This is a genomic window from Erysipelatoclostridium sp. MSK.23.31, from assembly GCF_019125875.1.
GTDB classification, from domain to species: Bacteria; Bacillota_I; Bacilli_A; order Erysipelotrichales; family Coprobacillaceae; genus Thomasclavelia; species Thomasclavelia ramosa.
The window spans coordinates 1-53,714 of record NZ_JAHOCB010000026.1 but is presented as its reverse complement, the minus strand read 5'-3'; the positions used below and the strand labels follow the sequence as shown (position 1 = coordinate 53,714).

The 53,714-nt window shown below is 32.0% G+C and carries 53 protein-coding genes and 1 riboswitch; of the genes, 7 read left to right on the top strand and 46 right to left on the bottom strand.

The window, feature by feature from the left end:
* Positions 1-77 precede the first annotated feature (77 nt).
* Both guaA and KSU54_RS12075 read right to left on the bottom strand, forming a co-directional pair.
* Positions 78-1,625, bottom strand: a complete 1,548-nt coding sequence (guaA, locus tag KSU54_RS12080; RefSeq protein ID WP_008791662.1) for a glutamine-hydrolyzing GMP synthase — start codon at positions 1,623-1,625, stop codon at positions 78-80.
* An 11-nt stretch (positions 1,626-1,636) separates the two neighbouring features.
* Complete coding sequence (locus KSU54_RS12075) at positions 1,637-2,908, bottom strand: adenylosuccinate synthase (protein WP_217751463.1); 1,272 nt, start codon at positions 2,906-2,908, stop codon at positions 1,637-1,639.
* Between the two features lie 170 nt (positions 2,909-3,078).
* Between KSU54_RS12075 and KSU54_RS12070 the strand changes: the two genes are divergently transcribed.
* Complete coding sequence (locus KSU54_RS12070; RefSeq protein ID WP_008791660.1) at positions 3,079-3,966, top strand: LysR family transcriptional regulator; 888 nt, start codon at positions 3,079-3,081, stop codon at positions 3,964-3,966.
* A 34-nt stretch (positions 3,967-4,000) separates the two neighbouring features.
* On the opposite strand, the gene KSU54_RS12065 is transcribed toward KSU54_RS12070, so the two are convergent.
* The 22 genes from KSU54_RS12065 to KSU54_RS11970 all read right to left on the bottom strand — a co-directional run bounded on the left by KSU54_RS12065 (position 4,001) and on the right by KSU54_RS11970 (position 24,025).
* Complete coding sequence (locus tag KSU54_RS12065) at positions 4,001-4,252, bottom strand: hypothetical protein (protein WP_003537653.1); 252 nt, start codon at positions 4,250-4,252, stop codon at positions 4,001-4,003.
* 9 nt (positions 4,253-4,261) lie between these two features.
* Positions 4,262-5,332: a competence/damage-inducible protein A gene (locus KSU54_RS12060; protein ID WP_117792583.1), complete on the bottom strand. Its 1,071-nt coding sequence runs from the start codon at positions 5,330-5,332 to the stop codon at positions 4,262-4,264.
* Between the two features lie 236 nt (positions 5,333-5,568).
* A complete protein-coding gene (locus KSU54_RS19470) occupies positions 5,569-5,724 on the bottom strand; it encodes a DUF6323 family protein (protein WP_003537648.1) in 156 nt (51 codons plus the stop codon).
* A gap of 487 nt (positions 5,725-6,211) precedes the next feature.
* A complete protein-coding gene (locus tag KSU54_RS12055; RefSeq protein WP_008791658.1) occupies positions 6,212-7,051 on the bottom strand; it encodes a DUF368 domain-containing protein in 840 nt (279 codons plus the stop codon).
* Positions 7,052-7,115: 64 nt separating this feature from the next.
* Positions 7,116-7,490, bottom strand: a complete 375-nt coding sequence (locus KSU54_RS12050) for a DUF3795 domain-containing protein (protein ID WP_117792585.1) — start codon at positions 7,488-7,490, stop codon at positions 7,116-7,118.
* Between the two features lie 9 nt (positions 7,491-7,499).
* On the bottom strand, positions 7,500-8,822 hold the full coding sequence (locus KSU54_RS12045; protein WP_368735797.1) for a replication-associated recombination protein A: 1,323 nt from the start codon (positions 8,820-8,822) through the stop codon (positions 7,500-7,502).
* 77 nt (positions 8,823-8,899) lie between these two features.
* Positions 8,900-10,753, bottom strand: coding sequence for an ABC transporter ATP-binding protein (locus tag KSU54_RS12040; RefSeq protein WP_003537635.1), 1,854 nt, complete (start codon positions 10,751-10,753; stop codon positions 8,900-8,902).
* On the bottom strand, positions 10,746-12,974 hold the full coding sequence (locus KSU54_RS12035) for an ABC transporter ATP-binding protein (RefSeq protein ID WP_117792587.1): 2,229 nt from the start codon (positions 12,972-12,974) through the stop codon (positions 10,746-10,748). Before KSU54_RS12035 ends, KSU54_RS12040 begins: the two co-directional genes overlap by 8 nt.
* Positions 12,974-13,426, bottom strand: a complete 453-nt coding sequence (locus KSU54_RS12030) for a MarR family winged helix-turn-helix transcriptional regulator (protein WP_003537632.1) — start codon at positions 13,424-13,426, stop codon at positions 12,974-12,976. Before KSU54_RS12030 ends, KSU54_RS12035 begins: the two co-directional genes overlap by 1 nt.
* A 724-nt stretch (positions 13,427-14,150) precedes the next feature.
* On the bottom strand, positions 14,151-14,570 hold the full coding sequence (locus KSU54_RS12025; protein ID WP_117792589.1) for a C-GCAxxG-C-C family protein: 420 nt from the start codon (positions 14,568-14,570) through the stop codon (positions 14,151-14,153).
* Between the two features lie 91 nt (positions 14,571-14,661).
* The gene (locus KSU54_RS12020; RefSeq protein ID WP_117792591.1) at positions 14,662-15,468 is read right to left on the bottom strand and encodes an endonuclease/exonuclease/phosphatase family protein; all 807 of its coding nucleotides are present in this window, start codon (positions 15,466-15,468) and stop codon (positions 14,662-14,664) included.
* Positions 15,469-15,608: 140 nt separating this feature from the next.
* Positions 15,609-16,835: a glutamate-5-semialdehyde dehydrogenase gene (locus tag KSU54_RS12015; protein WP_117792593.1), complete on the bottom strand. Its 1,227-nt coding sequence runs from the start codon at positions 16,833-16,835 to the stop codon at positions 15,609-15,611.
* Positions 16,835-17,968: a glutamate 5-kinase gene (gene proB / locus KSU54_RS12010; RefSeq protein ID WP_009009827.1), complete on the bottom strand. Its 1,134-nt coding sequence runs from the start codon at positions 17,966-17,968 to the stop codon at positions 16,835-16,837. Before proB ends, KSU54_RS12015 begins: the two co-directional genes overlap by 1 nt.
* 389 nt (positions 17,969-18,357) lie before the next feature.
* A complete protein-coding gene (locus KSU54_RS19170) occupies positions 18,358-18,489 on the bottom strand; it encodes a hypothetical protein (RefSeq protein ID WP_003537621.1) in 132 nt (43 codons plus the stop codon).
* Positions 18,490-18,667: 178 nt separating this feature from the next.
* Entirely contained in the window at positions 18,668-18,796 is a 129-nt protein-coding gene (locus KSU54_RS12005; RefSeq protein WP_009009826.1) for a helix-turn-helix domain-containing protein, read from the bottom strand.
* A 229-nt stretch (positions 18,797-19,025) separates the two neighbouring features.
* Entirely contained in the window at positions 19,026-19,583 is a 558-nt protein-coding gene (locus KSU54_RS12000) for an NAD(P)H-dependent oxidoreductase (protein WP_003537619.1), read from the bottom strand.
* 20 nt (positions 19,584-19,603) lie between these two features.
* Positions 19,604-20,074 carry a flavodoxin gene (locus KSU54_RS11995; RefSeq protein ID WP_117792595.1) on the bottom strand — a complete coding sequence of 157 codons (471 nt, stop codon included), beginning with the start codon at positions 20,072-20,074 and terminating at the stop codon, positions 19,604-19,606.
* A gap of 7 nt (positions 20,075-20,081) precedes the next feature.
* Complete coding sequence (locus tag KSU54_RS11990; RefSeq protein WP_226814606.1) at positions 20,082-20,303, bottom strand: hypothetical protein; 222 nt, start codon at positions 20,301-20,303, stop codon at positions 20,082-20,084.
* A 9-nt stretch (positions 20,304-20,312) separates the two neighbouring features.
* Positions 20,313-21,167: an aldo/keto reductase gene (locus KSU54_RS11985; RefSeq protein ID WP_117798672.1), complete on the bottom strand. Its 855-nt coding sequence runs from the start codon at positions 21,165-21,167 to the stop codon at positions 20,313-20,315.
* 20 nt (positions 21,168-21,187) lie between these two features.
* The gene (locus KSU54_RS11980; protein ID WP_226814607.1) at positions 21,188-21,418 is read right to left on the bottom strand and encodes a hypothetical protein; all 231 of its coding nucleotides are present in this window, start codon (positions 21,416-21,418) and stop codon (positions 21,188-21,190) included.
* Between the two features lie 136 nt (positions 21,419-21,554).
* Complete coding sequence (locus tag KSU54_RS11975; RefSeq protein WP_008791645.1) at positions 21,555-22,433, bottom strand: LysR family transcriptional regulator; 879 nt, start codon at positions 22,431-22,433, stop codon at positions 21,555-21,557.
* 317 nt (positions 22,434-22,750) lie between these two features.
* Complete coding sequence (locus KSU54_RS11970; protein WP_003537612.1) at positions 22,751-24,025, bottom strand: L-cysteine desulfidase family protein; 1,275 nt, start codon at positions 24,023-24,025, stop codon at positions 22,751-22,753.
* A gap of 153 nt (positions 24,026-24,178) precedes the next feature.
* On the opposite strand from KSU54_RS11970, the gene asnA reads away from it, so the two are divergent.
* On the top strand, positions 24,179-25,186 hold the full coding sequence (asnA, locus tag KSU54_RS11965) for an aspartate--ammonia ligase (RefSeq protein ID WP_009300246.1): 1,008 nt from the start codon (positions 24,179-24,181) through the stop codon (positions 25,184-25,186).
* Between the two features lie 28 nt (positions 25,187-25,214).
* Here the strand turns inward: asnA and KSU54_RS11960 are convergent, their stop codons facing one another.
* From KSU54_RS11960 to KSU54_RS11895, 14 genes are all read right to left on the bottom strand, one after another.
* Entirely contained in the window at positions 25,215-25,454 is a 240-nt protein-coding gene (locus tag KSU54_RS11960; protein ID WP_008791643.1) for a hypothetical protein, read from the bottom strand.
* A gap of 335 nt (positions 25,455-25,789) precedes the next feature.
* A complete protein-coding gene (locus KSU54_RS11955) occupies positions 25,790-26,650 on the bottom strand; it encodes a tyrosine-type recombinase/integrase (RefSeq protein WP_003537607.1) in 861 nt (286 codons plus the stop codon).
* Positions 26,651-26,795: 145 nt separating this feature from the next.
* Positions 26,796-27,608 carry a Cof-type HAD-IIB family hydrolase gene (locus KSU54_RS11950; RefSeq protein WP_003537606.1) on the bottom strand — a complete coding sequence of 271 codons (813 nt, stop codon included), beginning with the start codon at positions 27,606-27,608 and terminating at the stop codon, positions 26,796-26,798.
* Between the two features lie 127 nt (positions 27,609-27,735).
* Complete coding sequence (gene purB / locus KSU54_RS11945; protein WP_008791642.1) at positions 27,736-29,121, bottom strand: adenylosuccinate lyase; 1,386 nt, start codon at positions 29,119-29,121, stop codon at positions 27,736-27,738.
* A gap of 1 nt (position 29,122) precedes the next feature.
* Positions 29,123-32,884 carry a phosphoribosylformylglycinamidine synthase gene (locus KSU54_RS11940; protein WP_117792600.1) on the bottom strand — a complete coding sequence of 1,254 codons (3,762 nt, stop codon included), beginning with the start codon at positions 32,882-32,884 and terminating at the stop codon, positions 29,123-29,125.
* Between the two features lie 10 nt (positions 32,885-32,894).
* Positions 32,895-34,145 (bottom strand): phosphoribosylamine--glycine ligase, encoded by a 1,251-nt coding sequence (gene purD, locus KSU54_RS11935; protein WP_003537603.1) that lies wholly within the window; start codon positions 34,143-34,145, stop codon positions 32,895-32,897.
* An 18-nt stretch (positions 34,146-34,163) separates the two neighbouring features.
* Positions 34,164-35,687 (bottom strand): bifunctional phosphoribosylaminoimidazolecarboxamide formyltransferase/IMP cyclohydrolase, encoded by a 1,524-nt coding sequence (purH, locus tag KSU54_RS11930; RefSeq protein WP_003537602.1) that lies wholly within the window; start codon positions 35,685-35,687, stop codon positions 34,164-34,166.
* Between the two features lies 1 nt (position 35,688).
* A complete protein-coding gene (purN, locus tag KSU54_RS11925; protein ID WP_003537601.1) occupies positions 35,689-36,282 on the bottom strand; it encodes a phosphoribosylglycinamide formyltransferase in 594 nt (197 codons plus the stop codon).
* A complete protein-coding gene (gene purM, locus KSU54_RS11920; protein WP_003537600.1) occupies positions 36,276-37,301 on the bottom strand; it encodes a phosphoribosylformylglycinamidine cyclo-ligase in 1,026 nt (341 codons plus the stop codon). The genes purN and purM overlap by 7 nt, the downstream gene beginning before the upstream one ends.
* A 16-nt stretch (positions 37,302-37,317) precedes the next feature.
* Positions 37,318-38,019 carry a phosphoribosylaminoimidazolesuccinocarboxamide synthase gene (gene purC, locus KSU54_RS11915; protein ID WP_003537599.1) on the bottom strand — a complete coding sequence of 234 codons (702 nt, stop codon included), beginning with the start codon at positions 38,017-38,019 and terminating at the stop codon, positions 37,318-37,320.
* A gap of 21 nt (positions 38,020-38,040) precedes the next feature.
* Positions 38,041-38,529, bottom strand: coding sequence for a 5-(carboxyamino)imidazole ribonucleotide mutase (gene purE, locus KSU54_RS11910; RefSeq protein WP_003537598.1), 489 nt, complete (start codon positions 38,527-38,529; stop codon positions 38,041-38,043).
* Positions 38,530-38,577: 48 nt separating this feature from the next.
* The gene (locus tag KSU54_RS11905) at positions 38,578-40,248 is read right to left on the bottom strand and encodes a formate--tetrahydrofolate ligase (RefSeq protein ID WP_117792602.1); all 1,671 of its coding nucleotides are present in this window, start codon (positions 40,246-40,248) and stop codon (positions 38,578-38,580) included.
* A 190-nt stretch (positions 40,249-40,438) separates the two neighbouring features.
* Positions 40,439-40,518, bottom strand: a riboswitch (ZMP/ZTP riboswitch).
* A gap of 62 nt (positions 40,519-40,580) precedes the next feature.
* Positions 40,581-40,883, bottom strand: coding sequence for a hypothetical protein (locus tag KSU54_RS11900; protein WP_117792604.1), 303 nt, complete (start codon positions 40,881-40,883; stop codon positions 40,581-40,583).
* 96 nt (positions 40,884-40,979) lie between these two features.
* On the bottom strand, positions 40,980-42,020 hold the full coding sequence (locus KSU54_RS11895) for a CapA family protein (RefSeq protein WP_003537595.1): 1,041 nt from the start codon (positions 42,018-42,020) through the stop codon (positions 40,980-40,982).
* 96 nt (positions 42,021-42,116) lie between these two features.
* Between KSU54_RS11895 and KSU54_RS11890 the strand changes: the two genes are divergently transcribed.
* Together KSU54_RS11890 and KSU54_RS11885 are read left to right on the top strand one after the other, a co-directional pair.
* The gene (locus KSU54_RS11890; protein WP_003537594.1) at positions 42,117-42,566 is read left to right on the top strand and encodes a GNAT family N-acetyltransferase; all 450 of its coding nucleotides are present in this window, start codon (positions 42,117-42,119) and stop codon (positions 42,564-42,566) included.
* A 164-nt stretch (positions 42,567-42,730) separates the two neighbouring features.
* Positions 42,731-43,552, top strand: coding sequence for a formamidopyrimidine-DNA glycosylase (locus KSU54_RS11885; RefSeq protein ID WP_009300239.1), 822 nt, complete (start codon positions 42,731-42,733; stop codon positions 43,550-43,552).
* Positions 43,553-43,785: 233 nt separating this feature from the next.
* Here the strand turns inward: KSU54_RS11885 and KSU54_RS11880 are convergent, their stop codons facing one another.
* From KSU54_RS11880 to KSU54_RS11845, 8 genes are all read right to left on the bottom strand, one after another.
* Positions 43,786-44,784 (bottom strand): C45 family autoproteolytic acyltransferase/hydolase, encoded by a 999-nt coding sequence (locus KSU54_RS11880; RefSeq protein ID WP_003537589.1) that lies wholly within the window; start codon positions 44,782-44,784, stop codon positions 43,786-43,788.
* Positions 44,785-45,151: 367 nt separating this feature from the next.
* Positions 45,152-45,373, bottom strand: a complete 222-nt coding sequence (locus tag KSU54_RS11875) for a hypothetical protein (RefSeq protein WP_224209004.1) — start codon at positions 45,371-45,373, stop codon at positions 45,152-45,154.
* Between the two features lie 208 nt (positions 45,374-45,581).
* Positions 45,582-45,905, bottom strand: coding sequence for a MerR family transcriptional regulator (locus tag KSU54_RS11870; RefSeq protein WP_008791634.1), 324 nt, complete (start codon positions 45,903-45,905; stop codon positions 45,582-45,584).
* An 81-nt stretch (positions 45,906-45,986) separates the two neighbouring features.
* Complete coding sequence (locus tag KSU54_RS11865) at positions 45,987-46,349, bottom strand: metal-dependent transcriptional regulator (protein ID WP_003537583.1); 363 nt, start codon at positions 46,347-46,349, stop codon at positions 45,987-45,989.
* A 519-nt stretch (positions 46,350-46,868) separates the two neighbouring features.
* Complete coding sequence (gene nrdI, locus KSU54_RS11860) at positions 46,869-47,222, bottom strand: class Ib ribonucleoside-diphosphate reductase assembly flavoprotein NrdI (RefSeq protein ID WP_003537582.1); 354 nt, start codon at positions 47,220-47,222, stop codon at positions 46,869-46,871.
* A 95-nt stretch (positions 47,223-47,317) separates the two neighbouring features.
* Positions 47,318-48,607 carry a phosphopyruvate hydratase gene (gene eno / locus KSU54_RS11855; protein ID WP_117792606.1) on the bottom strand — a complete coding sequence of 430 codons (1,290 nt, stop codon included), beginning with the start codon at positions 48,605-48,607 and terminating at the stop codon, positions 47,318-47,320.
* Between the two features lie 162 nt (positions 48,608-48,769).
* Positions 48,770-49,762, bottom strand: a complete 993-nt coding sequence (locus KSU54_RS11850) for a D-isomer specific 2-hydroxyacid dehydrogenase family protein (RefSeq protein WP_003537580.1) — start codon at positions 49,760-49,762, stop codon at positions 48,770-48,772.
* Between the two features lie 208 nt (positions 49,763-49,970).
* Positions 49,971-50,228, bottom strand: coding sequence for a hypothetical protein (locus tag KSU54_RS11845; protein WP_226817395.1), 258 nt, complete (start codon positions 50,226-50,228; stop codon positions 49,971-49,973).
* A gap of 369 nt (positions 50,229-50,597) precedes the next feature.
* Here KSU54_RS11845 and KSU54_RS11840 point away from each other — a divergent pair, with 369 nt between their 5' ends.
* The 3 genes from KSU54_RS11840 to KSU54_RS11830 all read left to right on the top strand — a co-directional run bounded on the left by KSU54_RS11840 (position 50,598) and on the right by KSU54_RS11830 (position 53,619).
* Positions 50,598-51,290, top strand: coding sequence for an iron-sulfur cluster assembly scaffold protein (locus tag KSU54_RS11840; RefSeq protein WP_003537578.1), 693 nt, complete (start codon positions 50,598-50,600; stop codon positions 51,288-51,290).
* Between the two features lie 15 nt (positions 51,291-51,305).
* Entirely contained in the window at positions 51,306-52,304 is a 999-nt protein-coding gene (locus KSU54_RS11835) for a GGGtGRT protein (RefSeq protein WP_003537576.1), read from the top strand.
* 646 nt (positions 52,305-52,950) lie between these two features.
* Complete coding sequence (locus KSU54_RS11830; RefSeq protein ID WP_003537575.1) at positions 52,951-53,619, top strand: HAD family hydrolase; 669 nt, start codon at positions 52,951-52,953, stop codon at positions 53,617-53,619.
* The last annotated feature ends 95 nt before the right edge of the window (positions 53,620-53,714 follow it).

Sequence of the window (53,714 nt, the reverse complement as noted above, 5' to 3'; positions counted from 1 at the left end):
AGAAAAGAGATAGCTTTCGCTATCTCTTAAGCCCCTCCACTATTGACACGGAGCCGATACCTACAAACCTATCAATGTTATTCAAATTCAATCGTTCCTGGTGGTTTTGAAGTAATATCATACATTACTCTATTTACCCCACGAACTTCATTAATAATTCTAGACATAACCTTATTTAATACTTCATAAGGAATTTGAGCAGCTTCTGCTGTCATGAAATCAATTGTGTTAACAGCTCTAAGCGCGATAGCATGATCATAAGTTCTTTCATCACCCATAACCCCCACTGAACGCATATTTGTAAGAGCAGCGAAGTATTGACCGATTGAACGATCTAATCCTGCTTTTGCAATCTCTTCTCTGTAAATTGCATCAGCATCTTGAACGATTCTAACTTTTTCTGCTGTTACTTCACCAATGATCCGAATACCAAGTCCAGGCCCTGGGAACGGTTGTCTAAATACTAAGTATTCAGGGATTCCTAATTCAAGACCTACTTTACGAACTTCATCTTTGAAAAGATCACGTAATGGTTCAATGATTTCTTTGAAATCCACTGCATCAGGTAAGCCCCCAACATTATGATGAGATTTGATTACTGCTGATTCACCACCTAATCCACTTTCAACAACATCAGGATAAATAGTTCCCTGAACTAAGAAATCAACAGTCCCAATCTTTTTAGCTTCTTCTTCAAAAACACGAATAAATTCTTCACCGATAATTTTACGTTTAGCCTCAGGTTCCTCAACACCCTTTAACTTTTCATAATATCTTTCTTGAGCATTAACTCGAATAAAGTTTAAGTCATATTGACCATCAGGTCCAAATACCGCTTCTACTTCATCACCTTCATTTTTACGAAGTAATCCATGATCAACAAAAACACAAGTTAATTGGTTTCCTATTGCTTTAGATAATAATACCGCTGCCACTGATGAATCAACTCCACCAGACAAAGCGCATAACACTTTACCATTACCAACTTTTTCTCTAATCGCTTTAATTTGTTCTTCAACAAATGAATCCATACGCCAATCACCACTACAATTACATACATCTAAAACAAAGTTAGATAACATTTTTGTTCCATATTCAGTATGTAAAACTTCGGGATGAAATTGAATTGCATACAATTTTTTACTTTCATCTTCACATGAAGCAACTGGACAGTCTTTAGTGTATGATGTAATTTCAAAGCCTGGAGCAATTTTTGAGATATAATCAAAATGACTCATCCAGCAAATCGACTCTACCGCCACATCTTTCATTAATTTAGATTCTTGTTTACTAACAATTAAATGAGATTTACCATATTCTCTAACATCAGCTTTTTCTACTTTACCACCTAACACATGCTGCATTAACTGAGCCCCGTAGCATAAACCTAATACCGGTATCCCTAATTCAAATAATTCTTTTTGATAAGTAGGTGAATCTTCTAAATAACAACTATTAGGGCCACCCGTTAATATAATCCCTTTCGGATTCATCTCTTTAATCTTTTCAATATCTACTTTATAAGAATAAATCTCACAGTAAACATTACACTCACGTACTCGACGTGCTACTAATTGGTTATACTGACCACCAAAATCAATTACAATTACTAATTCATTTTTCACTAGCTATCCTCCTATTTAAAAATTTCTCTTAACACAATTGTTTGCTCTCTATCAGGACCAACAGAGAAAATTACAATTGGACAATTAATCAATTCTTCAATTCTTCTTAAATACTTTTGACAATTTTCAGGTAATTCCTCAAAAGAAGTAACCTTAGTAATATCTTCATCCCATCCTGGCATTTCTTCATAAACAGGTTTAACCCTATTCAACTGTTTAATCGTTGAAGGTAATGCTTTGATGATTTTACCATCTAATTCATAAGCTGTACAGATTTTTAATGTCTTTAACCCTGATAATACATCTAATAACATTAAACTAATTCCCGTCAATGAAGACATTCTTCTTGATTGATTAACAACAACAGCATCAAACCATCCAATTCTTCTTGCTCTTTTTGTTACTGTACCATATTCATGGCCACGTTCACGGATTTGATCAGCCAATTCACCTTCAATTTCTGTTGGGAAAGCCCCACTACCTACTCTTGTTGTATAAGCCTTAACAATTCCCACTGCTTCATTAATATATAATGGGCCAATTCCAGAGCCTTCAGCTACTCCATTAGCACCGGGATGTGAACTAGTAACAAATGGGTATGTACCATAGTCAATATCTAACATTGTCCCTTGAGCCCCTTCAAATAATACATTTTTACCAGTTTGAAAACATTCATCTAAAACAACACCAGTATCACAAACCATTGGTGCAATGATTTTAGCATATTCTTTATATTCTTCAAAGATTTCCTCGGCACTACATGTAAGTTCAGGATATTGCGCTTTTTTAGAAGCCAAAGCTTCTTCTAATCTTTCTTTAAATAATTCCTCATCAATGAATTCACCCATACGGATTCCCATCCGTTCATATTTGTCGACATATGTAGGTCCAATTCCTTTTTTAGTCGTTCCGATATTATTAGCTCCACGCCTAGTTTCTTGAATTTCATCGATTTCTAAATGATAAGGTAAGATAACATGAGCCCGATCACTAATCATGATCTTATCAGTGCTAATATTAGCATCATTTAAATATTTCATTTCTTCAAGTAAAGCTTTAGGATTAATTACCATTCCGTTACCTAAAATAACATCATTACCACTAAAAATTCCTGAAGGAATCAAACGTAAAGCAAACTTTTGACCATTAAATTCAATTGTATGCCCGGCATTATTACCACCTTGATATCTAGCAACGATATCTGCTTTTTGAGCCAGGTAATCAGTAATTTTACCTTTACCCTCATCGCCCCATTGACTTCCTACTACAACAACTCCAGCCATTAAATTCACACCTTTCTTATTTACTATTACATTATATACAATAAACTAACAAAATGCATCAATAAATATACATTAATATAATAGTTTGACTAGTTTACAGAATAATTATATTATAGTCTTAGCTATTAGTAAAATTAATATATTATAATTATGATATAAGGAGAACTTATATGTATATCAAACTAGAACAATACAAAATATTCAATGAAGCTGCTACGACCCTATCTTTTTCAATCGCAGCTAGAAATCTTTTTATTTCTCAATCTGCAGTTTCCCAAACAATCAGCAGTATTGAAAAAGAACTACAGACTCAATTATTTATTCGCAATTCTAAAGGTGTTAGTTTAACTAAAGAGGGTAAATTATTACATCAGCAAATTGACAAAGCTTTAGCATTGATTACCGGAGTAGAAAACCAGTTATCAAATTATCATGAATTAAAAGATGGTCAATTAATTATTGGAGCCGGTGATACTTTTAGTGAGTATTTTTTAACTAATTATATCGTTAAATTCAAACAACTATATCCTGGGGTTAAAATCAAAGTAATCAACCGAACCAGTCTAGAAACCCGTGAATTGTTGAAATCTGATCAAATAGATCTCGGTTTTTTAAATCTTCCCATCAAAGATGATTCTTTAGTAATTAAAGAATGCTTCCAAGTTCATGATATTTTTGTTTCTAAAAAGCCTGATAATCATATTTACACCTTCAATCAATTAGCTGATAAGCCCCTAATTCTTTTAGAAAAGTCATCAAATACCCGTAATCGTATCGATAATTACTTTGCTAATAAGGGACTATTATTAAAGCCAACAATTGAACTTGGAGCTCATAATTTATTGTTGGACTTTGCCAGAGCAGGACTAGGAATTTCTTGTGTCATTAAAGAATTCTCCCAAGAATTACTTGATCAAGGGATTCTTCATGAAATAAAAACATCACAACCATTGCCTAAACGCAGTATCGGTTATGCTTATCCAAAACGACGAACTCAATCTGTTGCTACAAACAAATTTATTGAACTAATTGCTAATGATCCAACTTTACATATCTAAAAACGTCACTGATTAATTTAGTGACGTTTTTTATTTATCCTTTTAACCCTCTTGACTGACGTTCCATATCCTCAACAACGATATCATAGATTTCACCAAGTGATGCACAATATTCCAACACTTGCCACGGTTCGTTAGTATGGAAATGAATCTTGATCAACTCATCATCACCAACCGCTAACAAACAATCTCCTTTAAAATGTTCAGTAATGTAATCATTGATAACATCTTCATCGAGATTTTTACCTTCAATCAATAGTTGAGTATCATATCTAAATTCTAGCATCTTATTCTCCTAATTATAACCTGGTTGAGTTAAAAATTTATAAACTCGCTCAATAATTTTTGATTCTAACTTATTATATGATAAAGTTGGATCTTTTAATAAAGGTATTTCGAAAACATCTTTTCGTCCTTGATAATCAATCGTTATTTTAATAATTGATCCTAAAGGATGTTCACGGCAATCGATTAATAAATTCATTGTATCTTCAGTATGGTTGTGACCAAGATTAAAATCATCTCTAAGCGTAAAATTATCACATTCATAAATTGTCCAATAAGATGGCATTATGTTTGCTAAGGCCTCTTTTAAATTCTTCTCTTTGATAATATAATCTTTTAAAATCTTTTCAATTTCTGTCTTAATTGGAGCAATTTTTTTATCAGCAGTTTCTTTATCGCTTGCTTTACAACCTAATCGAACCCGCACTGTTTCTTCTGAAGCATAAAGAGCAATACTAACTTCTTCTTGGTGATCAATTAAATCTGCTAAGACCTCATCAACCCGACTTTCTCCTATTCCCATGGTTAGAAAATCATATGTGTAAATAATATCCTGCTTAAATTGACTTAAATAATCTTTTAAAACATGATCAACAACATAAGTCATTTCTTTAGGCGGACCAGGCAAATTAACAATTATCTTTTCATCTTTCGACATTACACAGCCATTTGCTGTCCCTACTTCATTTTCTAAAATATAACAATCTTTAGGAAAAAAAGCTTGTTTAAAATTATTTTCCGGAATATCACCCCATCCCGTTACAAATCGACATTTTTCTTCTACCTTTTTAGCTTCTTCTTCATTATATAATAATTCTAAACCCAAATATTCTGCCGATAATTCTTTTGTTAAATCATCTTGGGTAGGTCCTAATCCCCCAGTCGTAATTACACAATTAGCACCACGTTTAAAAGCTACATCTAGACATTCTTTAAAACGATCATGATTATCACCAACTGTCGTTTGATAGTAAACATTAAACCCCAAGTCTTTACACATTTTTTGAATATAAGTTGCATTAGTATTAACAATTTCTCCTAATAACAATTCTGTCCCAACATTAATTATTTCAACATTCATGAAATTATCCTCCTTAATGATTAACTATATTATAGTTAATTTTAATCATTTTGCTAGTCTTTTAATCATTAAAATTATTTCTTGCATATTTTCCTTCTAGCACCTAAGACCAAAGGTCTAGTTGAATACCAAAATAAACTAACAAAAATGACTAAACAAGCAATAAAAGTTAATTATTAGCTGAATTATTCCTAAATCGAATTCAATATACATATCACTCACTCGTCAACTTCACTTCAATAGTAATAAAAAATTTCTATCAGCTGACTTAGCATCTCTAAATAATCGTATTTGGCAATAAACTGACTATCACAAAATGCTAAAATAAAATCTTTGATAATAGTGCTTTTGAATTCTAATAACCCCTTATCAATAATAGTTGCTATCCTCACTTTCGGACTATCCAAATATTACTTATAGCGATTTACACTCTATAAACGTTTCAGTCCTTCATCATTTCTGACTGCTATGACTTCATCTGATTTCTTGTGATAAATCTTTTTCTATCGATGGTATCATTACTGTTTTTAAAGTTTACTGGACTTCATCGTCCACAAGGCCTCCCGAGGTAAGGCATACATCTTTTTTATCTTCACAGGTTTTTGATTTACTGTCTTGGTTTTACGTTTACCTTTTGGACTTGGTTTGTTCTGCAACCTTGTCCACCATTCAGCCTCATCAAATTTCTTTTCGTAACCTCGAAGATTTTGCCACACCACTTCCTCCGCCCATAGCATCACTACTAACGGCTTGTGGTTCACTACTCTTGGCGGTAAATACCCGTGGTTGGACTTTCACCAGCTAGATGTATGCCATGCTCGACACACAGAAAAAGAAGTCATTGGTTTTACAATCAATAACTTCTTTTTTATATTTTAACTATTGAATCTTAGATAATCCAAGAACAATGATTCCTCCAAAAATAACTGCAATAATTGATGTCACAACTAAACTTAAATTATAACTTACATCAAAAGGAATCAATACTAATGACGAAGCAACGATCAATCCTAAAATCAAACTCAAGAATCCAGCTTTATGAGTTTTAGTGAAATATGAACATAATTTTGCACTAACAACTATTCCTACGGCAATACCAATTGCCATAAATCCTAGCGGCATAATAACATCCAGACTAAAACTAGTAACATTTGCTAGATAAGACTTAAATAGATAATATTCTCCTAAAATTAATAAAACCATACTACCGCTAACACCGGGCATAATCATAGTTGCTCCTGATACGGCACCAATAATTATCATTTTAACAAACAAACCAGCACTTAGAGCGGGAAAATCAGGATTAACAACTACTTTCCCTTCTCCAGGATTTAAAAATTCTAACCCAAAGATAATTGCTAAACCACAAATAAAAGGGATAATTACAAGTTTTTCACCTTTCATTTCCCCTTTTAAAAATAAAGGAATACTAAAAGCAATCAAACCAATAAACCAATAAATCGTCTGCGTTGGATAATATTCAAATAACACTTCCAATATTTTCGCAAATCCAATTATTCCAACTCCAGCGCCAACCAAAACCTGAAAAATAAAGATAATATCTTCTTTGCGATTAGGATTTTCTTTTTTAAAGATTCCACTAATAGCATCCATCATGCGATTAAAGATACCTAGAATTACCATCATGGTTCCACCACTAACGCCTGGAATAACGTTAGCAATACCAACAGCGATTCCGCCAATTATGTTTTTTATCATTGAAACTTCTCCTTTAAATACCTCATCATTATAATAAAATATCACCATTATCACAAGCAGTATTTTATTTCCCTTTTAAAATCAAGTGATAAATTGCTTCTTCACTCTCTAAATCATAATCTCCTAAATGGCTGTTAGGATAATGGTAAATTACTCCATTAGACTCATTTTTCCTTAAACAAACAATTAATTTTTCTTCCCCATATTGTCCAATAAATTTACAAAATGTTCTAATCCGTAACTTGTGTAAAATACTATCCTGACAAGGAAAATCAGGACATTGGCAACAACTATCATATCCTGACTTTGTGCAGCACTGATAATTTTTACAAAAATCCTTTTCTGGACACCCACCTTTTTTACAACCAATACAACTTTCATTTTCACTACACAGCCCACAAACAAGACCACAATATCCTAATCCTAATTCATCCTTCATATTTAATCCCTAATCCTTATGATGCTTTCGTAAATATTCAATTTGTTCCATCCGTTTAATCACCTTTGCCTCTGTTCCTTGATTAGTAGGAAAATAATAACGATGATCCTTAATATTATCTGGTAAACACTGCATATTTGTAATTTTATCATCATAATCATGCGCATACTGATAACCTTTACCATAATTTAATTCTTTCATTAATTTAGTTGGCGCATTGCGAATTTGTAAAGGAACGGGATCAGCAATTGTATTCAAAGCGTCATATTTTGCTCGTTCATATGCTTTATATAACGCATTAGATTTAGGTGCCAAGGCCATATAAGTTACACAATGAGCTAAATTAACATTACATTCTGGCATGCCATTATAATGGCATGCTTGATATGTTGCTACTGCAATTTCCAAAGCACGACTATCAGCCATTCCAATATCCTCTGAAGCAAATCGAATCAGCCTCCTTGCTACATATAGAGGATCTTCACCAGCTTCAATCATTCGTGACATCCAATAAATTGAAGCATCAATATCACTATTACGCATTGATTTATGCAAAGCACTAATAATATTATAATGTTCTTCACCTTTTTTATCATATAATAAAGATTTTTGATTGATACATTGTTCAATCGTTTCTTTATCCACTACGATTCGATCATGAGTAATTGCTCCATTTAAGACTGCCATCTCTAAAGTATTTAAAGCAACTCGAGCGTCACCGTTAGAAAAACCAGCAATCATGTATAATAAATCATCATCAATCATAACATTTTGATCTTTAAACCCTTTCGGACTTATCAGCGCATAATGCAATAAACCAAATAAATCATCGGTTGTTAGTGCTTTTAAAACAAAAACTTTACATCTTGATAATAAGGCAGAATTAATCTCAAATGAAGGATTTTCAGTAGTAGCCCCAATTAATATAATACTCCCCTGTTCAACATATGGTAAAAAAGCATCTTGTTGAGCTTTATTAAAGCGATGAATTTCATCTACAAAGACGATTGTTTTTTCGCCTAGATCCTGAACTTCCTGTGCTTGTTTCATAACTGCCCGTATATCTTTAATGCCGCTAGTCACCGCACTAAAATTAATAAACTTAGCTTTTGTTTGATTTGCAATAATGCGTGCTAAAGTTGTTTTCCCAACTCCCGGTGGTCCCCAAAAAACCATTGAGGGAACAACATCACTATTGATTAGCTGGTACAAAATCTTTCCCGGTCCAATTAAGTGCCTCTGTCCTACATATTCAGTCAAAGTTATTGGTCTTAGGCGATTTGCCAGTGGTTCATTTGACATGTTTTTAAACATTGCTTGCTGCTTCATCATCATCACTTCCATTTCCTTATAATTATAACTAATTCCCGCTTTAAAAGCAAAAAAAGAAACAGTTGTTTAAACTGTTTCTATTCATCTGATCCCTCGAATTGAGAACGATACAATGAGGCATAGAAGCCATCTTTAGCCAATAATGAATCATGATTTCCAAGTTCTACAATGTCACCATCTTTCATTACAATAATTGTGTCAGCATCACGAATTGTTGATAAACGATGGGCAATGACAAAACTTGTTCTTCCCTCCATTAGCTTTTCCATTCCTTTTTGAATTAATACTTCTGTTCTTGTATCTACTGAAGAAGTTGCTTCATCAAGAATCAAAATTTTTGGATCTTTTAAGAAAGCACGTGCAATTGTTAAAAGTTGTTTTTGCCCTTGAGAAATGTTAGATGATTCCTCATTGATCATTGTTTCATATCCATTCTCTAATGTTTGTACAAAATGATCAACATAAGCGACTTTACAAGCCTCCTTGACTTCTTCATCACTTGCATCTAATTTTCCATACATTAGGTTTTCCTTAATTGTTCCATTAAACAACCAAGTATCTTGTAAAACCATTCCAAATAATGATCGTAAATCCTGACGTCCAAAATCACGAATATCTTTACCATCAATAAGAATCGAACCACTATTTAATTCATAGAATCGCATTAATAATTTTACGATCGTTGTTTTTCCAGCACCAGTCGGTCCTACAATTGCAACAGTTTGCCCCGCATGAACATGTAAACTAAAATCATTAATAATCGTTTGATCTTTTAAATACCCAAAATTAACATCAGCAAAGGTAACAGAACCTTCAACTTTAGCCACCTCATCAGCAGTAACTTTTGGTGTTTCTGGTTCTAATTCTTCTTCACCTAAAAATTCAAAAACACGTTCAGCCGCTGCTGCTGTACTTTGTAACATATTCATTGTCTGTGCTAATTGTGTTATTGGTTGATTAAATTGTCTTACATATTGAATAAAGGCCTGAATATCACCAATTGTGATACTACCACCACCAGCAAGAACACCACCTAATAAACATACCGCAACGTATCCAACATTTCCAACAAATCCTGTGATTGGCTGCATCAAACCCGAAAAGAATTGTGACTTCCAAGCACTTTCATATAAATTATCATTATACTCATTAAATTGTTCTACTGAAGCAGCTTCACCATTAAATGCTTTAACCACATTATGACCACCATACATTTCTTCAATATGACCATTGACATCACCTAAAGCAGCTTGTTGACGCGCAAAATATTTTTGTGAACGTTTCATTACTAAACCAATCAAAACCATTGATACTGGTAATACGCAAACTGCGATCAAAGTCATAACTGGTGAAATAGTCAACATCATGATAAAGATTCCAATTACCGTTACTGTCGACGTAATTACCTGTGACATACTTTGATTTAGTGATTGTGCGATTGTATCGATATCATTTGTTACTCGGCTTAAAATATCACCACTAGTATGTTTATCAAAATAACTTAATGGCATCCGATCCATCTTTTGAGAAATTGATGTTCTTAAATCATAAGCAACTCGTTGTGAAATAGTTGAAGTAATAAAACCTTGTATATAACTAAATAAAGCACTAATCAAATACAATCCAACTAAAATCAAAATAATTTGACCAATATAATCAAAATCAATTCCACCAGTACCAGCTACTTTAGCCATGATACCTTCACTTAATTTATCTGTTGCTTTAGCTAAAATCTTTGGTCCTACGATTGCAAAAACCGTTGATGCTGAAGCAAAAATCACAACTATAACTAAACGAAAATAATACGGTCTTAAATATTTAAATAATTTACCTAAAGTACCTTTAAAATCTTTAGCTTTTTCACCGCCACGCATTCCGTGCATACCACCAGGTCCGAATTTAGGACCATTTCTTTTTGGTTGATTACTCATGTCCTAATTCCTCCTTTGATAATTGTGAATATGCGATTTCTTGATAGACATCGCAATTTTTCATTAACTCTTCATGGGTTCCTTTTCCAACAATCTTACCTTCATCTAAAACAATGATTTGTTCAGCTCCCATAATTGAAGCAATACGTTGTCCGACAATCAATACTGTATTTTTAGTCTTCTTAACCATCTTATCTAATTCTTGACGTAATTTAGCATCTGTCTTGAAATCTAGAGCTGAAAAACTATCATCAAAAATAAAGATTTCTGGATTTTTAGCAATAGCTCGAGCAATTGCTAAACGTTGTTTTTGACCGCCAGATACATTTGTTCCACCTTGTGAAATTTCACTATCTAATCTTTCTTCTTTATTATCAATAAATTCTTTTGCCTGAGCTACCCGAATTACTTCTTCAAGTTCATCGTCTGTAGCCTCAGGTGCACCATAAGTTAAATTTGATCTAATGGTTCCTGAGAATAATAATCCTTTTTGAGGTACTAAACCAATTTTATCTCTTAAATCATGTTGATTAACATCACGAATATCAACACCATCAATCTTAATATTACCTTCAGTTACTTCATAAAAGCGAGGAATTAAATTGATTAACGTACTTTTACCGGATCCCGTTGAACCGATAAATGCTGTAGTTTCACCAGGCTTTGCAGTAAAACTAATATTTTCTAATACTGCTTCATTAGCACCAGGATATTTAAATGTAACATTATTGAATTCAACTAAACCTTTTTTACTTTCAATAAAAGCTTTAGGTTCCTTAGGATCAACAATTTTAGGTTCCATTGAAATAACTTCATAAATACGATCTGCTGCTACACTAGCCCGTGGCAACATAATTGAAATCATTGCAATCATCAAAAATGACATAATAATTTGCATTGCATACTGCATAAAAGCCATCATTTGTCCGATTGCAATATTACCTAAATCAATTTGTTTTGCTCCATAATATACAATCAATAATGTTACTACATTAAAAATGAACATCATAATCGGCATTAATGAAGCCATTGTTCGATTGACAAACAAATTGACATTTGTTAGATCACCATTAGCCTTTTCAAATCTTTCTTCACTATGCTTTTCATTACCAAATGCCCTAATTACTAGCATACCTGAAAGATTTTCCCGCATTGTTAAATTTAAACGGTCAATTAATGATTGTACGATCTTAAACTTTGGCATCACAATTGCAAAAGTAACACCAATCAAACAAAAAATCACCAATAAAACTAAACCAATAATCCAAGTCATTGATGGTGTATTATTAAAAGCTTTGATCAAGGCCCCAATTCCCATCATTGGAGCAAAACATACTATTCGAATGAACATAATTACGACCATTTGTACTTGGGTAATATCATTCGTTGTTCTTGTAATCAGTGATGCAGTTGAAAACTTATTGAATTCTTCATTTGAAAAACTTTCAACTTTCTCAAAAACATCACGACGTAATAATCTCGAAACACCAGCCCCAACCTTACTAGCCAAGAACCCACAAGCAACAGCACATACAGTACCAGCTAAAGCAATTGCTAACATTTTTAACCCAGACCATAAAATATAGTCATTTTGAATCTTATCAGTATCACAACCTAGTCTAGAATATTCTGCTTTTACACCGTTACCGGCAGCAATTTTTAAAGTTGATTCACCCATCGTTTCCATCTGACTATCAATTTTACTAAACATTTTAGCTTTAGTTGTATTATCCATCATTGCTAAAGCATCGTAAGGTGTCATATTTGGCGGTAATTGCCCAAACTGTTCTTGATATTCTTTACTATTTTTATCCATTCCATCAATTGATGTTACCATCAACATTGGTTTAACTAAAATACTCTCTAAACAGTCTAATTTTTTTTCACTTAGATCTTTTAATTTATAGATATTTTGACCTTTTGCTTTAGGAAACTTATCTAAAGTATCTTTATCAAGATTACTGGGCTCAACTAATTTATATGCATCCATAAATTGTTGCTGATCCTCTTCATCCATCAGTACTAATAAATGATTATATGTTTCTTCACTCAAAACATCACTTACTGCACTATCAAAGCCACCAGCCTGAATTCCTACCGAAACGATATCCGACATATAATCAGGTAATGCTAATTCTGATTGTGATTGTAAGAATAATAATCCTACACAAAGTAGAATTGGTGCCCAAAACTTTTTAAAATAATGTTTTAATTTTAGCATTATTCTTCTCCTTTACATTTTTCAATATTCTTTTTCATGATATTAATAACATCATTAATAACAGTTATCTGTTCCTTAGAAACCCCTTCAAACATAATCATTGTTTTTTCTTTCATAATTTTGATTGCCGCCTCAATAAATACCTCTCCAGTTTTTGTAATATTTAAAATATAATTACGTTTATCATTTTTATCTTGTGTTCTAGTTAAATAACCTAGTTTTTCAAGGCGCTGCAATCTCACTGATAAAGTTGCTTTAGTAATATTTAACTTCTTTGCTAAAGCATTTTGATTAATGTTTTGATGATTCTGCAACATAAATAATAACCTTGTTTGATCCGGTGATATATCAAACTTTTCTGTTTTTTCCATCATCATATAATGCATTGTTTTATTTAACCCTTGAAAATTATTAATTACTTCTTCAACATCATCAAAACTTATCTCTTCCATGATGTACCTCCTTTCATTAGTTAGATGACTAACTATTCCGTTAGTACACTAACCATTATAGTTAGTCTACTAACCATTGTCAACTATTTTATAATCAAGTAGCGAAAAATTTTAAATAATTTTCCTCTCTTACACCACTGTCCATACGGTTCCATATACGGCAGTTTAATTAAATTTCAATTTATATCTCAATAAATAATAATCCAAACAACTAACTAGTCTTTATGTGCTAGCCTTTCTTTTGCTACAGCACGCACAACACATGTTTTAGTTATCACGAATTAATAGCGTATGATATTTGTCTTGCTCTACCATGATTGACCCAAGTTTTCTAACACCATGACTAGGCTTTGGTATTTCAACCCTTTTAACAGGTTGTGGTTTGTAAAACCTTGTTTCGATTTGTCTTTTGATGTCTTTCTAGTTTTAATTAACATAATCTTTTATTTCATCATTGGCTACATACATTATCCACACGACTTGTACTTTTATAGACAAGTATCATATTTTTCTTAGATAAGACTTCCTCTAATAATTTAGACATAATTTGCATGCTCTTCTCCTTTTCACTTTCTAATGCCTAGATCCTAGTGTATAATATGTCCTTTGGCTCAAATACATTTCCGATGCACTATGCGATTCGTCGACAACTACGTTCACGAAGGACTTTCACCCTAAATGTATGACAAGTCGTCATACTTAAAAAGATGTCAAATTTGACATCTTAATCAACTAAATATTTTTCTAGTAATCTTACTACTTCAGCAATTAAATCATCACAAGTAGCACGATTAACTTTTTTATTTGTTTCCCATAATCCTAGTAGTTCTCCACAAACCACTGATCCATGAGAATCTTCAAATTCTTTACACAAAGCTGCTACTTTTTCATTAACAAATTTTTTTTGTTTAACATCTGCTTCACCTTTACCATATTTAAGTCCTAAAGCCATAGCCCCACCAGTTAAAGTTCCGCAAATTTCTCTTGTCATCCCGACACCGCCACCAAAACCATAAGCAATAGTCATTGCCCTATCCATATCTAAATCAAATAAATCCACATATGCCCCAAGTACTGCCTGAGCGCAGTTATAACCTGAATGATGTAAAGCATATGCTTTTTTCACTCTTTCATCAATATTCATAATTTAGCCTCACTTTTATATAATTTAATTATAGTTTAGTGATAATTATAATCGATGTCAAGACATTAACAATTATGTATTCGTCTTGAATCTAACCCTTTAGAAAAAACTCACCATACAATAAATCATGATCAGAAAATGATGATTTTTTCAAACCACAATTCTTTAATTCAAAAAAATCTGCATAAAAAATATTATCAGGTGCTGCAAATTCGCAGAAAGTCTTGTATTTTTTATTCTCGTTGATACACTTTACCCCTTCCATTTTAAATTTATTGTTCATTTTAAATGAATTAAAATCACCAGCTAAGATGCTGTAACTGTTAAAATCAACATGCTTTTTTACATAATCCATTTGTTTAATACGATATTGATTATCCGCATAAGTTAAATGGGTATTATAAATATTAATTATCTGCTCATTAAAATAGAGCTTTGTTCTTGTAAGGATACGCGGTTCCCTTATTATGCTATTTGGTAATAGTTGAGCCATAACTTCTATTATAGAATATTTACTTAAGATTCCCAAACCATAGTAACCACTTAAAATCCACATGGTAGGATAAAAATAATAATAACAATATACACTAGAATTTGCCATGATTTTTAGCATGTCAAAATTGCCTGAACGTAAAGAATTCTTATCTACCTCTTGCAAACAAATAATATCAAGTTTTAAATCAATAATATCCTTATTAAAACTTTTTAAATCATTTTTCCCATAATTTAAGGATTTTATATTATATGTTCCTATCCCCAAGGTATTAGTCTTTAAATTTTGAATCTTTTTTTGATCAACAAATTTATAACAATACTCATTAGTTAAGATGCTATAATAATAACGACCTGATATTATCATCAATAATATCTTAATTATTAATTTAAACTGTTTATTCATTTATTTACCTCAATTATTTACTAATTTATTATTGGATAAATTAGTAATTTTAATACAATCAAAATATTTATCTAACTTTCAAAATTCTAATCTGATTCAACTAAAAATAAAAAAGATATAGACAGTTAATTTGCCTATATCTATCTTATTTGCCCATTCCCAAATATTTTATATTTTGTTGATGTCATTTCCTGCAGTCCAATTGGACCACGTGCATGTAATTTTTGAGTACTAATTCCAACTTCAGCGCCAAATCCAAATTCTCCACCATCAGTAAAACGAGTTGAAGCATTATGATAAACACAGGCAGAATCTAAAGAATCCATAAAATATCTAGCTGTATCTTCATTATTAGTAATAATACTTTCAGAATGTTTGGTTGAATAATCATAGATATGCTCAATCGCTTCATTGATATCATTCACAACTTTAATATTACAAATATAATCATCATATTCAGTAGCATAATTCTTGGTTGTTGCCTTATTGCCTTCTAGATATTTTAAAACTATTTCATCACCAAATATCTTAATTTTATCAAACCTTGGTTTTAATAACGTTAAAAATTCATTTGCAACACCTTGATGAACTAAAATAGTTTCAATCGCATTACAAACTGAAGGACGAGAAATTTTAGCATTAACTGCAACTTCAACAGCCATTTCTAAATCAGCTTCTTGATCAATGTATAGATGACAAATTCCTGCACCAGTTTCAATTACTGGGACAGTTGCATTATTTACAACATGTTGAATCAACCCTGCTCCCCCCCGAGGAACGACAACATCTATATAATTATTGGCTGTGATAACTTCAGTAACAACACTACGATCTGTTTTCTCAATCAAATTAACAACATTTTCAGGTAAAATATTTGTGATTGCCTCTTTGATTACCCTTACTAGAGCAATATTAGAATTAATCGCTTCTTTTCCGCCTTTTAGAATACAAACATTATTTGTCTTTATACAAATAGCAGCTATATCAACTGTAACATTAGGGCGAGATTCATAAATAGTAGCTACTGTTCCAATGGGAATACGAACTTGTTTAATGATTAAGCCATTTGGACGTTTTATCTCACGAACAACTTCACCAATGCAATCATGTAATCCAGCTACTTTTAAAACATCATTAGCAATACTTTCAATACGTGACCTAGTTAATAAAAGTCGATCAACCATTGCCTCACTGATTCCGTTTTCCTTGGCGCAAGCAACATCCTTCTTATTTTCGGCCACGATATAATCAATATTAGAAATCAAATTTTTACTAATAGCTTCTAAAGCTTTTATTTTGGTATCTTTATCAATATTTTGCATCTTTCGACAAGCTAGTTTAGCCTGTTTTAATTGTTCTTCTATCATTAATTTTTCACTCCTTCTACTAATACCAGGTTATTTGCGTGAACTACTTCATCATAATCTTTATAATGTAAAACATCCTCGATTTCACTAGTGTTCAATCCTTTAATCAATCTTATCTCATCACTTGAGTAATTTACCATTCCACGTGCTAACAGACTATCATTACCATCAACAATATCAATAATCTGCGAAATTAAAAAATTTCCTCTTACCTCAATAATTCCCTTAGGCAACAAACTTGAGTGGCATGTAACTAATGCTTTTTTAGCACCTTCATCAACAACGATTGTTCCTTTTGACATACTTCGATACATAATCCAATGTTGTCTAGAATTAAGGAGTCTTCCAGGTTTACCATCAAAATAAGTACCCACATCTTTTCCTTCAATCAGATCAATCAAAACGTTTGGTTGGTTACCATTAACAATAGCCATATCACAGCCAAAGTCATTACAAACTTTAGCTGCTCTAATCTTAGTAATCATTCCTCCAGTTCCAACCTTGCTTGAAGCATCTTTTGCCATGCTTTCAATTTCTTTAGTAATCCCATCGACATTACGAATCAATCTTGCATTCTTATTCGTATGTGGATTATCATCATATAATCCATCAATATCACTGACTAGTACAACCATATCTGCATTAACAGCCGGTACTACCAGTGATGCTAATGTATCATTATCACCAACTTTAATTTCTTCGACCGCTAAAGTATCATTTTCATTAATAATTGGAACTACGTCATATTCAATCAATGCCTGCATTGCATTGTTAAAATTCATCAACCGCTTACGATCATCAAAATCATCATGATTTAATAAAATTTGTGCACATTTTAAATTAAATAAGCTAAATAAATCTTCATATATTTGCATTAATGAAGCCTGTCCAATAGCTGCCAGAGCTTGCTTTTGAGGAATAGTTTGCGGGCGACATTCAAGATTCATTACATGAACTCCAGCATTAATAGCACCACTGCTGACTAATGTAATACTTATCCCTTTACGCTTAATATATGCTATTTGTTGAATTAAATTTAAAATTTTCTCTTTATTAATATTCCCTTCATCATCACATAATGATGATGAACCTATTTTAATAATTAGATTTTTAATATTGCTTAAATCTCGCATTCTAACTTCCCCCTGTAATTATTTTCTTAATTATACAAGGTTTATCTCATCTTCTCAACAAAAAAGTGTTTAAGCATAAATTACTCAAACACTTTATCTATCGATTTTAACTTCATAAATATATTTAAATTCACCATTGACCTTTAGCATAAATTTATTACAAGTATACTCGATTTCAAAAACGTGAATGCACTTGTTTGCTAATATAGCTGTTTCACCAGTTAGAGCAATTTTTAAAGTTCCATTTTTATTCTATATAACAATTTTTTCATAATCAATATTTTGACCAACTAAAATTAGATATTTTTTTATTATTTATTCAATCATTATCAATATGTGCATTTTCTCAAAAATAAAAATCAGTATATACTAAAACTTTTTTAGTATTGTTATTGTGATTCTTTAGCCACTTTTAATAGATTATCACTCTTAACCTCTAAATCATAATCAAAATTATAATTATCCAAATTAGCAGCAAAGATTTCTAACCCCATTTCAATCAAAAAATCATAATAATACATATCATCGTTGTATATTGAAGATAATTTGTGCTTTGATTAAATAATATATATGTTTTATTTTCACAAATTTATACATGTACTTTTAAAATTACCAGATCTCGATAATTAAAATGTAGAATTGCCAGCCATTGACAACTATCATAAGTAATATTTTTCTTTTCTTGTGTCGAAACCAAATTCAACCATCTAATAACTCCTCATAACTCAATTCTAAAGCTTTTGCAAGTATTGGATATCGTGATAGCTCCCATTTGCTGATTATCTTGTCTGATACACATAATTTTTCTCCAAATTCTTTTTGTGTCAAACCTTTCTCTTTTCATAACTCCATCATGAAGGATCCGCATTTTTCATTATCTATATTGCTCATATCTTTCACTCCTTGAGCCTATACTACTATTAAAATTCTGATTATTCAATCAACCATCGGTAGAGTTTATATTTATGACAAAATTACTTATATATAAAACTAATCAGGATATTTAGCTTTTATTTTCTGATTAATTTCCAATTTTCAAAAATATGATCTTTTTTTGTTACAGTGTTTCTAACAATTCCAATAATTTATCAGCATGCATAACTGCTTTTTCTTTCATTTCAGCCATTTTTTCAATATCATTTCTATTTTGATAAGATACTCCGCCTGTATAGACATATCCAAAGTAATCCAATCCACACAAATTACACATTGCCTTTATCGGCGGGAGGAAATCTTCAATAGGATATTTCTGTGCCCCTTCATAACTATACATAAATTCTGGAGCACCAGTCGTAAAAGAAGCAATCAATTTCTTTCCTTTCAATTTATCACCGGTTGAACCGTGGGAAAAGCCATGCTGAAATGTTTCTTCAAGCCAGCGACTTAGTAATGAAGGCATAGCATACCAGAAAATAGGAAATTGCAAAACAATTATATCTGCATTTAAAAGTTTTTCTTGCTCTGCTTCAACATCAATTTGAAAATCTGAATAAAGTTTGTCTAAATAGACAAATTCAGCCTGTGGTAATTTATTTTCAAGCCTTTCTAATATTGCCTTATTTGCAACAGAATTATTTAAGTCTGTGTGTCCAGATACTACTAATATATTTTGCATAAGTCATTACTCCTTTTATTTCATTTTTTAACCCAGTCAGATAATTCATCTGCACTAACATTTTCGTCAAATCTTTGCCCTTTCATCAAACGAGCACCCTTGCATGAATTTTCTAAATAATCGTTTGTTTTTCCCATTCCGCTCATTCCAGATGTCGCAAATGGAATAATTGTTTTATCCCTTAAATCGTATTGTTCAAGAAAAGTATTGATGATTGTAGGAGCAATATACCACCAGATAGGAAATCCTAAATAGATTATGTCATATTCTCCCATATCACTTATTTTTTCTTTAACGGCTGGTCTGAACGATTTATCGTTCATTTCTACTGATGAACGGCTTTTAGGATTTGTCCAATTCAAATCAGCACTTGTGTAAGGTTGTTCTGGTACGATTTCAAACAAATTCCCCTGCACAACTTCATTTAATCTTTCTGCTACTTTTTTGGTTACACCACTTGCACTAAAATACGCTACTAAAGATTTACTCATTTTTACACTACTCCTTTTCATATTCTATTTGTGTTAATATAAAATTATCTGTTCTGAAAAAGTCTGGTGCTGTTGCACTTACCTTTTGATGAGCAACACTTTGAATAACTTTGTCAAAATCTTGTTTACTTTCTACATCAATCGTCATAGTAACAACATCACTTAGACCAATCCACCCTTTACTTTTTTCTACGATAATTTCTTTGATTTCCGGAAGTTCATTTTTCATCTCTCCTTTTTATTTCTGCCCGACATGAAACATTTTGAAAAATTTATCAATATCCTCTGCATTTTCGTGGTTCATAAATACATTTTCACCCAAGTCCAATTCTTCAATTTTTTTCATTTCTTCATCTGATAGTGAAAAATCAAATATATTAAAGTTTTCTTCCATTCTATTTTTATGAGTCGACTTAGGAATAGCGATTATTCCATTCTGAATTAGAAAACGTAATGCTACTTGCCCGATTGTTTTATTATGCTGTTTTGCAATTTGCATTAAAACTTCATTCTCAAAAATACCTTGACTGCCTCTGGCAAATGGTGCCCATGCTTCCAATTTTGTTCCATATCTCTCTAAAAACTTTTTATCATTTTTATGCTGTTGGAAAACATGAGTTTCTAATTGATTTACCATAGGCTTAATTTCACTGAAAGTTGCTAAATCCATAAATCTGTCGAGGTAAAAATTAGACACTCCTATTGCCCTTACTTTTCCTAATTTATATGCTTCCTCTAAGGCTTTCCATGTTCCGTAATAGTCATTGAACGCCTGATGAATAAGAACTAAATCAATGTATTCTATCTGTAATTTTTTCAAAGACTCATGAAGCGAAGCCTTTGCCTTTTCATATCCAGCATTTTCAATCCAAATCTTTGTTGTAATAAATAATTCTTCTCTAGGTACACCACATTTTATGATTGCATTACCAACACCTTCTTCATTGTAATATGCTTGTGCTGTATCAATCAGTCTATATCCAGTTTTAATTGCTTCCAAAACGCAACGCTCTGTTTCCTCATTGCTCATTGTGAATGTTCCATATCCAAGTGCAGGCATTTTTACGCCATTGCTTAAAGTGATAAACTCCATTTTTTTCAACTCCTTTTCATTTACGCATTCTGTAATTCATGCCGTAAAAAATCTATTTCCTGTAATTGATTTTCTTTTACATGAATTTCTTCAAGAATTTTTCTACGTTTTTCGCTTACTATCTGTATTCGTTTTTCTTTTGTTGAAGTGCCTAAATGTGAAAGTCTAATATATAATTCAATTTTTGCATTTGTGAACCCCAAATCATTAAGGATTGTATTGTATTTTTCACCCCTCATGTAAAGGTTCAATTTTCCACCCCTTTCAAAGAAAATAGGTGCACCAAGATAGCGGGTTATCTTGTTACACCTATATTTTAAAGTTCATTCATTGATATGTCTAATGCTTATGTTGGATTAACAGAAATACAAATATTGAATTTCTATTTTAATTATGTTTATAGCGGTCTTTTATAAAACTGATAAAGGTATTTGTTGCCTTAGAATATGATTGACGGTCTTTCCATGCAAGTACAGAAGTTAATTCAAGTTTAGGTTCAAAAGGAATAAACTTCATGTCATCATAATAATTATCTAACTTCACACAGATAACTGCTCCTTTTTTCTCTTTGGCAACAATTACAGCATTATACAATAGATTATAATTTGCACATGATTCCATTTCTTTCGCAAAATCCCCTGACCAACTTGCCAACTCATGATGAACTGGCGTATCAAGGTGTATTGTTATAACCTTTGTGCCTACTAATTCACCAGGGTAGATTACCTGTTTCTTAGAAAGGGGATTATCTTTATGAATGAGAACGCCCCATTGTTCTTTTGTCCTCATACGGATAAAATCATACTTTACGACATTCACTGGTTCTAATAACAAGCCCAAGTCTAAAGTACCTTGTTCCATACGTTCCTTAATATTTTCGTTGTTTCCGCTATATAACTCAAATTGTACGAAAGGGTATATGTTTTGAAAATCAGTGATAAGTTTTGCGATTTCTTGTGCACTTCTCATTTCTCCACAGCCAATTGCAATGTTTCCTGATAATACATCAGTATCTTGTTTTAATTCCGCCTGTGCCTTATCTGCCAAATTCACGATTTCCTGTGCTCTACGGCGAAATAATAAGCCGTCATTTGTTAAGTATATACTATGATTACTCCTTTGAAACAATTTGACACCCAATTCTTCCTCTAGCTGCATAAGCTGCCTTGAAAGCGTAGGCTGTGTGATATGAAGAAGTTGTGAAGCTCTTGTTATATTTTCTTCTCTTGCAACCATTAAAAAATAATTTAAAACTCTAATATCCATTTCCCCACCTGCTTTTTGTTTCATTATAGAATAATAGAAATACATTTACAACATTTCTCTTATACCTATATTCATTTGCAAGCAGGTAAATACAGGTTATTCCTTAATATCCTTTTGTTTAGGAAACTCCACATTCCCATTTTGAAATTATTTTATCACTAATCCTCAATTAATCAGTCAGTTGTTTTGAGATGATTTTTCTCTGTCATCATAAATATACTATTTCTCCAATATTTTCATTTTATACCACATGATTATAATTTTAACTCATTCTATAAAATAATAAACACTTCATAGCATACTAATAAAATAAAAAGTTAGCAGTTTGTCATGATCTTAATTATTTCTTTATCTGTTTCTTTCATTCCTTCTTTACCAAGACGAGCAACATTACGAATCGTATTCTCTACACCTTTAACAACGATTCCATCACCGTCTTTGAATTCTTGACCATCTAAATACATCTTATATCCAAGAATACCAGCATCCACACTAGCTGCAATTTTTGCCGCACAAGAAGATTTTGCACCATCACAAATAATTCCTGAAGTTATTGCTAGTGAATTTACAATTGTGTGAGCAATGCATTCATAATCAGCACCATATAAATAAGCAATTCCACATCCAGCTGCACATCCGGCACTAACAGCCCCACAATAAGCAGATAAACGACCAATTCCATTTTTTTGATGAATCGCAATCAAATTTCCTAGTACTAAAGCACGGTATAACTTCTCATCATTAACATTTAGCTCTTTTGCATATTCAATGATTGGTAAAGAAACGGTCATTCCTTGATTGCCGCTTCCAGAGTTAATAACAACTGGCAATTCACACCCTGACATTCGTGCATCACTTCCTGCAGCGGCAAATGCCTTTGCACGAGTAATAATATCCTGTCCTGAATTTAATAAAACACTACCAATATTGGCGCCATAATTATTAGTTAATCCTTCTTTTGCAATGGCACTATTATAAGCAATTTGTCTTGAAATAATCTCTTTGACATCATTTAGATCAACAATATTGGCAAATTCCAAAATATCCTTAACGTTTAGGCTACAACGATCAATTACCATTTCATTATTACAAATTTTATTTTCTTTAGAGAATAAAACTCTATGATTTTTTTCAATTGATATAATATTAGTGTGTTGATCAACAATTCTGACCATGGCATAATTATCATCATCAAATAAAGTAATTTTAATATCTAAGATATGCTCCGTTTCTAATGGTCTTACTATAATACAATTATGCTCTAAATAATCTTTTATTTCCTTGATTTGATCTTTTTTTACATCAGCAATTACTTCCAATACCTTGTTCGCATTGCCAGCAATTATCCCTGCTGCTACTGCTGCTTCAATCCCTTTTAATCCGTTTGTATTAGGTACAATTACACTCTTAACATTTTTTATAATATTACCACTTATTTCAACTAGACAGCGTGTTGGAGTAGTTCCTAAAATATCACGGGCCTTACTAGCACAATAAGAAAGAGCAATTGGCTCTGTACACCCCATCGCCGGTACTAATTCCTCTTTTAAGATTTGTACATATGTCTGATATTTTATTTCATCAAGTGCCATTTTTATGCCTCCTTCTATTGTAATTATAATCTTATCGTCTTTTTTTACTTTTTACAATAAACGTTTATAAAAATTACTCGATTTTATAGTTGTATACATGTATTTATACATGTTACAATGTAGAAAATAATTAAAAGGAGATTAATAATTACAATGAACTTAATTATACCTGAAAACTACGATCCAGTTTTGGATCTTCGTCAAACCCAGGAAGCAATTAAATATATTCGTGATACTTTCCAAAAAGAGATTGGACGCGCTCTACATTTATCAAGAATATCTGCTCCGCTATTCGTTCAAAAAAGTAGTGGTTTAAATGATAACTTAAATGGTTTCGAATCACCTGTCTCATTTACTATTAATGAAATACCTGGAGAACAAATTGAAGTAGTTCATTCACTAGCTAAATGGAAAAGAATGGCACTTAAAAAATACGGTTTTAAAATGCATGAAGGTTTATATACAAATATGAACGCCATTAGAAAAGATGAAGAAGTTGATAATTTACATTCTTATTACGTAGATCAATGGGATTGGGAAAAAGTGATCGCTAAAGAAGAACGTACTGAAGAAACTTTAAAACGTCATGTTAAAAAGATTTTTAAAGTAATCAAACATATGGAACATGAGGTATGGTATAAATATCCACATGCTGTAAACCGCCTTCCTGATAAAATTCATTTCTTTACATCTCAAGAATTAGAAGATCGTTACCCCGATTTAACTCCTAACGAAAGAGAAACAGCGATTTGTAAAGAATTAGGATGTGTTTTTGTAATGGGCGTAGGCTGTAAATTAAAAAGTGGAATTAAACATGATGGTCGGGCTCCTGACTATGATGATTGGAATTTAAATGGGGATATTTTATTCTGGTTTGAACCATTACAATGTGCATTAGAAATTTCTTCAATGGGAATTAGAGTCGATGAAGATACACTTGTAAAACAATTAGAAGCTGAAAATTGTTTAGATCGTCTTAAACTCCCTTATCATAGTCAAATCGTTAACAAAGAATTACCATACACAATTGGTGGTGGAATCGGGCAATCAAGACTATGTATGTTATTATTGAAAAAAGTTCATGTTGGAGAGGTTCAGGCAAGTATTTGGCCACAAGAAATGATTGATGAATGTACTAAACACAATATTAATTTACTATAAAAAACATTGGAAGATACTCCAATGTTTTTTAATTATGACGATAATAGTCACATAGGTATTCTTTTGCAGCAGCTTTACCAATTGATTTATCTACATCATTTCCAGTTAAATATATAATTGCATCATGCCATTCTTTCATACTATAATCATCAACATTTAAAGACAGAATTGCAGAATACAATACATCTTTACCAACATACCTTAAATCAGAAATAATCATACAATTTGTAATATTTCTTAATTGACCTAATAACTCTTCTTTTTCCACTTCTGTACCCCTCAATATCTTATTAAATATATATTATTTACCACATAACACGTATTATGTGGTATTTGATTAACAAGAACTATTCTTCTGAATATCATTTTACATCATTAAGTTAATTTTAACAAGGAATTTGAAATATTATTAACAGCATTTTTATGGGAATCTCGGAAAATTATTTTCTTTTTTTCTAAAATATATATTTTTTAATATTTTTCAAAATTTATTCACACTTAAAAGAACCTCAAATTTTTAATTTTTTAAGGTTGTTTTTGCAGTGTTTATTTTTTATAGTAGTTTACCACATAATACGTGTTATGTGGTATTTGATTTTTATTTTAATTATTTTTTCGGTTAGAAAATACTAGATCCATCTGATCAAAATATCTTTTAAATTCACGACCACTTGACATTGTATAAATACGAGTAGTGTCCATACTTGAATGTCCTAATAAATCTGCTAAACGTGCAATATCTTTTTTTAAATTATAGTAAGTAACCGCAAAAAGATGACGTAAATTATGAGGATAAACTTTACTGCGCTCAACCTTAGCATCATCACACAAATCTTTCATCGCTTTCCAAATATTACTGCGATCTAACGGTCTTCCGCTTCTGGTTACAAATATTGCCCCATTTTCAATTTTATTTTTATGACAATATTTTAATAAGATTCTTTTTAGATCATCACTAAAAAAAATTTCTCTTACTTTTCCTTTATTATATATTTGCGCATACCCATCCTTAAGTGCTTGGACTGTAATGTATCGATGTTCGCTAACACGTATTCCAGTTGAGCAAATTGCTTGCAGTAAAACATATAGACGCTCGTTTTTTTGCTTTCGAGCAGCATTAACTAATCGTTTATATTCATCTTTTGATAGTTCTTTGCTTTCTTCTAAAAAAACTCTTTTTTGAATTTTTAGTTCTTTGATTTTACATTCTAGCCAACCATTATATTCAAAAAACTGATTTAATGCTGCAAGCATACTATTTATGCTAGTAGGCTTATATGATTTCATTAATTCTTCTTTATATAATTTAACTAATTCCTTAGTAACTTCCTTTTTATCCGCATATTGATAAAATTTTTCAATATCCCGTATATATTTAGTTATTGTTGCTAAACTTTTTTCTTCATCAATTAGATGATTTTTGTAATTAACGATTAATTTTTGATTTATTTCTCTTTTATTCATCTATAATAATCTCCTTAATCTCAATAATCTAATATAAAATAATAACATATACATCTCATATTATTAAATAAATCATATATATTATTGGATTTTTTACGAAAAATAAACAAACAAAAAGAAGAAGTAATTTATCTTTACATCTTCTTTATTCAAACATCTTTTTTTTACTTATATACCAGTCAACTACCTCTAATACACCATGTTCCTCATTAGAGGAAATTGTGTAATCCGCAATTTTCTTAATTGCTTCTTTTGCATTTGCCATGGCAAAACCATATGTAGCCTGCTCAAGCATCTCTAAATCATTACCACTATCCCCAAATGCCATTGTTTCGGCATCACTAATTTTCCAACGTTCCATTAACAGGTTAATTCCATGTGCTTTATTAATCCCAGGGATAATCAAATCAATTCCAAAATGTCCACAATCAACTGGTGTCATAATATGTCCAATCTTCTCTTTCAATTCTGTTAAAATCGTTTCAAAATTATCTTTTGAACAATGCAGATATATCTTAAAAATAGTATCATCAAAATCATCAAAGTTATCTACTTTAGCAAGACGATGATAGTAAAAGTTCATTGTATTATAAAAATCTTCATCTATGTATTTACTAATATAAGCACTTTTTCGACCACAGACAATTTTTTCTACTTCAGGATATTGATTAACTACCTTTAAAACTGTCTGAATATCCTCTTTTGCAAGTTTTGCAACAAAAACATCTTTTCCTTGATCAACGATATAAGCTCCGTTTTCAGCAATGAAAGCTAACTCGTTATGAATATCTGGAAAAAAAGATCTTAGTTGATAATATTGATTCCCACTAGCAACTACAAAATGAATTCCCTTTTCCTTCATAAATTCGTATTGCCTCGTAAATCGTTCTTGATCATATTCATTATTATTTGTTAAAAAAGTTCCATCCATATCTACTGCTATTAATTTTACATTCATATTTACATCCTTTCCATCTTTCGTTATAACGTGACGTATCTTTATATAACTTAGTATATATTGTTTATAAAAAGATTGTAGATTATTTCATAAAATGAAAAAATGACTGGAAACCAGTCATTTTCTACTATTTATTTAATTCGATTTTAGCAAGTTCTTTAGCTAAACCAATATAAGAAGCCGGTGTCATATCAACTAAAGTTTGACGATCTTGATCTGATAAGATATCCAGACTTTCAGCAAATTTTAGAATATCCTCTTTAGAAATACTTTTACCTCTTGTTAAAGCTTTTAAAGTATCATAAGCATCAGGTACTCCATACTTTCTTAACATTGTTTGAATTGGTTCTGCTAATACTTCCCATTTTTCATTTAAGTCACTAGCTAGTTTGTCTTTATTAACTACACACTTAGCCAACCCATTCATCGTTTCATTGATGGCTTGTAAAGAATAACCAAATGCTAAACCTAAATTTCTTTGGCTTGAAGAGTCTGATAAGTCTCTTTGCATTCTTGACTTAGGAAGTTTATTAGATAAAGCAATACAGATATTATTAGACATATCAATATTAGCTTCACTGTTTTCAAAGCGAATAGGATTTACTTTATGTGGCATAGTACTGCTTCCAACTTCACCTTTAACTGGAATTTGTTTAAAGTATTCCATTGAAATATACAGCCACATATCAACATCAAAATCGACTAATACATTATTGAAATGACGAATACCATCCAAAATATGACAAGTATAATCATGACTTTCAATTTGAGTAGTCAATGGGTTAAATGTTAAACCTAAGTACTCTTCAACAAATTTTTTTGCTAAAACTTGCCAATCTTCATTAGGGAAAGCCGTTAAAATAGCACTATAGTTACCTGTTGCACCATTGAACTTAGCTTTGATTTTAACTGCTTCAACATTTTCAATACTAGACAAAAAACGATAAGCATAAACTTTAAATTCTTTACCAATTGTTGTTGGTGTTGCAGGTTGTCCATGAGTATGCGCCAACATAGCATCATTACTATGTTCTTCAGCCCATTTATCAATGATAGCAGCAAATTCTTTAGCTTTTGGTAACCATACATCTTTTAATCCATATTTTAGCATGCAAGCATATGAAGTATTATTAATATCTTCAGATGTACAACCAATGTGAACAAAGCTTTGTAAATATCCAAATCCTAAAGCATCAACTTTTTCATCAATAAAATACTCCACTGCTTTAACATCATGGCGTGTTGTATTTTCAATTTCTTTAATTCGAGCAAAAGAGTCGTAATTAAACTCACTTGAAATAGTAGTAAGTTTATCCATATCTTGTAAATCAAATTTAGCTAAAACGTCACTTTCAACATTTTCAATTAAGAACTTTAGCCATTGAATCTCAACGAAAACTCTATATTTAACTAATGCATATTCAGAGAAATATTCTCCTAAAGCATCTTTAACACCTGAATAGCGACCATCTAATGGACACAGGGTTAGACATTCAAATTCTTGTTTTTCCATTCTATTTTCCACCTTTAAAATAATCTACACCAGCTTCAAATAATTTTTGGTCCATTTCACCATAAACATTTTTAAAGCGGTTTTCACCTTGACGCTCACTATGTCCCATCTTACCAATAACACGTCCATCTAGAGAAACAATTCCTTCAATCGCATACATTGAACCATTAGGGTTGTATGGTGTTTGCATTGTTACCTTACGATTAGGATCAACATATTGTGAGAACACTTGTCCATTTTCAAACAATTCTTCAATCACTTCCTCAGGAGCTACAAAACGCCCTTCTCCATGACTTACTGGAATTGTATGAATATCATCAACATTGACATATTTTAACCATGGTGATTTAACACTTCCAATACGCGTATCAACCATCTGAGAAACATGGCGACCAATTGTATTGAATGTTAATGTTGGATCATCTTTAGACATTTCTTGAATTTTACCATATGGTAATAATCCTAATTTAACTAATGCTTGGAATCCATTACAAATTCCGATCATTAAACCATCACGATTATCTAATAAATCCGTAATTGCTGCTTTTAAACGTGGATTCTTCAATACTGTGGCAATAAATTTACCAGAACCTTCAGGTTCATCGCCAGCACTAAAACCACCTGGTAACATTACAATATTAGCTTGTTTAATGGCAACTTCTAATTCATCAATTGAATCTTTAAGCATTTGTTCATTCTTATTTCTAATTAAAACTAATTGAACTTTAGCTCCCGCTTTTTCAAAAGCACGTTTTGAATCATATTCGCAGTTAGTTCCTGGGAATACTGGAATAACAACTAGAGGTGTTTCTACTGTTACTTTTGGTTTAAGATCTGATCTTGTTTTACAAGCTGCCACTTTGATTTTACTAGTAGGTGCTTTTTCTCTTGTTGGATATACTTTTTCTAGAGGCGCTTTATTAATTGCATAAGCTTCATCTAATGAAATTGTTTCACCACCATAAGATAATAATTCACTATCATTAGTAGTTCCAACAATACGATAATTATCAAAGATACTTAAATCTTTTTCAGATTTAACCTCAATAATAATATTACCATAATCACGCACTATGTAGCTTTCAAGACTATTTTCATTATTAAAAGCTACTCCAACACCATTACCAAAAGCCATTTTACTAACGGCTTCAATAACACCACCATCTTTAACAGTATAAGCACTATAGATTTTCTTATCTTTCATTAATTCCATAATCGCATCGTATTGTTTTTGAAGATGATTAAAATCAAATATATGATATTGATCTTTATTAATAATAATTTCAGCTAAAACATGACCAGTTTCTTTAATTTCAGGTGTCATGATATCATTAACATCTCCACTTGTAATAGCAAAAGAAACTAGAGTTGGTGGTACATGTAAATCTTCAAAAGATCCTGACATACTGTCTTTTCCACCAATTGAAGCTAATTTTAACGCACTTTGAACACGGTATGCCCCTAATAAAGCAGCCGTTGGTTTTCCCCAAGTAATTGGGTTGTCTAGAAGTTTCTCAAAGTATTCTTGGAATGAAAATCTAATTGTATGATAATTTCCACCCATAGCCACAATCTTCGCTACCGATTCAACAATTGCATACATTGCTCCGTGATATGGTGACCATTTTGAAATCAATGGATTATAACCATAAGTCATAACTGAAGCTGTTGTTGTCTCTTTTCCTAACACTGGAATCAATGCTGCCATTCCTTCAGTTTCAGTATGATATTTAATTCCACCAAATGGTGATAATACTGTTCCATTACCAATTGAAGAGTCAAATCTTTCAATTAACCCTTTTTGTGAAGCAACACTTAATTTTGATAAAGTTTCTTTCACAGTTTCAACAAAACTAGTTTGTGACTGTTTATCAAAAGGTGTCTTTTCAAAATCTGGTAAAGTGATCTTAACATTTTGATAACGTTTAGCGCCTGCAGCATCAAGAAAATCACGAGAAATATTAACAATATCTTCACCCATATGTTTCATTACTAATCTGTTTTGATCAGTAACCACTGCAACTTGAACTACTTCTAGGTTTTCTTTAGCACACTCAGCTTTAATGAAATCCGCATCTTTTTCATCAATTACAATAGCCATTCGTTCTTGTGATTCAGAAATAGCTAACTCTGTTCCTGTTAACCCTTCATATTTTTTCAAGACTGCATCTAAATCGATTACTAATCCTGGAGCTAATTCACCAACGGCAACACAAACACCACCAGCTCCAAAGTCATTACAACGAACCACTTTTTCACTAACTTCTTTATTTCTAAATAAACGTTGAATTTTTCTTTCTTCAACCGGGTTTCCTTTTTGAACTTCAGCCCCAGCTGTTTCAATTGATTTAACATCGTGAGATTTAGAAGAACCTGTCGCTCCTCCAATACCATCACGTCCAGTACGACCACCAATCAATAAAACTATATGATCTTTTAAAGGTTCTAGACGTTTTACTTGTTCTTTTGGTGCCGCTGCAACAACTGCTCCTAATTCCATTCTTTTAGCTACATATCCGTCATCATAAATTTCATGAACATAACCTGTAGTTAACCCAATTTGGTTACCATAAGAGGAAAAACCATGGGCAGATTCTTGACACAATTTACGTTGAGGTAACTTACCAGCCATTGTTTCTGCTAATGATTTACGAGGATCTCCAGCCCCTGTAATCCGCATACTTTGATATACATAAGCGCGACCAGATAACGGATCCCGGATTGCTCCACCTAAACAAGTAGCAGCTCCACCAAATGGCTCAATTTCAGTTGGATGGTTATGTGTTTCATTTTTAAACATTAATAACCATTGCTCATCACCATCAGTTGTATGTACCGTAATCTCAACTGAGCAGGCATTAATTTCTTCAGATACTTCCAAATCATCTAAATAACCAGTTTTACGTAACTCTTTCATTGAGATTGTGGCTAAATCCATCAATGTTAAAGGTCGTTTTGTATCAATACCATAAACTAAATGACGACTAGTTTTATAATCCTCAATATCCTTTTCTAAGATCTCTTTAAAAGCTCCATTTTCAATATCTAAATCTGTAATAACTGTTGCAAATGTTGTATGCCGGCAGTGATCAGACCAATAAGTATCTAATACTTTTAATTCAGCTTCAGTAGGATCTCTTTTTTCTTCATTTTTAAAATAATCTTGAGTTACTTTTAAATCTTCATAGTTCATAGCCATACCATTGTCAGTTAAGAACTTTTCAAGACCGGTTTTATCTAATTCATTAAACCCATTAATTGTAGGCACCGGTTTAATTTCTGGAGCAACATCATTTAAATCAGCTGGTTTTTCTAAAATAGCAAGACGCTGATCAACAGGATTAATCAAGAAGCTTTGAATCTTCGTCAAAATTTCATCTTTATCGCCTTTAAAAGTAATGGCAAATACCCGTGCACATTTAACTTTAGCACTACTATTCCCTGTTAAAATAGCAAAGCATTGTTCACATGAATCTGCTCTTTGATCATATTGACCAGGTAAAAATTCGATTGCAAAAACTACTTCTTGATTATTAGTAGGAAATTCTTCTTGATAAACATCGTCGACCATTGGTTCAGCCAAGATAGTGTTGATTCCTTGTTTTAAAATGCCATCACTAACTCCTTGAACATCATAACGGTTGATAATTCTTAAGGTATCAATTTCTAACCCTAATTGTTCAATTAAATTATGTTTAATTTCGTTTGCTTCTGTTGCATACGCTGTTCTTTTTTCAACGTAAATACGCTTTACATCACTCATTTTCATCCCCCTATCTAAGTCCGATATCACTTCGGTAATATTTGCCTTCAAAATCAATCTTTTTTGCTACCGCATAAACTTTTTCACGAACCTCATCTAATGAAACTCCTGTAGCACAAATATTTAAGACCCGACCACCATTAGTAACTAATTTTCCATCTTTGATTGCTGTCCCCGCATGGAAAACAACACAGTCATCACAGTCATCAATATTCTCTATTTCAATTCCTTTTTGATAATTACCTGGATATCCTCCACTTGAAAGAACTAAACAAGCAACGTGTTGATTATTCCATTTAACTTCAACATCTTTTAAAGTTTTTGTAGCACAACCAACCATGATATCATATAGATCACTATCTAAGCGAAGCATAATTGATTGTGTTTCAGGATCACCAAAACGAACATTAAATTCTAATACTTTCGCTTTACCATCTTCAATCATTAAACCAATAAACACAACACCGCGATAGTCCATATTATCATCTTTTAATCCTTGCATAAAAGGATCAAGAATATCTCTTTTAATTACCTCATCCATACCTTCTGGCATAAATGGATTTGGTGAAACAGTTCCCATACCACCAGTATTAGGACCCTTATTCCCATCAAAAATTTGTTTATGATCTTTAGCACTTACCATTGGAACAATTGTTTCTCCATCTGTAAAACAAAGAAGTGAACATTCAAATCCGGTTAAAAATTCTTCTAAAACAACTTTACTTCCTGCTCCATCAAGACTTCCGTCAATCATCATTTCTTTTAAAGTTACAGTAGCATCTTCATGGTTGTCAACAATAACGACTCCTTTTCCTGCTGCTAAACCATCAGCCTTAATAACTAACGGATAATCAAATTCGCTAATTGCTTTAACGGCTTCATCATAACTATTAACTTCTTTATATTTAGCAGTTGGAATACTGTGTCTAATCATAAAGTCTTTTGAAAAAGCTTTACTACCTTCCAATGTAGCTGCATGTTTAGTTGGCCCAAAAGCCATTAACCCGGCTGCCTCTAAATCATTTGCTAGACCATTACAAAGTGGTACCTCTGGTCCTATAACAGTTAAATCAATTTGATGTTCTTTAGCAAAATTAACGATCATTTCATTATCTTCAACCTTACCATCAATACACTCACCAATTTTAGCAATTCCCGGATTCCCTGGAATCGCATAGATTTTATCTACCTTACTGCTTTGATTCAATTTATACGCAATGGCGTGTTCACGACCACCACTACCAATTACAAGTACTTTCATATATTCTAGGCCTTTCTATTAATGTCTAAAATGTCTGTATCCAGTAAATACCATTGGGATACCTTTCTCATTACAGAAATCAATTGAATCTTGATCTCGAACCGATCCCCCTGGTTGGACGATTGCTCCAATTCCAGCTTTATATGCTACCTCAGCACAATCGCTAAATGGGAAAAAGGCATCACTAGCAAGAACTGCACCTTTAAAATCTTTATCTTTATTATTGATAATCGCATTTTCTAAAGCCCAGATTCTTGATGTTTGTCCACCACCAACAGCCAATGTAACACCATCTTTAACGATACAAATAGCATTTGACTTTACAAATTTAACGACCCGCATACCAAATTCCATATCTTTAAGTTGAGCTTCTGTAGGTTTGGCAGTTGTTACACAATTCATTTCTTTAATCATTTCAGTATTGATATCTTGAACTAAAACTTTACCCTCTAAATATTTAATATCATATTTAGCTTCACGCGCATATAGATTTTTAAGTTTTAAGATTCGTAAATTTTTCTTTTTCTTCAATACTTCTAAAGCATCATCATCAAAGTCAGGTGCAGCTACGATTTCTAAGAAGATCTTATGCATTTCTTCAGCCGTTTTTTTATCGATTTTATAATTTACTGCTACAATTCCGCCAAAAATACTTTGAGGATCAGCCTCATAAGCTTTCATATAAGAATCATAACCATCTTTGCCAATCGCTACCCCACAAGGAGTTGAATGTTTAATCGCAGCTGTAACAATTTGATCTTTAAATTCACGTACTACGGCAATAGCACCATATAAATCATTAACATTGTTGAAAGAAATTTCTTTACCGTGTAATTGTTCATAATCCAATAAAGTTTCTTGCACAAATGGATCAACATAGCCGTTAGCTCTTTGTTGAGAATTTTCACCATAACGCAAATGTTCCGTTTTCTTTAAGGAAATGTTTAAAGTATCTGGGAAATCATCCCCTACAACACCTGCAAAATAACGAGAAATCATCGCATCATAAGCGCCAGTAGTTGAAAATGCTTTATATGCAAGATTTAATCTAAAATCAAAATCATCAGTTTTATCTTTGATTGCAGTTAAGACGTTATCATAATCAGCAGGATCGGTAACGATTAAAACATCTTTAAAATTCTTTGCTGCTGAACGAATCATCGATGGTCCCCCAATATCGATATTTTCAATCATATCTTCCATCGGTTTACCAGCTTTTAACGCTTTTTCAAATTCATATAAATTAACACAAACCACATCAATTGGTTGGATGTCCATTTTTTTAACTGTGTCAACGTGTTCTTGAAGATCACGACGGAATAATAATCCCCCATGAACTTTTGGATGTAAAGTTTTAACTCGACCATCTAAGATTTCAGGAAATCCGGTTACATCATCAATTGCAATACATGGTACATTTTCTGCTTGTAATTTAGCCATCGTTCCCCCAGTGGAAACAATTTCAAAACCTAAATCTACTAGGCCTTTACAAAAATCAACGATACCATCTTTATTAGTAACACTAACTAATGCTCTTTTCATTTTAAATCACCTTAGCCCTTTCATTTTCAACAATAATTTTACCATCACAAAATAAAGCAACTGCTTTAGGTAAAATGCGATGTTCAATTTCTAATACCCGTGCTTGGATATCTTCAGCATTATCTAAATCATCAATATTGCACGCCTCTTGAAGAATAATCGGTCCTCCGTCAACCTCACTACTAACAAAATGAACTGTTGCACCAGTCACTTTTACCCCTCGCGCTAAAACTTTTTCATGAACATGCATTCCATAATGCCCTGGTCCACAAAATGATGGAATCAATGAAGGATGAATATTAATAATTTTATTAGGATAAGCATCAATCAATACATCCGTAAGGATCGCTAAATATCCCGCTAAAACAACTAGACCAACATTGCGTTCTTTTAACATTTTAACAATTAATTCATCATCTTTACGCACTACAGCAGTTTCAATTCCTGCCTGTCTTGCACGTTCAAGTCCATATGCATTCTTACGATTAGAAATAACGATTGCAATTTCACCATTGATGCTGTTATTTTTAACAGCATCAATGACCGATTGCAAGTCTGTTCCTCCCCCAGAAACAAAGACAGCAATTTTTAGCATAATTGCACTCCTTTGTCACCTGCTTCAATACTTCCAATAATATAACATTCATCACCTGCTGCTTTAATTGCCGCCATACTAGTTTCAATATCAGCTGGATCTAACGCAATGACCATACCTAATCCCATGTTAAATGTGTTATACATCATTTCCTCTGCAATATCACCTTTTTTAGCAATCAGATCAAAAATTGCGGGTACTTTATAGCTATCTTTTTTAATAACTGCTTTTACTCCATCGGGTAACATTCTTGGGATATTTTCATCAAAACCACCACCAGTTATATGAGAGCAGCCTTTTATTCTTACCCCAGCATCTTTAACATTTTTTAATGCTTTTACATAAATTCTAGTTGGTGCAATTAGGGCTTCACCTAATGTTTTTCCAAGTTCATCATAATATGTATCTAAGGTTTCTTTATTCATCTCAAATACGTTTCGAACTAATGAGAATCCATTACTATGAACTCCACTTGAAGCAATTCCCACTAAAACATCACCTGGTTTAATGTTTTCACCATTAATAATATCTTTTTTATCAACCACCCCAACTGCAAAACCAGCTAGATCATAGTCGTCTTCAGGCATTAATCCAGGATGTTCCGCTGTTTCACCACCAACTAAAGCACAACCAGATTGTTTACAGCCTTCAGCAACCCCACTTACGATCGTCGCAATTTTTTCCGGATAGTTTTTTCCACACGCAATATAATCAAGGAAGAACAATGGTTCTCCACCTGAACAGGCAATATCATTAACACACATTGCAACTGCATCAATACCAATTGTATCATGTTTATCCATTACAAAAGCAAGTTTTACTTTTGTTCCGCATCCATCAGTTCCTGATAAAAGAACAGGTTCATCCATATCTTTGATTGCACTTAAATCAAATGCTCCTGCAAAACCACCAAGACCACCTAAAACCTCCGGACGCATTGTTTCCTTAACGTGTTTTTTCATTAATTCAACTGATTTGTATCCTGCTTCAATATCTACTCCAGCCTTTTTGTAATCCATTTTTTAATCTCCTTTATTATTTTTGCATTCTTGCTAATACTGCTTTATAAGTTTCGATTAAATCACCAATATCTTGTCTAAATACATCTTTATCGTATTTTTGATTAGTTTCAACATCCCATAAACGACAAGAATCTGGAGAAATTTCATCAGCTAACAAGATTTGACCATCAGGTGTTTTCCCAAATTCAATTTTAAAATCAACTAATTTTAAATTTAAGCTTAAGAAAAATTCCTTTAATAATTCATTTATTTTTAATGTTTCTTGTTTAATAAAATTATATTCTTCTCTTGTACATAGTTTTAAGGCAACTGCGTGATCTTCATTAATCAATGGATCACCATAATCATCATTTTTATAACTTAATTCAAAAATTGGTTCGTCTAAAACGATTCCTTCAGGAGCTCCTAATCTTTTACAAAAAGACCCTGTTGTAATATTTCTAATAATTACTTCTAATGGGAAGATATCAACTTTTTTTACTAAAATATCTCGTTCATTTAATTTCTTGATCATATGAGTTTTAATTCCTGCTTCTTCTAACATATCAAAGATAATGCAAGAAATTGTATTGTTTAAAACTCCCTTACCTTCAAACTGATCATGTTTTACACCATTTCCAGCAGTTGCGTCATCTTTATAATGAATCAAATATTCATCTTCTTTATCTGTTTTGTAAACTTGTTTTGCTTTTCCTTCATATAATAATTCTGCCATTTTGATTTCTCCTCTTATCTTTTATTTATATTTTGCAATAACTTCTTCATTAGCACTCATTGCTTGCTTTTCCATATCTTTACGATATGCTAATAACTTTTCTTTAATCTTATCATGTTTGATTGCCATGATTTGTAACGCCAAATATGCAGCGTTCTTGCTCCCGTTAATTGCCACAGTAGCCACAGGAATTCCTGAAGGCATTTGAACGATTGATAGTAACGCATCCATACCATCTAATGTAGCCCCGCTAATTGGTACCCCGATAACTGGCAATACTGTTTGAGAAGCGACAACTCCAGGTAAAGCTGCTGCCATTCCAGCCGCTGTAATAATTACTTCGGTTCCATCAGTTTCTGTTTCTTTAATAAATGTACTTAATCCTAAATGTGCCCGATGAGCTGAAAGACATCTTACATTTACTTCAACACCATAGTCTTTCAAAATTCCAATTGCTGGTTCAACCTTACTTAAATCGCTTGTAGAACCCATAATAATTGCTACTTTCATAATTTCTTCCTTTCTTTTTAAACCACTAAAAGTGACAATGAGTCACTTTTAGAATAAGCCTACTATCTTACCATCTTTATCAATGTCCATATTAACCGCTGCCGGACGTTTTGGTAATCCTGGCATTCTCATAATACTTCCAGAGATAGCTACTAAAAATCCTGCTCCAGCAGATGGGATAAGATCATTAATCTTAATCGTAAATCCCCTAGGGCGACCAAGCAGCGTCGGTTGATCAGATAAAGAGTATTGGGTCTTAGCTACACAGATTGGTAAATCAGCTAATCCTTGTGCTTCGTACTTTTTCATCTTTGTTAATACTTTTTTATCAAACGCTACTCCGTCAGCACCATAGATTTCTTTCGCGATAGTTTCAATTTTTTCTTTGATTGATAAATTTAAATCATATAATGGTTGATAATTAGCTTCTTTAGTATCTAAGATTTCTAATAGTTTTTCAGCAAGCTCGATTCCCCCATCAGCACCTTTTTCCCATACTTTAGAAATAGCTACATCAACACCCATTTTATTACATGTATCTTTTAATAATTGCAACTCTGCTTCACTATCAGTTGGAAAAGCATTGATTGCTACCACTGAAGGCAGGTTATATTTCGCAATATTTTCAATATGTTTTTCTAAATTTTTAATTCCTTTTGCTAAAGCTTCAAGATTTTCTGTGCCTAACTCTTTTTTATCAACACCACCATGCATTTTTAGCGCTCTAACAGTTGCAACGATCACAACTGCTTGAGGATCAAGATTAGCTTGACGACATTTTATATCTAAGAATTTTTCTGCTCCTAAATCAGCACCAAATCCTGCTTCTGTAATTGCATAATCACCTAATTTAATAGCTAATTTAGTTGCCATCACTGAGTTACATCCATGAGCAATATTAGCAAACGGTCCCCCATGAACAAAGACCGGCGTATGATCTAATGTTTGTACTAAGTTTGGTTTAATTGCGTCTTTTAATAATAAAGTAACTGCACCAGTTGCTTCAATATCATTTACTGTAACTGGATTTCCAGCATAGTCATAAGCAACGATCATTTTACCTGCTCGTTCTTTTAAATCTTCAAGGCTCGTTGCCAAACATAAAATTGCCATTACTTCACTAGCGACAGTAATATCAAAACCGTCTTCTCGAGGCATTCCATTGACTTTTCCGCCAAGACCACAGATAGTATTACGTAAAGCGCGATCATTTAAATCAACAACTCTTCTCCAAACAATATTACGTACATCGATATTTAGAGGATTTCCCTGATGAATAGAGTTATCAAGCATTGCCGCAATAAGATTATTAGCAGCAGTGATTGCATGGATATCACCAGTAAAATGTAAATTAATATCTTCCATTGGAACTACTTGTGCATATCCTCCACCGGCAGCTCCACCTTTGATCCCAAAACATGGCCCTAAAGATGGTTCTCTCATTGCCACAACTGATTTTTTTCCTAACTTATTTAAGGCTTGAGACAATCCGATCATCGTTGTCGTCTTACCTTCCCCAGCTGGAGTAGGATTAATTGCAGTAACCAAGATCAATTTTCCATCAGGATTGTTTTCCAGCCGATTAATCGCCTCAAGTGCAATCTTGGCTTTATACTTACCATATAATTCTAAATCATCACCTTCTAAACCAACCTTTTTAGCAATCTCACTAATTGGTTTCATCTTTGCACTTTGTGCAATTTCAACATCAGTTAACATAACGCCACCCTTTCAAATATAATTTTTAAATAAACATTCTAAGGTCACCAATAATCAAAACAAAAATACACCTAATTTATATCATATTTCGGCTTTTTTCTCAACCAGTACAGTTGTTTTAAAACCACTCTTTTCGCCCTCAAAACAAGCAATTTGACCAAAGAATTAAAAAAGAGCCTACACTCGTCCAGACTCTTGCCCAGACGGTCGGCTCTTACATGATTATACTCCCTGTGGTTAATTCCACTTCCGTCAGTCGTATAACTATTTGCATAATATCATTTATTGATTCAAGATTCAAGCATTTACAAAAAAATTGTCGCATTTTAAACTCAACAAAAATAATTGATAATAAAAATAATTAATAACGGAATTGTCATTATAAACAACTCTTTGATTAAAATAGCATCATCACGGCTTTCTAACTTATCTTTGATGGTCTGTTCTGTATCAATTTGACGAGTTGGATAACCAACAAAACCACCACAACAAAAAGCTAAAACACCAATAAAAATAAATAAACAGATAATATTTAAAGTACCTTTACTGATACTATTAGCAAAACGGCTTCCCAATAACCCAACCAAGAAAACAATATAACCACTATAAAGAAAATATACTAATTTGCGCTTCATAATTATCACCCTCTATGTTAATTATAAAGCTAATATAATGAGATTACAAATATTATATATATTATTTTATAATAAAAGATGGTTTTATCCCATCTTCTAGTAACTATATTTTTGTATTTTAGTTAGTACTCTCTCTTTTTCATTACCTTCTAAAATTATTGGCTGATAATTATTTCGTCCTTTAACCGAGGTAACTGAACAAGGAATAATTTCGTGACTATCTCCAGTATAAACACCATCAGTGAAATTCATTGTAATTGAGTAAATCATTGAATCTGTATCACTAGGGTTGCGATTTCCACCAAAACAAAAGTTTCCTAATGAATAAACGATTTGTTTTCCATTATATTCTTCTGTTCCTTGAACAACATGCGGATGTGAACCCATAACTAAATCCGCACCACTATCTATTGAAAATTTTGCTAACTCACGCTGATCACTATTCGCATAGTATTCCCGCTCAATTCCCCAGTGATAAAAAACGACTACGGCATTAGCTCCCTGGTTATTTTTCAAGTCATTGATTGCTGCTTTAATTGTTGCACGCCCTTTTTCGTTATTCATTGATAAAGACATTGAACGATACCCCAAAAAGCCAATTTTAATTCCTTTAATTTCCTTGACACATGACGTTTCATAGCCAAAATAGCCAATTCCCTTTTCATCAAGTACTTGCTTAGTATCCGTCATCCCTTGTTCATAATAATCTTCTGAATGATTATTGGCAATAGAAACCAGCTCAACACTACCGCTAGTTAAAATATTAACATATTCTTTTGGTCCGCTAAAAGGAAACTGTTTTTCTACATGTGAAGTCGCACTTGTCAATGGGCCTTCAAGATTAACAATTGTAAGGTCATCATTTTCGAAAACATTTTTGACATTCTTAAAAAAATATGTAGCATCATTTCCCTGTTTGGCATACTCTTGATTAAACGATCCATCATAAGCTTGTCCTGCATAATTTCCCAATGTACAATCCCCTGCAAAATTTAATTTAATACTAGTATTGACAGGCTCTTTTTCTTCTGTTTTTTCTTCTTTCTTGACTGTTTCTTCTTTTTTATTCTTTTGATTCGATGATGAGCAGCCAACCACTAAAAATAACATCATCAAACAAATTAATATTTTCTTCATCTTTGCTGCACTCCTTTGTCCATTAGTATATCATATAATTAGATTCTTTTACATTAGATAAAACTTTGTTATAATACATCTTGGGAAGTGAAAACAATGATAAAAGAAATAAACAATAAAATGGATTATGATCACCTTTTAACTGAAAGTGATCCTAATATTAATTTAGTTAGAGATTACCTAGAAAATGGTGCTCTGTATGGCTTTTATTTAAAAGACGAACCAGTTTCATTCATTGCAGTAGAAATAATTGATGGCGAAGTTGAAATCAAAAATCTCCTTACATTAAGTGAACATCGTGGTCACGGCTATGCCAAAGCATTAATCAAATTTATTGAAGAAACGTACAATTCATATGATACTTTTCTAGTTGGTACTGCAAATTCCAGTCTTGAAAATATCACTTTTTATACACGTTTAGGATATGTTTATAGTCATCGGATTGAAAATTTCTTTATTGACTATTATCCTAATAAGATAATTGAAAACGGAATGCAGGCAACCGATTTAATGTATTTTAAAAAAAGTCGACAAGGCTTAAATTAAGAGCAAAGACATATTTGATATAATTATCTTTAAATAGCCAAGGCAAATAACCAAAATCTATTTAAGAGGGAATCATATCATCTAAACACTTTGCTTTTTTATTTATTATGATGTTTTTAAATCAGTATCTATGTTAGAATATTAATATAAGGCTGGTGAGAAAGATGATTGAACTTCCTGAAGCATATGCAATTGCTGATGACTTGGAAAAAGAAATACTTGGTAAGACTATAATTGATCTCGGGGGTAACTACACTGATCATAAATTTACTTTTTATGAAGGAAATCCTAATTCATACAAGGAATTATTAGTTGGTAAAAAAGTAACAGGTATTATTAAGCGAAATTACTATGTTGAAATAGTAATTGAGAATTACCGTTTAACCTTTCGTGACGGCGCTAATATTCGCTACTACCAAAAACCAACTAAATTAAAAAAAAGCAAATTACTAATTACTTTTGCTGATCAAAGTTTCATCAATGTAACAACATCAATGTATTGTTTTATTGGACTTTTTGATCAAATAACAGGATCAAATAATGAATATTATCAAACAGAATTAACCAGTATTGGTCCTTTAGATCAAGAATTTACTCTTAATTACTTTAAAACATTAATTACTGATGAAACTGAAAAACTCAGTATTAAAGCCTTTTTAGCAACTAAGCAAAGAATTTTAGGGATTGGTAATGGTGTTGCTCAAGATATTATGTTTAATGCCAAACTCTTTCCCAAACGAAGGATTAAGACATTAAATGAACAAGATATAAAAAATTTATATGATGCGATTATTAGAACTCTAACAAAGATGGTCGAAAACCACGGTCGAGACAGTGAAAAAGATATATACGGAAATCCTGGTGGTTACAAAACTATCTTATGCGCTAAATCTTATAAAAGTGGTTGCCCAATCTGTCACTGTGAAATAAAAAAAGAACAATATCTAGGTGGTAGTATCTATTATTGTCCTAATTGTCAAAAATAAAAAAGTAAGATAGAAATTAATCCAAGGGCTGTCAGGTAGATACACAAAACAAATAAAATTTTTAACCCGGCTAACTTAGTGATATGCTCCCACCTCCATAGATACCCATTTGGTTATTTCGTGTGTCTACTTTAGTGGAATCATCATATCATGTTTTCATTTACTTTTTTATCTTTCTGTTTAAATCAAAATAAAAACCTGTTTATTTTCAATCAGTTATAGCATTCATCTAATCACTTGAACTTAAATCTTTTATCTTCCATAAAGGATTTTCGTGAAGGGTTTCCTTCAACTCGAAAAATCCTTTTATTTTTCACATCATATATGACCGACCAAACTGTATCCTTCCCTGTTTTTCGATCGTACTGACAAATATAACCATACCTACCTGATAATAAAGCAGCCGCATCATTAAAATCGTTGATTTTATCAGTTAAAATCGCTTCTTTGATAGTTTGATAGCGCTTTTGAGCTTGCCAATTATCAATAAGATGATTATTATATTCCCGCATTGCTTCACTAAAGAACCAGTTAGTTGCAAAAGCATTCTGATTATTTCTATTGATTTTAATTTGTTTACTATTGCACTCAATCAATGCAATATCACCACCAGTATCAACCAGTGTAAAAGTTTGACTTGAAGCAATCGGTAATGTATTCAACAATTGAATTACTTCATCAACTGTTTTACACTTCTCCAAAAATAGCCGCAGCATCATTCCGGCATTTAGCCCCAGTTGTTTTACAGTCGGATAAACAGCAGTTAATCCAATTGCTAAACCATACTCGTTGATACCATCTTCCATCTCAACGCACGCTGTAGTGTTGCCATTAAACGCATATGAATCATTAGTAAATTGATATATACAATTAGTATACAGTTTTTCAATTTTTGTTAAAAAATCACTATTTCGTCCAAATAAGATTTCATTTTCATTTCTAAAAGCAAAACAAGAACAATGTACTTCTGGAACAATGCAGTACATACTCAACAAAACAGCACAAATACTTTTAAATGAACATTTTTGTCCATCAGCAATTCCCCTTATTTCTTCAATAATTTCTGGGAAAAATTTTTGATAAATCGGTAAACATTGTAAAGCAAAATCATAGTGCTCTAAAGTAATTTCAAAGGGTACATTAGTTAAAAACAGTTGCTTATGTTTTAATAAATTTCTCCCCCACTTAAATCCAATCTGATAATGTTCTCCTTTAAATCTTGAATGATACATAATTTTTCGCTCCTTTTTATAAGAGCCACCGGTAACTCATAATCCAAGCATAAATCAATAAAATTTTATTGTCAATGAATTAAATTTATTAAATCAATTACCCGTTTTACTTATTAAAAATCATGAAATTATCTATTTAAAGGCAAATATAATCACTCCTATGATAAAAAGAGATAGCGGAGCAATTAAAAACTAAAATCAAAATAACTAACGTACGTTTAGGAAAACTACTATTTATTAAAGACTTTAATATAAATAATTTATTTCCTCTTCTCCCCCTTTTCAGTATTATTTATATAAGTATGAAGCTTATCAATCTGTTGAGAAATTTCGCTACCTCAAGGGTTATCCAAGCCATATTTTTTTGCTATTTAGACATATTATTATCAAAATATTTTTCAAGCTCAGACAAATTTTGATATTGGGTAAAAATACCGTTCAAATTGAGCGGATCTTCGATTATGATATCCTTATCTTTTAAAATAGCAAAGATTTCATGAATATTATCTAGAGAAATACTCTCAAATAAATGACAACTATATTCAGCATATATATCCAAATCTATATAAATACCGTGATAATAATCCAATATGTGACCACATTGCAAATAGCAAATACCCATGATCGCCAGCTAACGCCGGAATATAAGTTCTGTAACATATCGAAAAAACCACTCTTTTGATATCCTGATAATTATATTTGACAATCCTTTCTTATGTTCTCCCTAATCATTATTTCTTCATTTGAGAAAAGAACGTGTACTTTATTTTCAATGTCTACTGGAATTTTTAAATAACCTAAAAAGCTTTCTTGCGTGATAAGTTTTTTTCAATTAAATCAATGATTCTCTGCTTTTTACCTATCTCTTTTAATAAATATTCTTTTTTCTGATTCAAACATGTATTTAAAGAAATTTCATTGTTAAATATACGTCTGATGTCTGTAATTGAAAGATCAAAAGAGCGCAACATAATAATATTTTTTATTATTCGAATATCTTCATGACTATAATTACGATAACCATTATCATCACGTGATGGCGAAATTAATTCCTCCTTTTCATAATAACGTAAGGTATCCTTTGTAGTCCCCAATAATTTTTCAAGTTCATTTGTTTTCATAACAACCTCTCCCTGTTATAAAATATAAAAATCTTAAAAAACCAAGAAAACGTAAGAAGCCTTCTTGCATCTTACGTTCAATTACTTGTTTAAAAACTTTTTAATTCCTTCAAATACTTCATCACTTATAATATGTTCAATCTTACAAGCATCATCCTCAGCTACTTCTTTAGAAACCTTTGCAGTATGCATTAAAAATTCTGTAAGACATTCATGTTTTTCATAAACAGCAGTAGCCTTTTCCGTTCCTTTTTCAGTTAGTTCAATATATCCTTTACTATCAACAATAATATATCCGTCATTCTTTAGAATGCCTACACCACGACTAACACTTGGTTTACTAAATCCCAACTCTCGAGCAATATCAATTGAACGGACATTACCGTTTTGTTTTTTTAATAATAAAATTGTTTCCAAATACATTTCACCAGATTCGTGCATCATCTACTCTTCCTCCAATCGTTTTATATAATTATACCAATAAAATAAAAAAAAGAAAACCGGAATGCTTCCGGTTTTGAAAGTTACGAACTTAATGTAAAGAATGATAATTATAATGGCTAAATTATTTATCACTTACTTGGATGTGGATTTAAAGTTCGTTACATTTGAAAATATTATTTATAACTTGAAGGATATTTTATAAATTACATTTTCTATCACTTTCTAATATGCCATGATTTCAAGGACAAAATACCATGGACGAATGTTTAGAGAATGAACTGATATAAAGGAAATTCACTACTATGTTTAAGGAATTTGGAAAATAGTTAAATCTATTATTGTTTTCGACGGGATAATTTAGTAAGAAGTATCCGTCTATGTCTTCGAGAAAAAGGTGAATAGCTTATCACGGATACCTTTCTTACTATTTTTTACTTTTAAAGAGTGCTAATAATTATATTAGGAAATTTTATCGTTGTAGGTATGATATATCAGCAACCTCTATCAGCAAATATTTAACTATTGATTATTAATTATTTTTTTAATTTCCTCTATATCTTCATCAGTTCCATCATTCTCAACTTTGTAAAGACAAGGAACATTGTATTGTTCAGCAATAACGTCACCAGCTTTACAGAATGCTTCACCGTATCCTTGATCACCACTAACTATAACACCTTTTAAATGGTCACCATTACTATTTAAAAATGATTCAACTTCCATAGGGACATCACCATAACCATCAGTATAAGTGATTAAGAGAAACGGCTCGCTAACAGCCTCATCTCCAGAAGATATTTCTAAGGCGTCGACACTTAAACGATCAACAATACTTTGAACATTACCTGTTCTTGATGCAAATACTACTTTCATACATTTCTCCTTTTCTCTAGTTAGCTTTAACTAACTATCTATATGTTAGCACAGACTAACTGACTATGCAATAGTTTTTATAAAATTTATCCAAATTATTTATTCAATTGGTAAAATCCTGATAATCCAGAATATTTACTTTGTTTACCTAGACGATCTTCAATTCTAATTAATTGATTATATTTAGCAATTCGGTCTGTTCTTGATGCAGAGCCAGTTTTAATTTGTCCCGCATTTGTTGCTACCGCAATATCAGCAATAGTTGTATCTTCTGTTTCTCCTGATCTATGAGAGATAACTGCTGTATAATTTGCTTTTTGGGCCATTTCAATAGCTTCTAAAGTTTCTGTTAAAGTACCAATTTGATTTACTTTAATTAAGATTGAATTAGCTACACCGCGTTTAATTCCTTCTTCAAGACGTTTAGTATTAGTTACAAAGAAATCATCACCGACTAACTGTACTTTGTCCCCTAACTTCTCAGTTAGATAATCCCAACCTTCCCAATCATCTTGATCTAAACCATCTTCAATTGAGATAATTGGATATTTAGAACATAATTCAGCATAAAAATCAACTAATTCTTTTGAAGTAAATGATTTATTATTTTCTCCTGGTAATACATATTTACCATCTTGGTAAAACTCACTGCTTGCAACATCCATTGCCAATTTAATATCTTCACCTGGTTTATAGCCAGCCTTTTCTACTGCCTCTAGAATAGTTTTAATAGCATCTTCATTAGAAGCTAAATTTGGAGCAAAGCCTCCCTCATCACCAACTGCTGTATTTAATCCTTTTCCTTTTAAAACGGCTTTCAAAGCATGGAATACTTCCGCACCCATTCTGATTGCTTCTTTAAATGTTGGAGCGCTAACCGGCATAATCATAAATTCCTGAAAATCTACATTATTATCTGCATGAGCTCCACCATTAATGATATTCATCATTGGTGTAGGTAATACATAAGCATTAGCTCCTCCAATGTAACGATATAATGGTAAATCTAAGCTCGTCGCAGCACATTTAGCAATAGCTAAAGATACACCTAAGATTGCATTTGCACCTAACTTACCTTTATTTGGTGTTCCGTCCAAAGCAATCATCGTTTCATCGATTTCTCTTTGATTTGTTACTTCTTTACCAATTAATTCTTTAGCAATAATCTCATTAACATTTTTTACTGCTTTTTCTGTTCCTAATCCTAAATAACGGTTTTTATCACCATCACGTAATTCAACTGCCTCATGAACACCTGTTGAAGCTCCACTTGGTACTATCGCACTAGCGAATGCTCCACATTCTGTAGTTACTTCTACCTCTATAGTAGGATTACCACGTGAATCCAAGACCTCACGGGCATATACACTTTTAATTTTACTCATTTGTTTTCCTCCTTCATGATTCCTTAACCTGGGTGACTAAGCCAGGTTAGAAAGAATCATTTATTCACACAAAGTTAGTTTTACCTAACTACAATAAGGTTAGCACATACTAACCTTATGTGCAAGCAAAAAGCATTAAAAAAATCACAGAAATTTCTGCGATTACAAATCTTTTGTTAACTCATTATCCCAATCCAGATCATTATAACAAGCCCATAGACCATTAAGTGATAATTGAACCATACTGCTAACAGCTGCATCAGTATAAAAAGCTAAATGTTGTGTCATGACAACATTAGGAAATTGACGTAAATATGCCATATTTTTATTTTTAATTATATCAGTACGCATATCTTGATGATAAATTCCTTCTTCACCTTCAACCACATCAAGTCCTAAGGCCCCAATCTTCTTATTTTCGATTCCCCTGATTAAAGACTCGGTATTGCATAATTGCCCCCGAGCACAGTTAATAATGATTATTCCATCTTTCATTTTACTTATTGTTTGATCGTTAATTAGATGGTGCGTACTTTTAAGATACGGCATATGCAAAGAAATAATGTCACATTCTTGATAAAACTGCTCTAGGTCGACATAAGTTGCATATATTTTAGCGGTTTCATTTTGATGAATATCATAAGCTAATAAACGAGCTCCAAAGCCGGATAAGTTTTTTAAAACTGCTTGACCTATTCGTCCGGTCCCCATAATTCCTATCGTTAAATCTTTCATCTCTCGCCCTTCTAGCCCTTGTAAAGAATAATCATTTACCTGTCCTAACCACAAAGCTTTTTTATAATGACGTAACGATAACAGCATTAGCATAACAGTAAAATCTGCAACTCCTTCCGGTCCATAACTAGAATTACAAACCTTTATTCCTAATTCTTTGGCATATTCGATATCAATATGATCATATCCTATTGTTCTTGTTGCAATAACTCCAATTCCTGCTTTAGCAATAGCATCTAAAATTTCATGATTGATCTTACTCTCCCCTAAAAAAGCAATTCCATCATATCCATTCAATAAAGATAAATTTTTTTGGCATAGATATTCCTTATAATAAGTTATTTCAAAGTTATTTGAATTATTCATAATTTCAAAATCTGCCATCTCGTCACTTCGTACTTCAAATGCAATAATCTTCATTCTCGTCCTCCTCAATATCAATATTATATCATCTCAAAATGAATTCTAAACATTTTGTTGAATTTCATACACTGAAGTTCTATCCTACATTATCTCTTTTAAAAGCAAGATTGTGTTTTCTACCATATCATTAGTTGCCTAATCGCAACACTCTACCAATTTCTTTGAATTAATCAATTCATCACATTCTGTATCAATAATAATGATTCTACCTTTCACCTTTATAAAAATTATCCTTATTAATAGCATGATATGTTTTAGCGCTGACTGGAATATGTAAAGAAATAAAGTCCGCAATTGAACTAACTGAATAAGGACTATTTGAAATACCAATTCCTAATACCTTGGTAGCCTTAATATTAATATGATCATACCCAATTGAATGGATATTAATGAATTTAACACCATTCCTTTTTAATAAGATTAATAATTCATGATTCAAGATTGAATTTTCGACAATGCTAATTGCTTCAAAAATTGCTATTATAAATAATTTTCTTTAGTCAAAGGTTCTTTGAGTAGTTTAATTTCTCCCCCATATTTCAATAAAAATCATCTTAGTGTTATCCCTATATATCTTTACGATGATTAAACATGGGTATTTTCATACTCATAGCCTGTTCAATATGTTTTTATTAGTGTAATAATATTATATTAAAAGGTATTCATAAACTCCTTTTTTTACCGATTATTTTGTCGAATTTATTTTGATAATCGTTGATGTTTCATTGACTTTAACTCGGCTTTATTCTATACTTTACTCAGGTGATTTTAGTTCGCCTTAAATAGCATGACTAGCTATTTATAATCGAAAACACGAAGGGAGTTAGAAAAAATGATTTATTCACACGAAGTAGAACAAATGTGTAGTGTCGCTCAAGGTGCTTCACATGGATGTGCTCCAATTCCTGAAGAAGGAAAATGGGTATATTCTAAAGAAATTAAAGATATCTCTGGTTTAACTCACGGTATCGGTTGGTGTGCTCCTCAACAAGGTGCTTGTAAATTAACATTAAACGTTAAAGAAGGTATCATTGAAGAAGCATTAATTGAAACTATCGGATGTTCAGGGATGACTCACTCTGCAGCGATGGCTTCAGAAGCATTAGTAGGAAAAACTTTATTAGAAGGTTTAAATACTGACTTAGTTTGCGATGCAATCAATACTGCAATGAGAGAATTATTCTTACAAATCGTTTATGGACGTACTCAATCTGCATTCTCTGAAGGTGGTTTACCTGTTGGAGCTGGATTAGAAGACTTAGGAAAAGGTTTAAGAAGTATGACTGGTACTTCTTATTCAACAAAAGCTAAAGGTCCTCGTTATCTTGAATTAACTGAAGGTTATATTAATAGAATCGCTTTAGATGCTAATAATGAAATTATTGGTTATGAATTTGTTAACTTAGGTAGAATGATGGATATGGTTAAAGCTGGAAAAGATGCTAATGAAGCAATGAAAGAAGCTACTGGAACTTATGGTAGATTCGATGATGCTGCTAAGTACATCGATCCAAGAAAGGAATAATAGGAGGGTACGAAAATGGCATTATTTGAAAGTTATGAAAGAAGAATTGATCAAATTAACGCTGCACTAGCTAAATTTGATATCAAATCAATCGAAGAAGCTAAAGCTATCTGCGATGAAAAAGGAATTGATGTTTACGAAATCGTAAAATCAACTCAACCAATCTGTTTTGAAAATGCTTGTTGGGCATACACTGTCGGTGCTGCAATGGCAATCAAAAATGGAGATGTTAAAGCTGTAGACGCTGCAAAAACAATCGGTGTTGGTTTACAATCATTCTGTATTCCAGGATCAGTTGCTGATGACCGTAAAGTAGGTTTAGGACATGGTAACTTAGGTTCTATGTTATTAGATGAAGGTACTGAATGTTTTGCTTTCTTAGCTGGACATGAATCTTTCGCTGCTGCTGAAGGTGCAATCAAAATCGCTGAAAAAGCTAATAAAGTTAGAACTAAACCATTAAGAGTTATCTTAAACGGTTTAGGAAAAGATGCTGCAAAAATCATCTCAAGAATTAACGGATTCACTTACGTGGAAACTCAATTCGATTATTTTACAGGTGAAGTAAAAGTATTATCTACAACAGCTTACTCTGATGGTCCTCGTGCTAAAGTTAACTGCTATGGTGCTGATGACGTTAGAGAAGGTGTTGCTATCATGCATAAAGAAGGTGTAGATGTATCAATTACTGGTAACTCTACTAACCCTACTCGTTTCCAACATCCAGTTGCTGGAACATATAAAAAAGAATGTATTGAACAAGGTAAAAAATATTTCTCAGTTGCTTCTGGAGGAGGAACTGGACGTACTTTACACCCTGATAACATGGCTGCTGGTCCTGCTTCTTACGGTATGACTGACACTATGGGACGTATGCATTCAGATGCTCAATTTGCTGGTTCTTCATCAGTTCCTGCTCACGTAGAAATGATGGGATTAATCGGTATGGGTAACAACCCTATGGTTGGAGCTACAGTTGCTGTTGCCGTAGCTATCGAAGAAGCTTGTAAATAGACAAGATGTTCTTAAAAAAGTGTGATTAATTCACACTTTTTAATTTCTAAATATAAACACTATTTAACACGCTTATACAATCCTTCAACTTTAATAAAAAGAGCGCTATTTTTCATTCTCGTCCACAATTCCACTTATCAAGACGAATAAATATAAAAGAGTCTTTTTTATTATGGTCTTAAAAAAGTTTTATCTCATCATTTTTGAGACTACTATCATTGTTCTAGACTCTATTTTTTAATTTTCATTAATGCTTTTTTCTTGTAACATCAAGATACTTAATAAAAAATACTAACTATACTTTAGATATTCAATAACTCATTTATAAGTCCTAATGTGATACCCTATTTCAGTTTATAATTTTCAGGTATATTTCTTCTCTATCTATACTCATCAAACAATGCCCATATCACTAGAAAACGTAATTTTTTTACATATATTTAAAATTGCTACACTATTTTTATTACTTATTTTTAAATATACAAAATAATAGATATCAATTTAAACAGAAAAATAATATAATAATTTCTATTATTTGATAAAAACATTTAAAACCAATATGATTTTTTATCATATTTCATCTTTTACCTTTATAAAAATAGAATTATCATGTAATCTTATATTATAAAGTAAAGGAGGGTTTAATATGCTAAAAGCAATTATCTTTGACATGGACGGTTTGATGGTTGATACCGAAATCATCTCATTCCAATGCTACAAAGATATTATTGAAAGTTATGGTTTTAACTTTACAAAAAAAGAATACATAGAAGATTATCCTGGAAAATCTGTTATTTCATCAATGAACTTTATCAAAAATAAGTATAATATAGACTTTGATACGGATGAAAAGATAAATCAATTTAAAATATTGGAAGAGCAATACTTACTAAAAAACAGTGTAGAATTAAAAAAAGGACTAATTCAACTATTGAAGTATTTAAATATTCACTATTATAAAACGATTGTTGCAACTTCCAGTGGTAAAGAAAGGGCCGAAAGAATACTTGGTGAACATAATCTTATGAAATATTTCAATGGTATTGTATGCGGTAGTGAAGTAGAACATGGAAAGCCGGCTCCAGATATTTTCTTAAAAGCTTGTGATAAATTAAATGTTGAACCAGAAGAAGCACTTGTATTAGAGGATAGTGAAGCGGGTATTCAAGCTGCATCTGAAGCAAAAATATCAGTTATCTGTATCCCTGATATGAAATTTCCTCAAGAAAAATATCTAAAAAAAGTTGAGCATGTCTATGATTCATTAGAAGATGTTATTTCTTATTTAGAAATGAAAAAAGATATTTCAAAATAGAAATATCTTTTTCTCTTATCTAGCTATCTATTTAATCACTTAAATCATCACCATTAGTGGCAATAACTTTTTTGTACCAATAGAATGAATCTTTA

Excerpts from the sequence above, each read along its gene's own strand:
- eno (WP_117792606.1), bottom strand. The coding sequence starts at position 48,607 with ATGAGTAAAATTAAAAGTGTATATGCCCGTGAGGTCTTGGATTCACGT.
- purN (WP_003537601.1), bottom strand. The coding sequence starts at position 36,282 with ATGCTAAAAATTGCTGTCTTTGTTTCTGGGGGAGGAACAGACTTGCAA.
- KSU54_RS12050 (WP_117792585.1), bottom strand. The coding sequence starts at position 7,490 with ATGAAGGATGAATTAGGATTAGGATATTGTGGTCTTGTTTGTGGGCTG.
- purC (WP_003537599.1), bottom strand. The coding sequence starts at position 38,019 with ATGGCAGAATTATTATATGAAGGAAAAGCAAAACAAGTTTACAAAACA.
- KSU54_RS11985 (WP_117798672.1), bottom strand. The coding sequence starts at position 21,167 with ATGGAGTTTATCACTTTAAGCAATGGCGTAAAAATGCCTGCACTTGGA.
- KSU54_RS12045 (WP_368735797.1), bottom strand. The coding sequence starts at position 8,822 with ATGATGAAGCAGCAAGCAATGTTTAAAAACATGTCAAATGAACCACTG.
- KSU54_RS12060 (WP_117792583.1), bottom strand. The coding sequence starts at position 5,332 with ATGAATGTTGAAATAATTAATGTTGGGACAGAATTGTTATTAGGAGAA.
- KSU54_RS11850 (WP_003537580.1), bottom strand. The coding sequence starts at position 49,762 with ATGAAGATTATTGCATTTGAAGTACGAAGTGACGAGATGGCAGATTTT.
- KSU54_RS11990 (WP_226814606.1), bottom strand. The coding sequence starts at position 20,303 with ATGAAAAATGAACTTCCGGAAATCAAAGAAATTATCGTAGAAAAAAGT.
- KSU54_RS11975 (WP_008791645.1), bottom strand. The coding sequence starts at position 22,433 with ATGGATATTAGAGTTTTAAATTATTTTTTAATGGTTGCAAGAGAAGAA.
- KSU54_RS12000 (WP_003537619.1), bottom strand. The coding sequence starts at position 19,583 with ATGCAAAATATATTAGTAGTATCTGGACACACAGACTTAAATAATTCT.
- KSU54_RS12025 (WP_117792589.1), bottom strand. The coding sequence starts at position 14,570 with ATGAATATTGATGAAAGAGTGAAAAAAGCATATGCTTTACATCATTCA.
- purB (WP_008791642.1), bottom strand. The coding sequence starts at position 29,121 with ATGGAAAAACAAGAATTTGAATGTCTAACCCTGTGTCCATTAGATGGT.
- KSU54_RS11890 (WP_003537594.1), top strand. The coding sequence starts at position 42,117 with ATGATAAAAGAAATAAACAATAAAATGGATTATGATCACCTTTTAACT.
- KSU54_RS11900 (WP_117792604.1), bottom strand. The coding sequence starts at position 40,883 with ATGAAGCGCAAATTAGTATATTTTCTTTATAGTGGTTATATTGTTTTC.
- nrdI (WP_003537582.1), bottom strand. The coding sequence starts at position 47,222 with ATGAAAGTAGTATTTGCATCAAGAACAGGTAATGTTCAAAGTATTGTT.
- purD (WP_003537603.1), bottom strand. The coding sequence starts at position 34,145 with ATGAAAGTACTTGTAATTGGTAGTGGTGGTCGTGAACACGCCATTGCG.
- KSU54_RS12035 (WP_117792587.1), bottom strand. The coding sequence starts at position 12,974 with ATGCTAAAATTAAAACATTATTTTAAAAAGTTTTGGGCACCAATTCTA.
- KSU54_RS12040 (WP_003537635.1), bottom strand. The coding sequence starts at position 10,753 with ATGAGTAATCAACCAAAAAGAAATGGTCCTAAATTCGGACCTGGTGGT.
- KSU54_RS11870 (WP_008791634.1), bottom strand. The coding sequence starts at position 45,905 with ATGAAAACAAATGAACTTGAAAAATTATTGGGGACTACAAAGGATACC.
- KSU54_RS12015 (WP_117792593.1), bottom strand. The coding sequence starts at position 16,835 with ATGATAGAAGAACAATTAAAACAGGCTAAACTAGCTTGTCGAAAGATG.
- KSU54_RS11970 (WP_003537612.1), bottom strand. The coding sequence starts at position 24,025 with ATGGCACTTGATGAAATAAAATATCAGACATATGTACAAATCTTAAAA.
- KSU54_RS11895 (WP_003537595.1), bottom strand. The coding sequence starts at position 42,020 with ATGAAGAAAATATTAATTTGTTTGATGATGTTATTTTTAGTGGTTGGC.
- asnA (WP_009300246.1), top strand. The coding sequence starts at position 24,179 with ATGAACTTAATTATACCTGAAAACTACGATCCAGTTTTGGATCTTCGT.
- KSU54_RS11950 (WP_003537606.1), bottom strand. The coding sequence starts at position 27,608 with ATGAATGTAAAATTAATAGCAGTAGATATGGATGGAACTTTTTTAACA.
- KSU54_RS12020 (WP_117792591.1), bottom strand. The coding sequence starts at position 15,468 with ATGAATAAACAGTTTAAATTAATAATTAAGATATTATTGATGATAATA.
- KSU54_RS11830 (WP_003537575.1), top strand. The coding sequence starts at position 52,951 with ATGCTAAAAGCAATTATCTTTGACATGGACGGTTTGATGGTTGATACC.
- KSU54_RS12030 (WP_003537632.1), bottom strand. The coding sequence starts at position 13,426 with ATGGAAGAGATAAGTTTTGATGATGTTGAAGAAGTAATTAATAATTTT.
- KSU54_RS11940 (WP_117792600.1), bottom strand. The coding sequence starts at position 32,884 with ATGAGTGATGTAAAGCGTATTTACGTTGAAAAAAGAACAGCGTATGCA.
- purM (WP_003537600.1), bottom strand. The coding sequence starts at position 37,301 with ATGGATTACAAAAAGGCTGGAGTAGATATTGAAGCAGGATACAAATCA.
- proB (WP_009009827.1), bottom strand. The coding sequence starts at position 17,968 with ATGCGAGATTTAAGCAATATTAAAAATCTAATTATTAAAATAGGTTCA.
- purE (WP_003537598.1), bottom strand. The coding sequence starts at position 38,529 with ATGAAAGTAGCAATTATTATGGGTTCTACAAGCGATTTAAGTAAGGTT.
- KSU54_RS11835 (WP_003537576.1), top strand. The coding sequence starts at position 51,306 with ATGGCATTATTTGAAAGTTATGAAAGAAGAATTGATCAAATTAACGCT.
- KSU54_RS11995 (WP_117792595.1), bottom strand. The coding sequence starts at position 20,074 with ATGAGTAAATCTTTAGTAGCGTATTTTAGTGCAAGTGGTGTAACCAAA.
- KSU54_RS12055 (WP_008791658.1), bottom strand. The coding sequence starts at position 7,051 with ATGATAAAAAACATAATTGGCGGAATCGCTGTTGGTATTGCTAACGTT.
- KSU54_RS12075 (WP_217751463.1), bottom strand. The coding sequence starts at position 2,908 with ATGGCTGGAGTTGTTGTAGTAGGAAGTCAATGGGGCGATGAGGGTAAA.
- KSU54_RS11955 (WP_003537607.1), bottom strand. The coding sequence starts at position 26,650 with ATGAATAAAAGAGAAATAAATCAAAAATTAATCGTTAATTACAAAAAT.
- KSU54_RS11865 (WP_003537583.1), bottom strand. The coding sequence starts at position 46,349 with ATGATGCACGAATCTGGTGAAATGTATTTGGAAACAATTTTATTATTA.
- KSU54_RS11905 (WP_117792602.1), bottom strand. The coding sequence starts at position 40,248 with ATGTTAACTGATGTTGAAATTGCACAAAGTGCAAAGATGAAACCAATT.
- KSU54_RS11840 (WP_003537578.1), top strand. The coding sequence starts at position 50,598 with ATGATTTATTCACACGAAGTAGAACAAATGTGTAGTGTCGCTCAAGGT.
- KSU54_RS12065 (WP_003537653.1), bottom strand. The coding sequence starts at position 4,252 with ATGCTAGAATTTAGATATGATACTCAACTATTGATTGAAGGTAAAAAT.
- KSU54_RS19170 (WP_003537621.1), bottom strand. The coding sequence starts at position 18,489 with ATGTATTATTATGATTTTTTGATTGAAATGGGGTTAGAAATCTTTGCT.
- purH (WP_003537602.1), bottom strand. The coding sequence starts at position 35,687 with ATGAAAAGAGCATTAGTTAGTGTTACTAATAAAGATGGTATCGTTGAT.
- KSU54_RS12070 (WP_008791660.1), top strand. The coding sequence starts at position 3,079 with ATGTATATCAAACTAGAACAATACAAAATATTCAATGAAGCTGCTACG.
- KSU54_RS11880 (WP_003537589.1), bottom strand. The coding sequence starts at position 44,784 with ATGTATCATTCAAGATTTAAAGGAGAACATTATCAGATTGGATTTAAG.
- KSU54_RS11885 (WP_009300239.1), top strand. The coding sequence starts at position 42,731 with ATGATTGAACTTCCTGAAGCATATGCAATTGCTGATGACTTGGAAAAA.